The sequence below is a fragment of the Pseudomonas sp. AFG_SD02_1510_Pfu_092 genome (genome assembly GCF_003331055.1).
Taxonomy (GTDB): Bacteria; Pseudomonadota; Gammaproteobacteria; order Pseudomonadales; family Pseudomonadaceae; genus Aquipseudomonas.
In genome coordinates this window covers 57672-101198 of sequence record NZ_PUQD01000010.1, presented here as the reverse complement: position 1 = coordinate 101198, position 43527 = coordinate 57672, and the positions used below count along the sequence as shown (strand labels likewise).

31 protein-coding genes and 7 pseudogenes (1 of these 38 cut by a window edge) are annotated in these 43527 nt (G+C 58.7%); 22 read left to right on the top strand and 16 right to left on the bottom strand.

Annotation, left to right across the window (positions count from 1 at the left end; all coding sequences use genetic code 11):
• Positions 1-173: 173 nt before the first annotated feature.
• Together dusA and C6A77_RS07445 are read right to left on the bottom strand one after the other, a co-directional pair.
• Entirely contained in the window at positions 174-1184 is a 1011-nt protein-coding gene (gene dusA, locus C6A77_RS07450) for a tRNA dihydrouridine(20/20a) synthase DusA (protein ID WP_114168875.1), read from the bottom strand.
• A 1107-nt stretch (positions 1185-2291) separates the two neighbouring features.
• Positions 2292-2979, bottom strand: a pseudogene (locus C6A77_RS07445) (SOS response-associated peptidase family protein).
• A gap of 101 nt (positions 2980-3080) precedes the next feature.
• On the opposite strand from C6A77_RS07445, the gene umuD reads away from it, so the two are divergent.
• From umuD to C6A77_RS25930, 7 genes and pseudogenes are all read left to right on the top strand, one after another.
• The gene (umuD, locus tag C6A77_RS07440; RefSeq protein ID WP_114168878.1) at positions 3081-3509 is read left to right on the top strand and encodes a translesion error-prone DNA polymerase V autoproteolytic subunit; all 429 of its coding nucleotides are present in this window, start codon (positions 3081-3083) and stop codon (positions 3507-3509) included.
• Positions 3499-3817: pseudogene (locus C6A77_RS07430) on the top strand (DNA polymerase V subunit UmuC); the annotation flags it as partial. The gene umuD and the pseudogene C6A77_RS07430, both read left to right, overlap by 11 nt.
• A 76-nt stretch (positions 3818-3893) precedes the next feature.
• Positions 3894-5183 carry a site-specific integrase gene (locus tag C6A77_RS07425; RefSeq protein ID WP_047338304.1) on the top strand — a complete coding sequence of 430 codons (1290 nt, stop codon included), beginning with the start codon at positions 3894-3896 and terminating at the stop codon, positions 5181-5183.
• On the top strand, positions 5176-6906 hold the full coding sequence (locus C6A77_RS07420) for a site-specific integrase (protein ID WP_085625658.1): 1731 nt from the start codon (positions 5176-5178) through the stop codon (positions 6904-6906). The genes C6A77_RS07425 and C6A77_RS07420 overlap by 8 nt, the downstream gene beginning before the upstream one ends.
• Positions 6903-8942, top strand: coding sequence for a hypothetical protein (locus tag C6A77_RS25935; protein ID WP_241507399.1), 2040 nt, complete (start codon positions 6903-6905; stop codon positions 8940-8942). Before C6A77_RS07420 ends, C6A77_RS25935 begins: the two co-directional genes overlap by 4 nt.
• Positions 8923-9399, top strand: a complete 477-nt coding sequence (locus C6A77_RS07410; protein ID WP_164497661.1) for a hypothetical protein — start codon at positions 8923-8925, stop codon at positions 9397-9399. Before C6A77_RS25935 ends, C6A77_RS07410 begins: the two co-directional genes overlap by 20 nt.
• A gap of 144 nt (positions 9400-9543) precedes the next feature.
• A pseudogene (locus C6A77_RS25930) lies at positions 9544-9728 on the top strand (XdhC family protein); the annotation flags it as partial.
• Positions 9729-9860: 132 nt separating this feature from the next.
• Here C6A77_RS25930 and C6A77_RS07400 read toward each other — a convergent pair.
• The 4 genes from C6A77_RS07400 to C6A77_RS07385 all read right to left on the bottom strand — a co-directional run bounded on the left by C6A77_RS07400 (position 9861) and on the right by C6A77_RS07385 (position 18370).
• Entirely contained in the window at positions 9861-11108 is a 1248-nt protein-coding gene (locus C6A77_RS07400; RefSeq protein ID WP_206605917.1) for a hypothetical protein, read from the bottom strand.
• 221 nt (positions 11109-11329) lie between these two features.
• Positions 11330-12541, bottom strand: a complete 1212-nt coding sequence (locus C6A77_RS07395; RefSeq protein WP_023093042.1) for a phospholipase D family protein — start codon at positions 12539-12541, stop codon at positions 11330-11332.
• Between the two features lie 37 nt (positions 12542-12578).
• The gene (locus tag C6A77_RS07390) at positions 12579-15752 is read right to left on the bottom strand and encodes a UvrD-helicase domain-containing protein (RefSeq protein WP_085625588.1); all 3174 of its coding nucleotides are present in this window, start codon (positions 15750-15752) and stop codon (positions 12579-12581) included.
• On the bottom strand, positions 15752-18370 hold the full coding sequence (locus tag C6A77_RS07385; protein WP_114168877.1) for a PD-(D/E)XK nuclease family protein: 2619 nt from the start codon (positions 18368-18370) through the stop codon (positions 15752-15754). The genes C6A77_RS07390 and C6A77_RS07385 overlap by 1 nt, the downstream gene beginning before the upstream one ends.
• A 240-nt stretch (positions 18371-18610) precedes the next feature.
• Between C6A77_RS07385 and C6A77_RS25925 the strand changes: the two are divergent.
• The 3 genes and pseudogenes from C6A77_RS25925 to C6A77_RS07370 form a co-directional block, all read left to right on the top strand.
• Positions 18611-18892, top strand: a pseudogene (locus tag C6A77_RS25925) (pyridine nucleotide-disulfide oxidoreductase); the annotation flags it as partial.
• Between the two features lie 217 nt (positions 18893-19109).
• A complete protein-coding gene (locus C6A77_RS07375) occupies positions 19110-20831 on the top strand; it encodes an AAA family ATPase (RefSeq protein ID WP_114168872.1) in 1722 nt (573 codons plus the stop codon).
• A complete protein-coding gene (locus C6A77_RS07370; RefSeq protein WP_114168871.1) occupies positions 20831-22459 on the top strand; it encodes an ATP-dependent helicase in 1629 nt (542 codons plus the stop codon). Before C6A77_RS07375 ends, C6A77_RS07370 begins: the two co-directional genes overlap by 1 nt.
• 210 nt (positions 22460-22669) lie before the next feature.
• On the opposite strand, the gene C6A77_RS07365 is transcribed toward C6A77_RS07370, so the two are convergent.
• On the bottom strand, positions 22670-25000 hold the full coding sequence (locus C6A77_RS07365; protein ID WP_114168870.1) for a P-loop NTPase fold protein: 2331 nt from the start codon (positions 24998-25000) through the stop codon (positions 22670-22672).
• Positions 25001-25402: 402 nt separating this feature from the next.
• Here C6A77_RS07365 and C6A77_RS07360 point away from each other — a divergent pair.
• A pseudogene (locus C6A77_RS07360) lies at positions 25403-26371 on the top strand (DUF4113 domain-containing protein); the annotation flags it as partial.
• 6 nt (positions 26372-26377) lie between these two features.
• Here C6A77_RS07360 and C6A77_RS07355 read toward each other — a convergent pair.
• Together C6A77_RS07355 and C6A77_RS07350 are read right to left on the bottom strand one after the other, a co-directional pair.
• Entirely contained in the window at positions 26378-27217 is an 840-nt protein-coding gene (locus C6A77_RS07355) for a hypothetical protein (RefSeq protein WP_114168868.1), read from the bottom strand.
• Between the two features lie 200 nt (positions 27218-27417).
• A complete protein-coding gene (locus tag C6A77_RS07350; protein WP_114168867.1) occupies positions 27418-28818 on the bottom strand; it encodes an ATP-binding protein in 1401 nt (466 codons plus the stop codon).
• Positions 28819-29132: 314 nt separating this feature from the next.
• Between C6A77_RS07350 and C6A77_RS26165 the strand changes: the two are divergent.
• A pseudogene (locus tag C6A77_RS26165) lies at positions 29133-29287 on the top strand (site-specific integrase); the annotation flags it as partial.
• Between the two features lie 43 nt (positions 29288-29330).
• On the opposite strand, the gene C6A77_RS07340 reads toward C6A77_RS26165, so the two are convergent.
• The 5 genes from C6A77_RS07340 to C6A77_RS07320 all read right to left on the bottom strand — a co-directional run bounded on the left by C6A77_RS07340 (position 29331) and on the right by C6A77_RS07320 (position 32790).
• A complete protein-coding gene (locus C6A77_RS07340) occupies positions 29331-29801 on the bottom strand; it encodes an arsenate reductase ArsC (protein ID WP_114168866.1) in 471 nt (156 codons plus the stop codon).
• Between the two features lie 23 nt (positions 29802-29824).
• Complete coding sequence (locus C6A77_RS07335; RefSeq protein WP_114168865.1) at positions 29825-31108, bottom strand: arsenic transporter; 1284 nt, start codon at positions 31106-31108, stop codon at positions 29825-29827.
• 21 nt (positions 31109-31129) lie between these two features.
• Positions 31130-31477, bottom strand: coding sequence for a metalloregulator ArsR/SmtB family transcription factor (locus C6A77_RS07330; RefSeq protein ID WP_114168864.1), 348 nt, complete (start codon positions 31475-31477; stop codon positions 31130-31132).
• Positions 31478-31558: 81 nt separating this feature from the next.
• Complete coding sequence (locus tag C6A77_RS07325) at positions 31559-31981, bottom strand: AraC family transcriptional regulator (RefSeq protein WP_114168863.1); 423 nt, start codon at positions 31979-31981, stop codon at positions 31559-31561.
• A 122-nt stretch (positions 31982-32103) separates the two neighbouring features.
• Complete coding sequence (locus C6A77_RS07320) at positions 32104-32790, bottom strand: hydrolase (RefSeq protein WP_114168862.1); 687 nt, start codon at positions 32788-32790, stop codon at positions 32104-32106.
• A 229-nt stretch (positions 32791-33019) separates the two neighbouring features.
• Here C6A77_RS07320 and C6A77_RS07315 point away from each other — a divergent pair, with 229 nt between their 5' ends.
• Positions 33020-33481, top strand: coding sequence for a Rid family hydrolase (locus C6A77_RS07315; protein ID WP_114168861.1), 462 nt, complete (start codon positions 33020-33022; stop codon positions 33479-33481).
• Positions 33482-33496: 15 nt separating this feature from the next.
• On the opposite strand, the gene C6A77_RS07310 is transcribed toward C6A77_RS07315, so the two are convergent.
• Positions 33497-34474: a LysR family transcriptional regulator gene (locus tag C6A77_RS07310; protein ID WP_114168860.1), complete on the bottom strand. Its 978-nt coding sequence runs from the start codon at positions 34472-34474 to the stop codon at positions 33497-33499.
• Between the two features lie 154 nt (positions 34475-34628).
• Between C6A77_RS07310 and C6A77_RS07305 the strand changes: the two are divergent.
• The 9 genes and pseudogenes from C6A77_RS07305 to C6A77_RS07265 all read left to right on the top strand — a co-directional run.
• Positions 34629-35168, top strand: a pseudogene (locus C6A77_RS07305) (GNAT family N-acetyltransferase); the annotation flags it as partial.
• A gap of 281 nt (positions 35169-35449) precedes the next feature.
• Positions 35450-35740, top strand: coding sequence for a hypothetical protein (locus tag C6A77_RS07300; protein ID WP_114168858.1), 291 nt, complete (start codon positions 35450-35452; stop codon positions 35738-35740).
• Positions 35741-35750: 10 nt separating this feature from the next.
• Positions 35751-36383, top strand: coding sequence for a hypothetical protein (locus C6A77_RS07295; protein ID WP_114168857.1), 633 nt, complete (start codon positions 35751-35753; stop codon positions 36381-36383).
• 418 nt (positions 36384-36801) lie between these two features.
• Positions 36802-37059, top strand: coding sequence for a hypothetical protein (locus tag C6A77_RS07290; RefSeq protein ID WP_114168856.1), 258 nt, complete (start codon positions 36802-36804; stop codon positions 37057-37059).
• Positions 37060-37137: 78 nt separating this feature from the next.
• Positions 37138-37425 (top strand): DUF3077 domain-containing protein, encoded by a 288-nt coding sequence (locus C6A77_RS07285; RefSeq protein ID WP_114168855.1) that lies wholly within the window; start codon positions 37138-37140, stop codon positions 37423-37425.
• A 252-nt stretch (positions 37426-37677) separates the two neighbouring features.
• Entirely contained in the window at positions 37678-38160 is a 483-nt protein-coding gene (locus tag C6A77_RS07280) for a formate dehydrogenase subunit gamma (RefSeq protein ID WP_114168876.1), read from the top strand.
• Complete coding sequence (locus C6A77_RS07275; RefSeq protein WP_114168854.1) at positions 38154-39713, top strand: formate dehydrogenase beta subunit; 1560 nt, start codon at positions 38154-38156, stop codon at positions 39711-39713. Before C6A77_RS07280 ends, C6A77_RS07275 begins: the two co-directional genes overlap by 7 nt.
• Positions 39710-42592, top strand: coding sequence for a formate dehydrogenase subunit alpha (gene fdhF, locus C6A77_RS07270; RefSeq protein ID WP_114168853.1), 2883 nt, complete (start codon positions 39710-39712; stop codon positions 42590-42592). Before C6A77_RS07275 ends, fdhF begins: the two co-directional genes overlap by 4 nt.
• Positions 42589-42792, top strand: a complete 204-nt coding sequence (locus C6A77_RS07265; protein ID WP_114168852.1) for a formate dehydrogenase subunit delta — start codon at positions 42589-42591, stop codon at positions 42790-42792. Before fdhF ends, C6A77_RS07265 begins: the two co-directional genes overlap by 4 nt.
• Before the next feature lie 142 nt (positions 42793-42934).
• Here C6A77_RS07265 and C6A77_RS07260 read toward each other — a convergent pair whose 3' ends face one another.
• On the bottom strand, positions 42935-43527 hold the 3' portion of the coding sequence (locus tag C6A77_RS07260) for a universal stress protein (RefSeq protein ID WP_114168851.1). Its footprint extends 271 nt past the window's final position; 593 of the gene's 864 nt are visible here — the last part of the coding sequence; the start codon falls outside the window, past its right edge; the stop codon is at positions 42935-42937.

Here is a 43527-nt window from a genome sequence, read left to right as displayed (position 1 = left end):
CCCCCCCCGCCCCCCCGCCCCCCCCCCCCCCCCCCACCCCCGCGCCCCCGCCCCCCCCCGGGCCCCCCCCGGCCCCCCCGGCGATGGGCCGCAAAGCGGCCCCAAATCGCTTAACTGACTGGTATCAGGGCATGCTCGCTCGCACAGATAATGCGGCTCTTGTCAGGGCCGGGTTACCGCCCCTGCAACAGCTCCAGCGCCTGGTCGAACACCGCCAATGGCTGCGCCGCCTTGTGAATATCCGCCGACAGCAGCTGGCGGAAGCGCCGGGCCCCCTTGAACCCTTGGGCCAGCCCCAGAATATGCCGGGTCACGTGGTGCATCGCGCCACCACTTTCCATGTGCGCGACGATATAAGGCCGCAACTGCGCCAGCGCTTCGCTGCGGCTGACCACCGGCGCATCGCTGCCGAACAACTGCTGATCCACTTCCGCCAGCAGATAAGGGTTGTGGTACGCCTCACGCCCCAGCATCACCCCGTCGAAGGTTGCAAGGTGCGCCTGGCATTCATCCAGCGTCTTGATCCCGCCGTTGAGCACGATCTCCAGGTCCGGGAAGTCCGCCTTCAACTGCGCCGCCACGTCATAGCGCAGCGGCGGGATCTCGCGGTTTTCCTTCGGCGACAACCCTTCAAGGATGGCAATGCGCGCATGCACGGTGAAATTCCGGCAGCCGGCCTCGCGCACCTGGCCGACGAAGTCGCACAGCTCGGCATAGCTGTCGCGGCCGTTGATACCGATGCGATGCTTGACCGTGACCGGCGTCGACACCGCATCGCGCATGGCCTTCACACAGTCGGCCACCAGCGCCGGGTGGGCCATCAGGCAGGCGCCGATCATGTTGTTCTGCACCCGGTCACTCGGGCAGCCGACATTCAGGTTGACCTCGTCGTAGCCCGCGTCCTCGGCCAGACGGGCACAGGCGGCCAGATCGGCCGGCACACTGCCGCCCAGTTGCAGGGCCAGCGGGTGCTCGGAGGCGTCGTGGCGCAGGAAACGCTGGGCGTCGTTGTGCAGCAGGGCGCCGGTGGTGACCATTTCGGTGTAGAGCAGGGTGTGCCTGGACAGCAGGCGCAGGAAGAACCGGCAGTGGCGGTCGGTCCAGTCCATCATGGGGGCAACGCTGAAGCGACGGGAAGGCTCAGGGCGCGTGGTTGCTGGGTTAGAGCCTGGGGTTGTGGTCATATCGTTCAACGGGTCTGGTACCAGATTCAGCGGTTTCGGGGTGTTTGTAGCAAACCCGAGGAACGCCGTAGCAAAAGTCGGCGGCAAACGTCGGGGTTTGCCAGGGCAGGCCGCCAGTTTACCAAGAGAGCTGGGTATTCGTCTGGAAAGAGGTTAGATGGTCCTGCCCCTGAAACCTCCAAACGGGCCAGTTCACGAATCTTCAACAAAGGCTTCCGCAGCGGACATACCGACGCCCTTGAGGGTAATCACCGGACGTCGTCCATCGCCTCGAACATGCCAGCGCAACGCAAGCTCGGTACCCCAGAGGCTTGCACTATCCCCTGTGGGAGCGGGTTTACCCGCGAACACCGGCGCAGCCGGTGCCATCCATTACGTACCATCATGAGGTGCCCGCGATTTCTCGCATGGTGCAGTAAGAGCCCAACCTGACCGAGCGCATGCTCAACGAGTTATCGCCATCACCGACGAAGGTGAGTGAAGAAGGCTTGCTAGGCCTACACCCGTGAAGGCATCAAGTGAAAAGAGGCTCACCGGATAGGTACATCCGGTGAGCCTTTGATGGATTCCACTTCAGACGTATGGATATTTACTATACCAACATACACCAGCGACACGGCACGGCTGAGTTGCTGAAGAGTTAAGGATCATGATTCGCAGTGTTCAGTGTTGTAGCAATTTTTCTAATTGGAGTAAGTGAAACCATCGGACAACCTCAATACAAAGAATAAGGAACAAATTGAAGGTTGACATACTTTCTCCAAGATGAGCTCAAGCGCTCAGCGGTTGTGTGAGATGGTTTCGATTCCACGTTTGTAGCAAATTTAATCTAATTTTTTTGAATCTTGTCAACAGTTCTTTTCGTTGGGTCGTGAGGTATTACCATGAGCCCAGGGCTCGTGAGCAGCGGATTACGTGCGCTTTTGCGTTTTTGCGCAAAAGCGTTTTTGTTCTTTTGAGCACTGGATGGAATGGAGATTTCTACATTTGTAGATTTAACGTTTTCGTTATTTAACGAATTCTTTAGCTAAACTTTTGACTAGCGGTTGTGGAGGTTTCGTAGTTTTAGCCGCTAAAATTGCCGCCCCGGGGGTGGCTGAGGTTTTTTCAATTCGCAGGTAATATCAATTCATGCCCTTGATTGCGGACGTTACCCACCTCCCTGCGTACAGCATGCCATTTGAAATCGCCTGCGGTTCGGCAGCCCGTTCGCACTATCTCTTCAGCGCGCTCGGTCGAGGTAGAGCGCGAGATCCACTCACGTGCAACCTCTGTGTGAGCACAAGAGGTTTCCGGTCGTGTATATCGAGTAGGCCCTGATCGGCAGCCGCTGTAATGATCACAAACCCGTCTCGCTCATCCGGCTCCACGTCGTGGTGCACCTCAGCAAGCGCCGCAAAAAAGAGCGGCTCCCCCTCGGCGCTGGTGATGTAGTAGTGCTGTTTACGTTTCGGGTTTGTTGGATCGGATATCCATTCAAACCATCCATTCGCCGGAGCCAAAGCCCGGCAGCCTGGCCACAAGCTTTTGAAAAAACTCCCTGTCACCACCGTCTCGGCCCGAGCATTGATCGGAGCTGGACGCTTCCCCTTCGCCCAAAATGGTGCCCATCCCCACTTCACGCGATCAACGTACAACCCATCCCCAGCCTGGCGAACGATCTCGACTCGCGTCGACGGCGCTACGTTGTAGCGACCGATCGGCTCATGGTCATAGCCGTTGATTACCACCAGGTCAGCGATAGCTGCCGCAGGTAGTGATCCATCGACTCGTAGATCGAGTACCGTCCACACATAACCACCTCTCGTCTGTCAGAAATTTCGCTGCCCAGGATTGACCGGGCGAACGATGCCGGATTTACTGTATATGCATACAGTTTGCATCGGACCTTCCACCATGACCATCACTTTTCTGGGTACGCCAACCGGCGGTACCGAACCGCTACCGCTGTACTCATTCCACGTGCCGGCAGGCTTTCCGTCGCCAGCAGCAGACCATCTGGAAGGTCATATCTCCCTTGATGAGTTGTTCGACCTTCGCGCGCCCCATGTGTACCTGGTGAAAGTCGAGGGCGACAGCATGCAAGGGGCGGGCATCTACTCTGGTGACCTCGTCATCGTAGACAGGGGGCGGGAGGCAGAGCACGGCGATATCGTCATTGCAGCTGTCAACAGTGAGCCCATCTGCAAGCGGCTTCATCGCCGCGACGGAGTAGTGATCCTCAAGTCCGAAAACCCGGCATATCCACCTCGGTACATCATGGAGGGCGATGAGTTGGTCGTCTGGGGTGTGGTGCGGTATAGCGTGCGCGACCATGCGCAGTGATCAGGTGTTCGCGCTTATCGACTGCAACTCGTTCTATGCGAGCTGTGAGCGTGTGTTCCGTCCGGATCTGGCCAAGACGCCCATCGTAGTGCTCAGCAACAATGACGGCTGCGTGATCGCACGCATCATACGATGCCAAGCCGTACGTGAAGATGGGCGAGCCTTACTTCCAGGCGAAGGAGAAACTTCGCCGGCATGGCATCGTGGCGTTCTCGTCGAACTATGCGCTGTATGGCGACATGAGCGAGCGGGTCATGTCGCTGATCGAGTCCATGGTGCCTGCGGCAGAGGTCTATTCGATCGATAAGAGTAAGTTGTATAGTGCGGGCACCCAAACCTATAAATGCCAACCATGGACATCATCGGTCTATCCAGGGGCGTTGAATGGCGACGCTAGAGCACGTTCATTTCGTTCCCCACTACCTCGTTCGCGGAGAGAACGCCGTCGCATACTCCCCCAGTAGCAGCCGGCCATCCATTGAAGGCTTGCCCCAAATCTTTTGGGCGGATTATGCCCCCTGGAGGGAGGCAAACCTGTGGGCAGTGGAACGAGCAACGACTGGTGACGCTTCTCTGAAGACCGTCGCCAGTAACTTGAATGGCCTTCTGCATTACGCGAAATTCCTGGAGTCTCGTGATCTGCAGTGGTTCGAGTTTCCGGCTCGAAAAGCTGACCGCTGTCTGGTGTTGTACCGAGGAGCGTTGATTAAGATGCGCGATGCCGGCCAGATCAGCCCCTCCACGGCGTCTGAGTACATGCGCAATTGCATCATGTTCTATCGGTGGGTAAGGCATAGGGAGCTTCTTGCTCCACACGTCCAGCTGTGGCGGGATAAGCCCTATGTCCTTAAATACTTCGACCAGGTGGGGTTCGAGCGATCGATCAGCGGAACCACCACCGACCTCAGTATCCCGAACCGTAAGCGACCAGGCCAAACGCTTGAAGATGGGCTGTTGCCGGTCTCGGAGACTGATCGCGATTCAATTCTGGATTTCGCTGCAGAGAACGCCACGCCCGAGCTGTACCTCATGTTGGCTCTTGGCTTTTTTACCGGGATGCGGCTCGGCAGCATCTGTGATCTCAAAATTCAAGCTCTTGAGCACGCTGTCCCTGACCCGTCCGCTGATGGACTGCTACGTCTAGCGGTTGGTCCAGGCGCGAATCCGCCAGTGCACACAAAATTCGGTGTGACGGGCCAGGTCTGGATACCCGAAGCCTTGCGTGAAGAGTTACTGGAATATGCCAAAGGCTGGCGGAGGATGGAGCGAGAGGCGAAAGCGTCTCCTGAGAATCGGGACTTGCTATTCTTGACCCGCTTTGGAAATGCCTATGGCAGACGCGGCACCGATCAGTCATCCGCTGTGAATGTCGAGATGTCCGAATTTCGAAAACGAGGTGTCAAAGCAGGGCTACAGGCGCTACGAAAATTTCGTTTCCATCAGTCGCGCTGCACTTTCGGTACCGAGTTGGCACGTCTGGCGCTCTCAGCTTGTGCCGATGTTTCTATCGTCATTGCGACTGTCAGCGATGCGCTGCTTCATGGGCCTAACTCTGAAGCTACCACATTTAAATATATCCGTTTCGTACAGGCATTGCCGATTAAGCAGGCCCTCTCAAATAGCTTCATGGTGGCGTTTAGCGGGATCGGCCTTGGGGCGCGACACGATGGATAGCTCCGAAATCGATCTCACTTTTCCAATGCTTGAGTATGGGGCCACTGAAACACCTTGGGACCTACGGCCGTTGCTGTTTCGCGGAGGCGCGGCAGCAAAGGTGAAGCGAGTGGCCTGTCAGATCGTCCAAGGCGAACTCGGCAGTCCCTTGCCGGAACGTATCGAATTGGTCTCGCGGCTGCACGAACACATGGCTGACGATCTTGCAGGTGGCGGAAGCCGTTTTTCGGCACAGAACAAGATCAGTGCATTGCGTCGTTTCTTTGCTTGGGCAGATTCAGAAAACGTGAATCTCAGTGTTGAGACAGCGGCCAGCACCTTCATTCATTGGAGCGAGCATTTGCTCCAGCGTCATCGAATCGAGCGCAATTTCAGCGATGGCTCTCTATACGATCTCACCAGGCTCACGGCGACGATGCTGGACCGAGCATTAGACCGCCAGGCGAGCCTGAGCAAAAGCACGCGTATCCGCAAGCCGCGCGGCAAAGGCAAAGTACACACGAGCACGGCGGACAAGCAGAACCTGCAAAGCACTTTCGCATTCGGATACCTTCTAGCTGACGTATGCGAGGCATTAACCTGGAAGGGGACAACGGCCTCTCTCCCAGTTTGTATTTCGTTGCGCACCGGCCGAGTGCTGGAACTATGGTCGGGATTGCAGAGCCCCGAGAAACTGGCGGCGCGCCGTACCAGACCGCGAAGCCAAGCGCAAATTAAAGCCTCCCTGGCAGCGCGTGCCGCCTACGATGAAGATCGGACTCTGCGTACTCGTTTTCCCCTCGTTAATTTACGGATCGAGAGTGAAATGCTGATGTTCATTGCTCAGACCGGCCTGAACCTCCAGCAAGCACATACCCTTAGGGTCGAGCAGTTTCATTACGCCAGCCACTTGGACGGCTACCAAGTCCGTGCCTACAAAAAACGACGCGAAGGAGAGGTGCTGTTCGAGATCTTCGCCAGTTACCGGGAGTGGTTTGAACGCTATCTCGAATGGCGTGCCGAATGGTTTCCTCAGGAGCCGGATGGTTTGCTCTTTCCGCTTGTACGCAGCGGCGGACGAATCTTAGAAGAGGCGACACAGTTCACGAACATAACACGCATCTGCCGTGAGCTTGGCATGCCAGTGGTGAGGCCACGCAAACTACGCGCGACTCGCATCAACTGGTTGCTTCGGGAATCTCAGAACCCGCAGCAGGTTGCCGAGTTAGCCCAACATACGGTGGAAACACTGATACGCGTATATGCCGATCCCCACCCACAGATCGCGATGGTGGAGATTTCGCGCTTCCATCAACAAACCGATCCCTCCCTTGCACCACCCGCTCCTGGCAGGTGCGTATCAGCTACACCGGAGCCAGTCGGCACTATGCCGCAGAATGCTCCGCAACCCGACTGCGTCAATGCTGCTGGCTGCCTGTTTTGTACCCAGCACCGGGATATCGAAAGTGAAGATCATGTGTGGTCTCTGAGTAGCTTGCGCTACCTCAAATCGCTTGAGCTGGCACGCTACCGCCCGCCCAGTTCCGGAAAGCAGTCGACTCCAGAGCATCCGGCATTGCTTGTGATCCAGCGACTGACTGCCAAGCTGCACTTTTTCGAAGAAAGTAGTGAGATTCGCAGGCTGTGGGTTGAAGAAGCGCGGGCGCGTATTCGCGAGGGGGATTACCACCCGGCTTGGGATGGTTTCATTCGATTGGCGGAAGTGGGGCAAAGATCAGCATGACGAAAAGTATTCTCTCCGAACTTGGCCTCGGCATCGACTCGCCCTTGGCGGTTCCTGACGCACCGAACTATCGGCCGCCAGTCTGGCCGCCCCAGCGTGATTGGCCGGTCATTCTCGACGCCGCAAGTAAGGTGGTGAGTCGTTGGGGGGATGCCATCTGGCGGCTCGACCCGTGGTCGAGAAAACGGGTCACTCTTAATTTCGGCGATGGCCCAGCTAAGAAATATGTCGCCTCGATCGATCCTACGAACGCCAATTTATTGCGGACCGTAACCGGCTGGTGGCTATACGGTCCCAATGGAGCCCGTGGATACCGAGGTCTGAAAACGCGCTTCGACCAGATGCGTCGGTTGTTCGTTTTGTGCACTCAAGAAGGCATTCTGGCATCCGAGCTGAGTCAGTTTCCGCGTGTCGCGGACCGTCTCCCGGAGATCCTCCAAGCTTCCCGGTCAGGTGAGTTTTTGGCATTGCTGCATGAGCTGTACGAGCGGCGGGATGCGCTGGGTTTCACCCTGTTGGATCGCGCAGGGTTGGCACGCCTCGCAGCGGCCATGCCCGACCACCAGAAGCTCCAGACTCCCTATATCCCGCCGCGCATTTGGCACTATCAAATCAAACGCTTGCGCGAATGCCTGGACGATTTTTTGGCGCATCGTCACCAGTTGGAGGAGTGCTTCCGCTTCTGTCTGGCGGCCTATAGGCACAACTCCATTGGTCTCCAAGGACGCCACAGACCACTGTCGTTCTACCCATTTCAGTGGCCTTCGGATGGAACAAACGGCAAGCATAGCGGGCGGCACTATTACGGCCCATTCATCGACACCGCGCACCGGTTGGGGCTGGTAGAATTGTTTCGTCGCTGGATGGGAGTAAGCGACCGTGAAATTCGCGTTCAAACACTGAGTCGCTACCTCAACCTCGTGAGTCGAGCTGGGCTTAGCTATCTGCTGAATTTCAGCCTGATGCGAGTCGAAGAGGCCTGGAATCTGCGCGTCGATTGCTTGGATATAGAGCGTGATCCGCAGTTTGGCGAAATCCACGTACTGCGCGGACGAACGACCAAGACGATGTCGGACTCTGAGGCAGTTTGGGTCACATCACCGTCGGCTCAGATGGCCGTTGAAGCCATGCGCGTGGTCGCAAACCTCCGTGCAGAGTGCGCTTCTACGCCTGGCGAGGACTCAGCGTCTGGCGATCCGGCAAAGCGCTACTTGCTGGATTATTGGCTCGAACCGTGGGGAACGAAGCACACCAAGATCAACCGCACGATTCGGCCATCGATTCCGAGCTATTCCAATGTGCTTCAGTCGTTCGACACGCTGTTCGACCCGGAGCAGTTGCGCATTACGCAGGAAGATCTTGAATTGGCTCGCTTGGTGACGCCGGCGCTGACCGACGAGTTCACGGTCGGCAAAATCTGGCCGTTGGCATGGCATCAACTCCGGCGAACCGGCGCAGTGAACATGCAGGCGTCCGGCCTGGTCAGCGACGCTTCACTGCAGTTTCAGTTAAAGCATGTCGCCAGAGCCATGAGTCTCTACTACGGGCAAAACCATTCCAGGGTACGGCTGGAAGAGAAGGCCCATACCTACTATGTCCGCACTATGTACGAGACGTTGGGCAGGCAACTGCAACAGCTGACGAGCAACCGGTTTGTCAGCCCACACGGTGAGAGACGGAAATCAGAGATAGTCCGTCTGATCTCAGCTCTGGATGCCAAGAAAGCGATCAGTCTGGCTAAGAAGGGAGCACTCACTCATCGGCCGATTTTGTTGGGCATCTGCACGAGCCGAGTCCCTTGTCCCTATGGTGGCATCGACAATATCGCTCGCTGCGGAGGGGGCGACTCCCCCGGAGAAACCAAACCCTGTGCAGACGTGCTGTATGACCCCGAGCAACTCGACGAAGTCGAAGTGTTAGAGGCGGTATTGGATGAGCGCCTAGCCGCTGCCGAGGTAGGCAGTCCGCTAAGGACTTCGTTGGAAGCCCAGAAACGTAGTGTGGAGAACTATCGCCATGTCATCCGGCAAGCATGAACCCGCTGATCCGGCCAAGAGAATGAGTGCCGGCGAGCAGTATCGCGCAGCGTTCGAACGGCTGAAGAGCAACAACCCCGAACGACTGCCAAAGGGAACGCCTGTGAGCCAGAACAACGTTGCGAAGGAGGCCGGCAGCGATTCATCTGCATTGAAAAAAGCTCGCTTCCCCTTACTGATCGCTGAAATCCAAAAATACGTAGAAGGACACGCGGAGCAGCGACCGCCGTCAGTACGTCAGGTCAGCTTATTAGCCCGCAGAAGAAATCGTGGGCTTCGAGATCGGATCGAGGAAATCACGCAGCAGCGTGACCACCTAGCCAGCCTACTTAGTGAGGCCGACGCCACCATTCTCGAGCTATATGATCGTATTGCGGAATTGGAGCGCCAACTGCCAACCTCAAATGTCCTACTCATTGATCCACGAGGACGCAAAAAACTCGAATCTGGGAGCTAGCAACAGAGAGGTCGCACTCTGCTAGCTGACTTTCGACCGCTCGGGAGCCGACAGGCAGCTGGTGTAGGTTTTCGAAATAGATGCGAAAAAATCGAAATATATGCGACTGGAAAAGCTTGGTGCCGAGGGCTGACTGGCAGGTGCAGTCTCAGAATTCACCGGCTGCGAGGGCCGATCGGCATCTTCATCTGCAGCAAAACACCTGCAGAAATCGCGGTAAGATGGCTGAGGTTCTTGCCGCCAAGAACGGCATCAGCTTGCAGGGCGGTCTGAGCGTCACCGGTGCCAGGCTCTCATTGGAATCACAGGTCTCTGCGGGCAGCCCATAAGCCTGAGCTCCCCCCCGTTACCCCTTTGATCTGCTCAACCTGATTAAAAATAAAAACAGGGATAGCGGATACTAGAATTTGCATCCACTATCCCCGTAACAAAAAGCGCTGCCGTGAGCTTCGACTTGCCGCCTAATCTTTAGATTCTAGCGGCTGATAAAACTCCCCACCTTCCAAGACCGGCTTGAAGAACGCATTATAAACAGCCAAGTTGTTATATTCGTCTGGCTCGTAGCCAAACAAACGCGCAGATGAGATATATGGCTGTACCAGAGCCTCATCTTTAGCATATTTAGAAGTAAAAAATATAGCCTCCCTGACCAACTGCTTATTTTTTACCGAGCTGATCAGTGCAGAAGCGGGCATTATACTTCGGCCAGATTTAAACGAATGATAGAACATCAGGTCTTCACGCAATGTTATCTGGTAAATTCCAGTCACGCCCACAGATTCGGCTATATCAACAGCGACGGTATCGGTGCTCTTCCTGGTGGGGATTTTTTTCCTGATTTTTACACGTAACAAGGAGTCTTCTGGAGTTTGCGCCTCCCCTCCGTTGACAGAAATCCCATAACTGCTCCTCATGACAAGACTTTGGAACTCGACGTCATCCTCCCCCGAAGGTTCTTCACCGAGAAGATCAGAGAAATCGATGTCCCCAGAGCCAAGCGTTGCATCCACGGCAATCGGTAAAGTACTATCGCCAAAGCAAAGCTCACCCAGCACTCCATACCAAGGCTGGTCATAGGGTAACAGCAGCGAATCATTGACGACGATTATGTAATGGGCAGCTTCTGGTACGTGCCCGGCCGCTTTGTGATCTTCAAACTTCTTCAACTTGTCCTTGATAGCCGACGTAACCGACAGCAATCGCTCACGGAAAACCGTATCTCGGTCTTCAGGCTCTAACTTTCTCTGTTTAATGAGATTTCTGATATGATCCTGCGGGGTTGGTGTGACCACTTCGAAGCAGAATGTCTCGCCATTTTTCCTGGCGACAAAGTCCGGCCCAGCATCCTTGCTTTTGATGTCTTCAAAGCCCATCCCTAAAAGCCGGTAATAAAACAGCATTTCTGCCATCCGCTGGGAGTATATGCCGACATCATCAAGCATGACTTGCTTATTGAACTGGGTGTCCTTCAAGTCTGAAAAATTCAAGAAAAGGGATTTCAGACCTTGAATCATGCAGTTCATGATCAGTTCCATGCGCTGACCACTTTCTGGTGACTTTTGGAAGAAATAGTCAAACCTTGTGGTTAGGATCTCTCGCCACTTATCTTGGAGATAGGCTATACATATATCGTTTGTTCTGTTCTTTTTTATCGTTCCTGGCTTTACAGAAAATTGCGCTTCATTACTTGGCATGGCGATCAGGCTCACGAAGTCGGATTGTTTTTATAGCATACGGGCCTGCCAGAAAAGGTTACTGATCTGTGGCAGCATCACACTGAGCTCATCTCTACAAACAGGGGCAAGCGTCGCGACGCGGGAGGGCTCTTCACCTAGAATTTTCTCATGGCAGAGAATGCCCTTGGGGCCGGTGAACCTTTGCGGTTTTCGTAGCGATGGAAGCGGTCTGTGTCGGCCGAAGAACAGCATGCTCAGCGGGGCGTGTAGTAGATGGCGTCCAGTAGCGCTGCGCGTCCCAACCAGATTTCGGCGTCAGCCGCATTGCTCGGCTGAGGATGTCTCCACCACGCATCTCCATGCATAGGCTCGATGATACGCTGCCAGTAACTCTCCAGGTTCGTTGTGCTCGGGCTGACACCGAAGTTCTCGCACAAATCCTTTCGATTGGCCGAATCGATGCACACAAATGCGTCAGGCCTCTTCATCGCCAAGAGCCTGGTCGCGGTCGGCAGTCCGCCGACTCGCCCGTTCTGGTCGAAGGCTGCTATGAATGCTTTGCAGTAGCGGTCGTAGTCGTCCTGTGTGACCGCGCCCATCAAAGGGATGAAATCGAGGGCGTCAGAGAGACCTGCGGGAGCCTCGATGACCAGGTTCGCGAACGTCCCACTTGCACCCATGCTCCCGAAAAGCCCGTAGTCCACGCCTGGCTGCTGGGACTTCTTGCGCCCGAGAGTGCCGGCGACCAGCTTGCGGTCGTCCTCGCTCCACTTCGCGTAGGGTATGCGGGTCGCGAAAAGAGCGCGTGCTTTTGTCAAGACTCCCAAGCGCTCCTTGAACAGGTGCGCAGACGGGTGTGATGAGCTTCGGACTTGCACGAGGTAGTCCGCCCAACTCATATCATGTGGCGCGCGCTTGGTATTCGGCCTAGAAGGTGGCCGAACATCAGCGAACTTGGTCAGTTCCTCTCGTGCTGCCGCCTTGGCTGCGTACTGGTGGCGGTACCGATAGAGAAACTCGTGCGAGATGTCTTCCGCGCCCCTCCATGCCTCTGCGACGAAGCGACTGAGTTCTGCCAGCGCTGCATCGTCTGAAGAACCATCCAGCAGAACACTTGCCTCGACGTTACGGCTCATCGCGGCGTTCGTGAGATTTGGGCTACCGACTACACAGCGGATGCGTCTCCCGTTGCGAAATAGGTAGACCTTCGGATGGAACAGGTCGCCAGTGGGGGGAACGACGGCTGCGCCCGCTAGCCTTGCAGCTCGATCAAGAACCTCGGGCTGCGTCTGGAACATGTGGGTGCCGACGACGAAGTGCTCGAACTTCGAGCTGTTTTTCATCGCTGCGTCGAAGACTGCGTTCTCGGTGCCCCAGGCTACTGCCCATTGCATCGACTCGCAGCTCTCGACCAGCGCTATGAGAGTTGCCTGCGTCTGCGAAGCCGACAGGAATTCCACATCCATCCTTACTTCTCCTCGTGTTTCTGTTGAGCTGGGGGTGTCAGGACAGACGAACTGCTCGCGCAGCGACCGGCAGGTACAGCCATCGCTGGCTTACGGGCTTGCCGGTCGCGCTGAGAAGAGCATGACTATAGGACTCGATCTGTGGCCCATGCTCAGCCACCAAGTCTTCGTCTCTGGCGGCACCGCCGGGGTTCGACTTGTGGTCCAGCAGAATCCAGCCGTTGGGCTCTTCCACTAGCAGGTCGATGCGGCCACGGATTCGAGTACCGTTCGGGCCATCCGCTTCGATGGGCACCTCGACGTGAACGGGATAGCCTGGCCAGCGCTTGGCTATCCAAGCCAGGAACGCTTCGACCTGGGCGCAAACAGCATCCTTGTCCACAGAGTCAGCCACAGCCCAAGCCTTCAGGATGTGTTCTACGTCTGGGCCCGGGACGCCACCAAGGACTGCGGCGCGCGCAATGCACAGATGGAGCGCCGTGCCCAACGACGCCATGTCGGGCTTGCCTGCCAAGCTCAGCCTGACGCCTACGGCGTCGGTCTCGGCGACCTTGAACATGCCGCCTGAGGCAGAGCTCGGTCGATGCCACAACGGCTCTGCCTGCACGCGTGGGCGAGGTGTGAACCAGTAGCAGTCCTCAGATGTCTTGGCAGGCGGCTCCACTGCGCAGTCGTCCTTGCTCCAGGACTTTGACTGCCTGGAGAGCTGCCGGCCGTCCGGAAGCGCCACGGTTCCTGAGTCGCCAAACAAGAGCGCGACTGCGCCTTGAATCTCGTCAACCCAAGCTCGCCCCGGTCCGCGAGAGCGACTGAAAGATACTGCGACATTCATATCGCGAGCGCGGGTCAGGCCGACATAGAGCAGGCGCTTGTTCTCCGCCAGTGCTTCGGCCTGCATGGCTTGACCAGTGGCGCTGGCCTCGGCGTTGAGGGCGGCCTGGGGCTGGGACCGTTTGCCCCAAGTCTTCAGCCAGCAGTGGATGAAGCGGTTGGCAAGTGGCTGCTGCGGCTCAAAGCCTCCAACAGTCCTGGCGCGGACGCCCCAGAGTGAACTGCGTGCCGTCGCATCTAGGCTTGTCAGCACGGCGACTGGCCACTCCAGGCCCTTGGCACCGTGATATGTGAGGACCGAGACTGAGTTATCTGATGACGTGGCCCGATTGTCGTCCTCTTCGCTGGCGAGTTCATCTAGCCAACGAAGCATGCCGCTGACGGTCGCCGGCCGCTTCGCGGCAACAGACTCGTCCTCAAATGTCTTGCCGAACTCGACCAGCGCCTCGACATTGGCCAGTCGGTTGCGGCCTTCGTGAGGGGAGGCAGACCATTGGCCTACCAGCCTCGCGACCTGAGACTCAGCAGCGGCAAGTCGCAGTGCTTCCTGTGGTGTCAATGCATTGAGCGTTGGACGCAGCTCTTCCAATCGGGCCAGTAGCGGATGGGCACTATCGCCCTTTATCTTCCACTCGTAGGACTTCGCACCGTTGGTGGCGAGGTGCTGAAATCTATCTTGGAGCCATGTCTCGACCGGAGTGCCCTCGGCAAGGGTGAGAACCAGTGCCGTCGCGACCGTATCGGTCGGGTCGTTCATGCGCCTGAGGCAGGCCATTACATAGATGGCTTCTGCGGTCCCCAGCAGGCCAGAACGCGGGCTGGCTGACGGGATGCCCCATCGCGTGAGCGACGTGACTGCAGACTCGACCTGCTCGTTGTAGCGACACAGCACTCCGACATCGCCGGCCTGAATCGGACGGAGTTCCTTGGTTTCTTTATCTTCGACCTTGACTCCGGATTCCAGCAACTCATGGACGGCCTGCCCAAGGCCCAGATAGTCTGTGTCGTTTCGACTGCTCTCAAAGTTCCAGTTCAGCAGCGCGGCCTGGTTTGGGATGTCCTTTCGCAACGGCTGCAACTGAACCTGCGCAGGCGTTAGGTCGGGCTCGAATGCGGAGCGAAACACGTCGTTGGTGAGCGAGACGAGGCTCTCGATGGAGCGCCTGGAGGTGTCCAAGGCTTTCCCTATGGTTCCGCCCCAGTCCTTGATTGCGCCGAGGACGCCGGTGATGAGGCTCGCGTCCGTTCCGCGGAACCCGTAGATTGCCTGCTTGGGGTCTCCGACCCAGACTGACCGCTTGGCGAGCTTGGCCAACTCTACGAAGAGCGCCAGCTGAAGAGGGCTGGTGTCCTGGAACTCATCAACCATGATGAGATCCAGCTCTGCCGCCAAGACTTCGCGGACGGTTGATTTTGTCCTCAGTGCACGCAGTAGCAGTACCTCTTGGTCGCTGAAGTCAACGGCACCCAGAGCCTTCTTGGCCTGCTCGTAGGCATCTAGAACGTCGGCTGCCAGGTTGAACAACAGGTCAAGGTAACGACGGACTTCTGCATGAAAGGCTGGGTGAGCCTCGTGTGCCTGGGCAGCGGCCTTTACTGGTTCCAGGGTGTCCCTGACCTTGGCGCCAGCGTCAATCCCTGCCGCGCCAATCCAGTCGGGCCAGCACCAGCGGCCTTCACGGAAGAGGCGGTCCAGTTTCTGCAGCCCTTCGAGTCCCTTACGGAGGTTTTCTGCAACCTTGGCGCCGGCAGCCTGCTGCTGTTCGACATAAGTGACTACCTTCTGATGCGCCTCGTCCAGCGCGGCTGCCAGTGCCTCGGTTGGATCTGGACCTGTACTTGGGGCCGGCCAGTTCGCGAGCATCGAGTCCGCGTTTTGAGCACCCATTGTGCGAAGCGCTACTGGCGCTATGTCGTTGTCGAGCGCGGCCTTGACGACGCTCTCGACAGTCTTAGACCAGTCTGCCTGCTCGATGCCAAATCGCTCGGTGAGTCGAACCAATTCTGCTTGTGCGGCTGCGTCCATTGACTCGGCCAAGGTGGCTTTGAGCAGCCGCTTGGATTGACCTTCGCTCAGGACAGTCTGGTCTGGAGACAGACCCAGCTCGAAGCAAAAACGCTTGAGCATCTGGCCGCAGACGCTGTTGACCGTACCCAAACGGGCCTGGCCAATGGCTGTGGCCAGGTCGATGCGTCCCTTCTCGAGAAGCCAGGAGCGGGCTCGTTCGCGCAGCTCCGTGGCGGCCTTCACTGTGAAGGTTGTGGCCAGGATGGCATGAGGCCGAGCTGCGCCGGACTCGAGCGCTTGGGCGAGTGTTTCGGTCAGCTTGTAGGTCTTGCCGCTGCCAGCGCCTGCGCTGATGAACTCGATGTTGCGCATTATTGCCAGCCTCCCAGCAAAACGAGGTGGTCACGATCCCACTTGCTTGGGCCATTAACCTGAAGGGTTCCGTCAGGGCCTTGGAACTCGTCGGTCGGACCTTCCGGAACGACGTCGATGGCCCCTGCGTCCAGTTGCTGCTTGCGCCAATTCCAAGTGGTGCGTGCGCGGTCCAATAGTGTGGCGATGGTAACGCCGTCTGGAGGCCTTCTGACCTGCGCTTTCGGGAAGGTGTCGGCAGCGGTGACGTACAATGCGCCGCTTTCCAGGATGAAGTAGCCAAGCGCGGCGGGTGCGACACCCTTCATTTGTTCGATGAGGCTTGAGTAGAGTGCCAGCTGCAGGTGCTCGCCTGAGCGAAGCAAGCCGGCGTAGTAGTTGTCGCTTCGCCACTTCATATCCAAGGCGGCAGTTCGCTCGTCGCCAAGCGTGACAAGGAGGTCAATCTTGCCGATCAGCGGGATTGCGCCCAGGGTTCCGGTGAACTCGACTTCGGTCTGCACCTGTATTGCGCCAGCGGACCTCAGGTGATCGAGGAGACCGCAGATGGCTCCTTCGCAGACCTTGCGGAAGTGTTGTTGGCTTACACCTGCGCCTTGCATGAGCAGTACGGCACCCTCGGTCTGCAGGAGCATGTCGGCTTCAGTGTGGAACCAGTCGATTGCAGCGTGGTTCGACCAAGTCAAGGCATCGTCGTGAGCGAAGAGCTTCTCGAACACGCGGTGCGCAAGGATGCCCAGCAGGCGGTTGTCTTCCTCCACTGCTAGGGCGTAGCTGGGCTCCAAGTCAGCCACACGCTTCAGGACGAAGAGGGCGGGGTTGTTGAAGAGTTCGTTGAGCGTGGTGAACGATTGCGCATAATCCCTGAGCTGTATGGGGTTCGGGAGTTGGATTTGCCTTGAGGGCGTGGGAAGCGGTTGAGCTGGAATCACTTCGGCTGTTGTCCCGAGAAGTGTGGAGCCCAGGGCGATGTCCAGATCGAGCATGCCAGATTCGATGTCCGGTATGAGCTTCTTCAGAAGCTGGCGAACCGGATGCACTTCTGCATGAGGAGGAGGGCAGACGAGGACAAATTTCTTCCGCGCGGCAAGTAGTGGCCGTAGCCACTGCTGTGCCAGGGACACTAGCTCACGTGCCGGGTCTCGCAGTTGGACACCCTGCTGAGTAAGCGCTTCCACCTCCGAGGGGGACCAGGGCAGTGGGGAGGGCAGAACAGGCGTGGACGGCATCCACCAGACAACCTCGTCGGCTGCCTCGACGCACGCGCCAGCCGTGCTTGCTGAACGCATGCAACCGACATGGGGCACCGCAGCGGGGTTGGTTGTCCCTGCAGGCGTGGCGTGGGCGACCAACTGCTCAATTTGCCGCGGCAGCACGCTCTCCAGGCCTTGCCGGGCCAGCTCGGTCAGCGCGTCATGGACTGCCGTACATTGGCGATGTGCCGCCGAGAAGCTCGCCACATCGGCGGACTCACCAGTGAGGCGACGACGCATCGCTTCCTTCAGCCGGCCGATTCGAACGATGAGTGCATCGATAGGCACTCCGACGGTGCGAGACCAACGCTCGGACTCCAGCCAGAACGTGATATCAGCTGCGATTTCCTGGGCGTCGTCACCTTCGGCGAGCTTAGCCTTGGCCGCAGTCCAGGCCTCGCCGCCAATCCCCGGCTGCTTGGAAAGCGCGCGGGCGAGCGTATTTCGCGCGTGACGGGTAAACGGGCCGACCGGGTGGGTCAAGAAATCCAGCAGTCGATTGATGTCGAGAGGTTCCCAGCACATCTCCATGGCAAGGGGTAATGCCTGAAGCGCTGGGCGAAGCTGACTCGGGCGTTCGAACCCACATTTGACCCCGCCTGTTGCGGCTAGAGAGACGTCCAGAGAATCGCCGGCGTCTTCGGCCAGGACCAGTCGGTCGCCAGGCAGGTGCGAGTGCTGTGCTCTCAACCAATTTTCGGCGGTCGTGGCGGTGAGGGCGTGCACCAGCAAGACGCTCCCATCAGTCGGCGCGGCCAAACTGCCTGCAGCGCCGCCGGCCAGCACGGTCAGAGCTCTATCTTGCAATGCACGGAGTTGACCTTCGCCCTGTGGTTCAGGAAGGCGGACGTCCACTGCAGGTAGGCAGTCGAGCACTTGTCGCCAGAGGAGCGGGAAGTCTTCGGGCATGTCAACCAGCGCAACTGACTTGATGGGGCCGGGGCCGGACTCGCGTAGAGCTTGCACCACCAAGTGCAAGCGCTCTGCCTCTCCGTGCGGCAGCACTTCGAGCGCAGCATTCTCGATGGCGGCAAGTTCCCGGAGCCGCGAAGGGTGCGTTGGCTGTGCGCTGCCGTCCCAGCCGCCGAGTCGCCACTCGTCTCGCCAAGCCAGCAGGCGCGCGGCCGTACCGATGCTGTCGGCCTTCAGGGACTCACTGTAGAAGCGTGAGTTGTTGTCATGGTCCCGAAGCAGGCCGGAGTAGACCGCAACACGTTTGGCCGTGGACGCTTCCGGCGCGCTCAGACCGAGGTAGGTTTCCAGTAGGGACAGAAATCCGAGGCGGCCGACTACTGGAGTGTTGAAGAAGTTTTTCGGGGACGGCCCTTGGCGGGCGTCCAGGAACAGGCCAAAAGTGACGTGCATGCTGAAGTTGACTCCCCTGAAGACAATCGAATGCAAGCGTTCTATTGCTTCTTGTTCACCTGCTCCGAGTCGACAAGGGTAATCGACAGTAGCCATTTTCGTACAGCGGCATATTGCCACCATCTGCGCTCCGACTATTGACCTGCTTCGTTTTATCCAAGGATGAGCCAAGCGTCACCTTTGCTAGCGACTGGGTGGTGGGGTGGTCAACCCATCCCAAACGTAGCGCAATGCTAATCTGACGGTGTGGTCTGGGCAGACGGCTCGGAGATCGCAGTCGATGCGGTGATCTGGTGCACTGGGTTCAAACCAGCCTTGGGACACCTCGCCAGCCTGGGGGTTGTTACTGAGCAAGGACGTGTAGAAGTCGAAGGGACCCGATTTGTGAGTGAGCCCAGACTGTGGGTGGTGGGCTATTGGCTCGGTCACACGGAACGCGTGGTGCTAAATGAGCTTACACAGGTCGCCAGGCCGAGACTCGCCCAGCAGTCCTTGAAGTCGCTGCGCAGGCCAGGAGGGTAATCTCTTGTGGATCTGAGAAGACTCCCGCTTGATCGGCCGCAGGAGCGGAACTGGCCAAAATGGAGAGTGACTTTTCGGTTACGTGCTGCTGGCTCTTTGATACTTCGAAGGCTAGCATGACTCCGCGAACTACATGTCCCAGATTGTGGCTGTCCAAATAACCGGATTTCATCGCCGACAGCCCATAACAAAGGTAGCAGGACGCTTTCCGGCACTTATGAAAATCGATTACGTTGAACTGAAGCGGTACCGAAACTTTGCTGACGCTCGCATCAATCTGGCCAAAAACAGCTTGGTGATTGGGAGCAACGACGTCGGCAAAACGAACATGATCCATGCGTTGCGGCTTCTGCTGGACAAGAGTTTGTCAGACGCCGATATCGAACCGTCGACGCATGACTTCCATTGCGCTCAAGACGGCACGCAGGCTGACTCGTTTTCAATCCGAATTGCCTTCTCCGAGGTGACTCAGGATGCCGTGCTCTCTCAGCTTAAGGGGCATGTCGGTGCTAATGGGTGTTTTTTCCTTGAGTTTCGAGGCTACAGCCCGGATTACCGCTATGAGATCGCTGCCGGCCATGATGTCGATGCGCTGGAGGTTATTTCCAGCCGCTTCTATCTGAAATACCTGCATCTGAAGTACATCCATTCTCAACGTGACCTTGTGCGATACATCCGCTCGGAGAAACGGCATTTGCTGCGCCTCGCTCAGGCCGCCCGCAACCAGCCAGAGACAGAGGCCGACACTCAACAATTACAGGCACTCAATGAGCTACTGAAGTCTGTAAACGATGGGGTCAGGAGCCTGTACTACGTAGCTGAGGCGACGAAAGACCTCAACGATGAATTGAGGGCGCTCTCCCACCATCATGCTGGGTATAACGTGTCTCTAGATACCGGGGCGATCGGCATCGAACAATTCATCGAGCAGTTGGAGTTGGGGGCAAGCACCAACGGTTCGAGGGTGATGCTCGGTGGCGACGGTCGTAATAACCAGATTTTGCTCGCCTTGTGGAAAGCCAAAAGCGTGCTTGAGCACGATCAGAATAGCGAGGTAGTAATCTATTGCGTTGAAGAGCCTGAAGCGCATCTGCATCCTCATCAGCAGCGTAAACTGGCGAGCTATCTCATCAGTTCCCTGCCCGGTCAGACCATAGTCACCTCGCACTCTCCACAGATCGCGGCAAGCTATCGGCCCGACTCTATTGTCCGGCTGCTACGAGACAACGGCGCATCCCGAGCTGCCAGTAAGGGCTGCTCCGCCTGCGTTGACGATGCCTGGACGGGGCTCGGCTACCGAATCAGTATCCTTCCGGCGGAGGCATTTTTTGCCTCGGCGGTCATGCTGGTCGAGGGGCCCTCCGAAATGCTGTTTTATTCCGCGCTGGCACGAGCTCATCAGATCGATCTCGATCACCGCAACATATCGCTTTTGTCCGTGGATGGCGTGGCATTTCAAGTTTACAAACATGTGTTGGATGCCCTGGAAATCCCATGGGCCATGCGAACCGACAATGACATCTCCAATATCTCGCTAGGTCCTCAGGGAGCGCAGGTGGTACATCGCCATGTGGCGGGTATCAACCGTGCTCTTTCGTTAGCGGGGATGCCTTCTCAGGCTCACCGGCCAGTGCCATATGACCATGCGGCCTGCTTAGCCGATGGCAACTGGCAAGCGGTGAGTGCTACTGTCGCTCCTTTTGGTATCTATCTCTCGAAAATCGATCTAGAGAATGACATCGCCATTGAGCTACCTGCGCTACTGGCAGGTTTTAAAGGCAATACTCTGGCTCAAGCTATTGATTACCTGCAGGGCAAAAAGGCTATCCGCATGCAGGAATTCCTTGAACACTGCGGGGATCAGCTCATCGCACCAGTGCAAGGGGATTTGTTGAAGCCGCTGATGTACTGCCTCAACGCTGCAGGGCAGGCTTGGTGATGACCATCTTCAAGCCCAGCCCGGAACAAGAGCAGGCCATTGAGTATGTGGGCGACATGGTTGTCGTGGCACGTCCTGGCAGTGGTAAAACCAGTGTCCTTTCCCGCAAGGTTCGCTGCCTCGTATCCGAGCTGCGCCCCTATCAAGGCATCATCGCCATCTCGTTCACGAATAAAGCAAGCGATGAGCTGGAGCGCCGTTGCAAAGCCGACGCTTTTGATGTGAAAAGCTCGTTTTTTGGCACGATCGATGACTTCTGTCTGCGCGAGATCGTCTTTCCGTTCGCGCGGCAGTTGATGCCTGTCGCCACTAACGTGAAGACGGCAAAGCTCCGGGAGCTGCCTGAAGCGGTGACGCGAATGCTGCCGGCAATTCCGGTCCTTGACGCGACCGTTGCCAACACAGCCGATTTTCTGCCTTTCCTACATGAGGCATTGGTGCAGGGGTTCGTCCCGCTTGAAGCTGTGGGCATGCTGGCCCGTTACATAATCGAACAGTCTCCGGCTTGTCAAAAATATATAACCGCGCGGTATCGCGCGGTGTACATCGACGAATATCAGGACAGCGGACATTTCCAGCATCAGTTGTTTTTGAGGCTCAAGGCTCTGGGGTTAATGGCTGTTGCGGTGGGCGATAGTGATCAGTCGATCTATGGGTTCGCGCACAAGGACCCTCGTTACCTGCTTGAGCTAACGGCACACGGCAGTGGCTTTGCCCCTTTTGCCATTACCACGAATTTTCGCAGCCACCCATCGATCAACGATTTCGCACTTCGATTGCTTGATGAACACCATCCTATCGCTCTGACAGACGATAAGCGGGTGTTCATCAAGACAGTTATAGGTGATCAAAGAGCGGTTGGGAATTGGTTGAGAACCGCTATTCCCCATCTCATGCAGCATTACCAAGTTGCTTCGGCGGACAAGGTCGCAATTTTGTGTCGGCATCAGCAGTCAGCGCGCTTGATTGCTGACAATCTGGAGCTCACGCACCGCCTCATAGAGGATAGCCCTTTCACGGCTACGCCGGCTGCTGAGGCAAGCCTTTTCTCGGACTTATTGCGGCTGCGTTACGACCTTCAGAAGACTGCCGAGGCGTTGATTGATCGAGCGAATTTGCCCAGGCTCGCCACCCGCGAACGGCGTGCAGTTCGTAGAGCAATACTGAGTTGTAGGTCTTGTCTTGAATGCCACCTGGTTCAGACCGTACTGGATGCTGCCACATGCCTGCTGGGGCATCAGCCATCTGCGGATGGTGGAATGGAGCTTGCTGTCATTTGTGGGGATGCCAACAAACTCCGATGGTTTCAACGAGCCGATGATGCCGCCATTCAGATCATGACGCTGCATAAAGCCAAAGGATTGGAATTCGACTTGGTATTTCATGCTGATCTTTACGATCATGTGATCCCTACACGTCTGTATCCGCCGGGTACATATGGTCAAGTTATTTTCCAGGATGAAATTCAATGCCTAAATCTGCACTACGTAGGGATCACTCGTGCGATCAAAGCTTGCGTGTTGATGACATCGAATCTTCGCTTTAACACGCGGGGAGAGGTCAAGAATGGCGCACCATCTCAGTTCATTGGCAGAAATGGAGCGAACGCGATACCACTCACTTGGTAAGTCTATACCTGCCTGCTAGGTCATCGGCTTGAAGTTGCCGTTGGCAGCTTCTCGGCCTGTCGAAGCGATTGAGGAATGGTTATGGCCTGACATTCGATCTTCATTCAGGGCATCAGCGACAGCTTGCAGAAAAAAATTCATGCGTGATTCGAATTGGTAGCTGTTGGTCACAATCAGCAGCTACCAACTGGAAGCATGGTTTATTGCAGGTTAAATGTACATCAGGTGGCTTTTTCCTTGGCTCCAAGCATCCAAGTGACTGCGTAGAGTCTTTAGCGATAACTCATGCTCAGGGAAATGGTCTGGATCAATGGCATCGCATCTGGCAATCACTACGTCCAGGCCTATGAAGTCCTCTAGAGCCTCCTTGCTGAACATGTTGTGCACTTTAGAGACACGATCGCCCGACGTGTGGCTTCTACCAGTGCTCATCATGCTTCGAACCATGCTCAAAAAGCCTTCATCGGTTTTGATTGCGTCCGACATCCACGTGCGGGGCTCGGCAAGAGATCCAGTGAAATGCTTCCATCGATAGAGCAGAGATACCAGATCAGGATCGGCAAGCAAACCTTGAGAGCTAGCCGCACGACTTCTTATCAAATGCAGCCAGATGGCTTTCATTGCAGCGAGGGTTTCTAAGTCGAGTGCCGGGGTGAAGTCGGCTACATCCTTATGATCGTTGGGGTCATTCAGGTGAATAATTATGCCTGCAACAGAAAGCGCTTTAGTCTCTCGCAACGCTTCTGTCGCCAGGCGGCCTCGCTCCTCTTTCGGAATAGCCTTCAAATACCACGAGGTTGCTCGCCATGCTGACACCCAAGGGGAACTGAAAGGGTCACCATCGAAGCGAACGAGCTTCTGGGCAATTGTGAACAATCCAGGCAGTAGAACCGCAGCGTTTTGAACCGGAACTCGCCCGACCGATTCGTCCAAGCGCGTGACTAGCGACTGCAACAAACCATCGGTCTCAATTTCAGCGATCGAGGCTGCAAGACTTTCGTCCGACGAAGCTGCTTCCAGAAACCCGATGAAACGACGTTCAGAAATCTCACCAGTCGCAGTTTGCAGCTCAAAATAACGCGGGAAGAAGCGAGCAGTGCAAACCTGCTTGGCTGCCAGCCACTCCTGACGAAATCCATCACCGTATTGAGTGCCGCCCAGCGCCCACTCAAGAGGCGGGAACAGCGCTTTGATGGCATCTCGGGCAAGTTGGCGCCGCTCTTCCGGAACAATGTTTAGCAGGGTATTGGTCGCTTCCTGCACGGAGGCTCTCTGCCCGTCCATCCCGAACCGACGTTCTTGCAAGAGCAATGACTTTTCTTCAAATAGAGCTTCGTGTAGGTCTGCTTCGAAAACGCGTAACGTTTCCAGAATGAGGAAATCCACTAGGTTCACTTCGAAAAATTCGCCGGATGCATGCAGAGGGAGATGCACCGCAATAGACGAAAGAAGCCGGTGGGCATCTCTCATGTTCCGCAACCGAGGTTGTATGCAGCCGATTAAGCCATTGCCCCACCGGACGTCTGAGAAACCGTTATCCTCGGTCGCATAGCGACCGGCCAGAATGGACAGCTGCTCCCCGAAAATTTGATGCACCATGTGGGTTGGAACCGCAGGGAGGTCGAAACTAGCTTGCACGATTTTTTCAAGAAAGGCGCGGCCGTTTCCGTTTGCCACTGGATTGAGGGCGCTCTCCACAATACTGGGCTGGAAAAGCAGAACGAAAACGATATTTGGCAAGTTCGCGTTAGCTTTAACCTGCCGCAGAAGAACCCGAATCTGTTCGGGTTCGAGTCTGTCAATGTCGTCGACGAAGACGATTAGCGGGCGTTCTAGCTCACGCAACTTTTCCTCTAGCGCTTTGCGAATTACGTCTAGCGATTCACCGCTTCGGTCGCGTCCAAGATGCTTAAAATAGCGCCCGAGCAACGAAGCTCCAAGGGACAAGCCCGCGAAAACGGCAGCTACCGTAGCAGCTTTAGGAAGGTCAAAACCTATGGCTGACGCAACGAAGAGTACCGAAGCATTGGTCAAAATGGACGATATCTTTTGACTCGCTCCGCTGACGGATTTTAGCGGTGCGCTAGCACCAGAGAGAATCGCACCATAGCGCCGCAAAGCTTCAGCGCGTTCGATTGCTTCTTGTGAATGGTCGCCCCCTAATTGGTCGGCAATCTGACCGAACAGTGCGCGGGTGATGGCGGTGCCGTCGCCCCATTGCCAAGGGTTGAAATCGAGCCAGTGAACCTGATTGCCATTGGTCCTGGCGCTGAGCTGTTCAATCACAAGGTACTTGAGTGATGACTTCCCAAATCCCCAGCCTCCGCGAATCGCGAATACGCGGCCTTCACGAGGACTGAGTTCTGATAGCACACCGGCTATGCGTACTGCATATCCTGCTCTGCGAAGCCGGTCATCCGCTTTAGTGCGAATTGGAGTCTCAGAACCGAGCTCAGCTTGCTGGCCTGCCTGGGCAGGCGCATCTGGCTCAGCTCGGCGATTGCGAAACCATTGACCAATCAGATCCCACTTTCCAGTCATCGCACTGGCCCTCCTTCGGAATAGTTGAAACCAGCGACTCGGTGAGGTGACTGGGTACCTGTGCTTGAAGGATCGGGTAACGGGTCTCGGGCAAAGATTTTTTGGCGATTTCTTGCAGGTTGTACTTCTACCATTTTTCGACACTCAGCCCTCGATGCAGCTTCCAGAATTATCCCGGCATCCTAGCTGATCCTCTGCCATCTGGCAGGGACCGGGCAGAAGACTGCGCACATTCGCAACCCCGCATAGGTTGGCTACTGCTTGATAGAGATCTGATAGCTATGGACATAGATCGAAAAAATGAGTGGAATTGATGCTTTTCTATGGACATCCTCTCTGCAGGCTCACACCACAGGCGACAAGGTGCGGAAGTGTGTCTATAGCTGATAATCTTTCCTTTACATCGATGAGTGCTTCGCCGATCTCACAGGCGTGGCGGGCAGCCTCACCCAGTTCGGCCGGGATGTGCGCGCCAAGGTGCTGCGCTGTACGGGCATCCCTGTTGGTATCGGGATCGCTCGCACGAAGACTTTGGCGAAGCTAGCCAACCACACCGCGAAGCGCTTGCAGGCGCAGACAGGCGGTGTGGTCGACATCACCGACGACTTTAAACGCGACTGGGTGCTGCGCAACACCGAGGTGCAAGAGGTGTGGGGCATCGGCCGGCGGATGACTGCGCACCTGGAGGCCATGGGTATCCGCACGGCGATGGAGCTGGCCCAGGCGGATCCGAGAATGCTGTGCGACAGGTTCAGTGTGGTGGTGGAGAAGACCGCGCGCGAGCTCACCGGCACACCATGCCTTGAACTGGATGAGGCAGATCCACCAAAGCAGGAGATCTGCTGCAGCCGGATGTTCGGTAAGCGCCTGACGGAGCTGACGCCGATCAAGCAGGCAGTGGCCACCTATACGGGCAGGGCAGCCGAGAAGCTGCGAGCCCAGGGCTCGGTATGCAAGCGCATGCGGGTATCGATCCGCACCGGTATGTTCAACCCCAACGAGCTGCACTTCGCCAAGGGTGCCCTAGTCGACCTGCCGTATCCCACCAATGACACCTTGCTGCTGACCAGGGCCGCAACAGACGCCGTGGAGCGGGTCTACCAGGCCGGCTACCGGTACAGCAAGGCCGAGGTATTGCTGCTCGATCTGCGGCAGCCTGGCGAGTTCACCGATGATCTGTTTGCGGTGACGCAGCCTGTGGCCAGCGGCCGACTGATGTCAGCGCTCGATGAGATCAACGACCGGTATGGTAAGGGAACGGTGCGGGCCGGGAGCGTCCCCCGCACTCCCGATTGGGGGATGCGCCGAGAAATGATGAGTCAGTCTTACACGACGCGAGTTGATCAGGTCTGGACTGTTTATGCCCGATAGTAAGAGCTAGTTCGGGTTCAACAACCTGTTCAGTGCGTGGGTTAACTCTGCCTCATCTTTCAAAGATTGCGCTAACCTGTCAGCTAGCTCTCCAAGAACAATCCTGATGGACGAGGCTTGCCCTAGGCAGTGCTCGTCGGAGTGATTGTGTATTCCATCGCTAAGCGCTCGATAAACTAGCTTTAGTGGATTGTGGCCGTTTATGAATAATGCTTCGGGAATGGTCGGCTCAGCTATATCCATGGATTTTGAAAATTGAGTTTCATTAATTGCGTTGTTGATTGCTTCGATGGCGGTATCTGGAGCTTTCAGTGTTTCTAATACTTTCTTGATTTCACTGAGAATCCTGTTTTTTTGATTCTCAATCACGCGCCTATAGTAAACGAAAGCTCCAACGCCAAGGCCTTGGTTTTCGCACCGCCTGCCCTTGAGGAAGAGTTCCCGGTCGGGGCCAATGAGCTTCATCAGCTTCGGGGAAGTTGGCGGGCCGTACGGTGGGTATTCACCATATTTTTGAAGTGCGCCAGAGTGATTTTTTTCGTCGGCAATTGCTTTGAGAGCAAAGCTTTTAGTGGTTGTTAGACAGTTTGCACAACGATAATTTAGAAATATATCTTTCGACTCCCCAGAGTCTAGTGCAGTGGCTCCGCTGATGCATCTAAAGAATCTGGTTCCATTACATTGCTCATGAGTGCAATGCAACTGCAAAGGAGGGGTGTTGACTGCTTGAAAGGAACGCGTGCTGAGTGATAGCCATTGAGTCAAGTCGCTTATGAGGAAAGCCTGGCTCGGAGGGCAGGTCTCTAAGAATTCAGTGATCGAAATTGTCTCTTTTTCGTCCGGCATCTGGTATCTCGTGAGACTTTGGTTATTGGAGGGTTATCCCGATGATATACATCAAGAGAAACAGAAGCGCCATCCTCGCAACACTAGCAGGTAGCTGTGGTGGTGCGGATGTAGTTCCGGAGAAGGATGGGCCTGTTATGCGAATCCTATCCTTTTCCTTTTCTTGCAGCAGCATAATTGGTGTGTGCTACAGGAGAGCTTTACGGCTTCCTGTATTTTGTACCACCTCGCTGAGTGCCCTCCACCGGTTCTAGCAGATTCTGCTCCACCATTTTCTGGATGATGGCGCGCATTCTGTGCTGCGTCGGTACTGGATAAAGCTTTCTTGCTTGCTTGTTAGTGATAGTGTCATTTGCTGTAAGGTATTCCAGAATCATTTCCTGAGCAGTAGCGAGGGATTCATGAGGAATAGTTACAAGAAACGAATTTTCCATCTCTTTGAAGAATGGGTCCTTTAAGCGTACTCCACGCATTGCCTCAACCGCCGTGTTGAGGCCTTCCCCCATATCCTTGTTGGGCGGATCAGGGAACTTGTTGATAAGGCGATTAATTTGCCCGTTGCGGATTGCGCGAGTGTCTAAAATATTCTCCACTGTAACTTGTCCGGCTAGTCGTCCTGGGCTCTCTACTTCAATTCGATTGTCGAAAACTCTGATGTGCACATGGTCAGGGAGACTGTAATCTCTGTGGATTATTGAATTGGTGATGATTTCGTGCAATGTTTCGTGAGGATATTTGGCAAGTTCTAAGCCAACTTCCCCTTGCACCTGATGTGCCTCAACCAGCTTCTTGGTTTTGTCAACAGCAGAATGGATTAAGTCGTAGAGTGGCCCCTCGATCGTTTCAGCCGCTCCGACAAGTGCATCCCGGTGTGCCGCGCCAGACGTTCTGTAACGAGCTAGTTTTACACTGCTCCGGTCCGGTAGTGCTGCTTGAGGCAGGTCGGTAAAAAGTAGCACAGTTGCTACCTTGGGAAGGCCTCTCCGTACGAGAAGTTCCATGCGCAAAAAATCATCAGCACTGCGGTTGGGAATGTTTGCTGACAAAAAGCCCCGCATGACTGCGGATTCTGTGGCTAGCTCTAAATCAATGTCGACCGTTTCGCCTTCAAAGGAGTAAATTCCTTTATCTAATTCAAGGCGGCGCTTCAGTTCATCGGTGTCAATTTTTATTTTTTGAGCATTTCGCCGAAGATAGGGGAAACCATCGCTGGCTAGAATGATTCGGACAGATTTTTTCGCAGCAACGTGAAGAACCAAGCCCTGCATTTCAGGGCAGGAAAGGAATTCGTAAAGAAATTCATCTCCTACTGGGAATAGTTTTTCAAACGTGTGAATGAAAGGGTTGGCATCTTCTGCATCATTAAACCCATTCCAAGCGAAAGATCCATTATTTTCGGATATGCCGATGTAAATATCACCGCCTTCAGCATTAGCGAATGCGGATATTGACCTTGTGAGTTTGGCAGGTGCAATTTCCTTGGCCTTAAAATCTAAGAAATGCCCCTCATGTTGGCCCAACAACTGGCGCGCTTGGGCGCCAGTGATTGCAATCGTTTGCATAGAAGAAGTACCAGCTCCACCAAAACTGGCAGCGAGCATAGCCTAGACAGCAAACGGGGCTCAACGTGAACGGTATGTTCGCAACGCAGTTTTTTTTTCTTTGATGGTACAGAATTGGTACGAGGTCAGCGGATCTTTCCTGCAGGCCTTGAAAATAGGGGGTCTAGACAAGAGTGGCCAATCCATCATGGGGGCAACGCTGAAGCGACGGGAAGGCTCAGGGCGCGTGGTTTGTGGCTTTGAGGTTGATTCTAGGGGCATTCTGGTCTACGCATTTTTGTGCCGTTTTGTGGTTTTGGGAGTGACACCGGTACGATGTACCACCGCCAATCACGCTTGAACCACTGAAAGTCATGGCAACGATCAGAGCAAAGAAAAGGCCGATGGGACGGTCAGCTACTCCGTCCAGATCCGCCTCAGGAAAAAGGGTGTCATAGTTTACCAAGAAGCCCAGACATTCGCCCGCAAGCAGGCTGCTCAAGCCTGGGCGAAGCGACGAGAGACCAAATCTCGGTCTGATGGTATTCAAAAAACAACCTACATGGTCCTGCTCAAAGCCCCCCTATGCGGTCCAGTTCCCTCGTGAGTTCATCGCGCCCCAGCGCCCCGAACGACAGCGCAAAGAAAGCTTCGAAGCGCTTCTCGATATGCCCGAGCGTGGCATGAAAAGCAGCCTCGATCACCGTTTCGTCACCCTGCACCTCGGACGGGTCCGCCAACCCCCAATGTGCCTTCAGCGCCGGGCCGAAGTACACCGGGCAGGCTTCGCCGGCGGCCTTGTCGCAGACAGTGATGACGATATCCGGCGGGTTGGCCTCGAAGGCCTCGTTACCTTTGCTGCTGAGGCCTTCGATACGGATGCCGGCCTGTTGCAACGTGGTCAGGCTGCGTGGCAGTACCTGCCCTTTGGGGAAGCTGCCTGAACTGACCGCTGCGAACCCTGGCGGCGCCATGTGGTTGAACAGGGCTTCGGACAGGATGCTGCGGCAGCTGTTGGCGGTGCACATGAACAGAACGCGCATGGAAGGTTCCTCGATTGGGGTGGTCACAGGCTCAGGCGCAGTGCCAGGGCCGAAAGGGTGATCAGCAGCACGGGCAGGGTCAGCAGCAGGCCTACCTTGAAGTAATACCCCCAGGTGATGCGTACGCCCTTGCGTTCCAGTACGTGCAACCACAGGAGCGTGGCGAGGCTGCCGATGGGGGTGATCTTCGGCCCCAGGTCGCAGCCGATGACGTTGGCGTAGATCATGGCTTCGCGCACCAGGCCCTCGGCGCCACTGGCCTGGATTGACAGCGCACCGACCAGCACGCTGGGCATGTTGTTCATCACCGACGACAACAGCGCCGAAAGCAGGCCGGTACCGATGGCGGCGCCCCATACACCGTGCTCGGCGAACTGGTCGAGCAAGCGCGTGAGCATGGCGGTCAGGCCGGCGTTTTTCAGGCCGTAGACCACCAGGTACATGCCCAGGGAAAAGATCACCACTTGCCACGGCGCTTCGCGAAGCACGCGGCGGGTGGAGATGCGGTGGCCGCGGGCGGCTACCGCGAACAGTAGCGCGGCGCACACCGCCGCGACCGCGCTGATCGGGATGCCCATCGGTTCCAGGGCAAACAGGCCGACCAGCAACAGCAGCAGCGTCCACCCGCCTACCACGAACGTGGCGTGGTCACGGATGGCCGCCCTGGGCGCCTGCAGCGCCTCGACGGCGTACTGGCGTGGCAGGTCGCGACGGAAGTACAGGAACAGCACCAGCAAGGTCGCGGCCACGCTCGCCAGGTTGACCGGCACCATCACGGCTGCATATTCGGCGAACCCCAGCCCGAAGTAGTCGGCGGAGACGATGTTCACCAGGTTGGACACCACCAGCGGCAGACTGGCGGTGTCAGCAATGAAGCCTGCCGCCATGACGAACGCCAGGGTGGCCGCCGGCGAGAAGCGCAGGGCGATCAGCATCGACATGACGATAGGCGTGAGGATCAGTGCCGCACCGTCGTTGGCGAACAGTGCCGACACGGCGGCGCCCAGCAGTATGCAGAAGGCGAACAGCCGATAGCTGCTGCCCTTGGCCCAGCGCGCCACGTGCAGGGCCGCCCACTCGAAGAAGCCGGCTTCATCCAGCAGCAGGCTGATGATGATGATCGCGATGAAGGTAGCGGTGGCATTCCAGACGATGGCCCACACGGCCGGGATGTCACTCAAGGACACCGCGCCGGTGGCCAGGGCGATGAGCGCGCCCAGTGCGGCGCTCCAGCCGACGCCAAGGCCCTTGGGCTGCCAGATGACCAGGGTCAGGGTGAATACGAAAACGGTAAGTGCGACTAGCATGGCGGGCTCTAAGTGGTGGGTTCAGCAGCAGGCGGCGCTGCGCACGGGGCGATCGTGCATGTTCTGCAGGCGTTCGCTGTTGGCTTGCAGCCATTGGGCATTGGCCTTCAGGGTCACCTGCAACAGGTCCAGGGCCCAGGCGGGCAGGGCCGGGTTGAGGCGGTAATACACCCACTGGCCCTGACGGCGGTCGAGCAGCAAGCCACTGCTGCGCAGTTGCGCCAGGTGACGGCTGATTTTCGGCTGGCTGTCGTTCAGGGCGCACATCAGCTCGCAGACGCACAGCTCGCCAAGGCTGGCGATCAACAATGTGGCACGCGCGCGGGTCTCGTCCGACAGGCTTTTGAACAGTTCGGGAGGGGTGATCATGGCGGCGCTCGGTACATATGGAGAGCTGAATATACGGATATCCATATGTATCGAGCAAGCGCAATATCCGCAGGCTGGCTTCTAACGCGTTGTGACTGCACAAACCGGGCTTGCCGATGACCGACGGTGGTCGAATGCCTGCTGCTGCCACCTCTGCGGCGTCATGCCTTCGGCTCTGGAAAAGGTCCGGCAGAAATGCGACTGGTCGAAAAAACCGCAGACCAGTGCGATGTCCACCAACTGCATCGTCGAAGCCTTCAACAACGCTTTGCTCTTCCTTACCCGCTGCTCGCGCAGCCATTGCTGCGGGGGCATACGGGTACTTTGCTTGAACAGGCGCGAGAAATGGCTGCGCGACAATGCGCACGCTTCGGCGAGTTCGGTTACCGTGATGCCGGTATCCAGCCGCTGCAGCATGAGTTGTTTGGCGGTTTCTATCTGCCAGGCGCCGGGCGCTGCTGTCGAGGCCGCTCGCACAGCCGCCGGCACGGTGAATTTATCCATGTTCTCACCCCTGTTCACAGGTTCTGGTAACCGGGTGCGAGCGCTTCACGCTGATGAAATTGACGGCTGCGCACCCTTTGCATGTAGGAACAGCCCCGGTGGAAGGGGCTATTAGCGCCGGCTTAGACCGTTGCCGCGACCGGTGCCAGGGTCGGGCCGTGCTGCACGCGCTCAGGCGCCTTGTGCACCATGGTGTAGGCGTAGTCGACGCCCATGCCATAGGCGCCGGAATGTTCCTTGACCAGTTGCATGACGGCGTCGTAGGTGCCTCGGTTGCTCCAGTCCCGTTGCCATTCCAGCAGCACCTGCTGCCAGGTCACCGGTATCACGCCGGCCTGGATCATGCGCTGCATGGCGTAATCGTGGGCTTCCTTGCTGGTGCCCCCGGATGCGTCGGCCACCATGTAGATTTCGTAGCCGGCATCGTTGATGGCCGAAAGGGCGAAGGTTGTATTGCAGACCTCGGTCCACAGGCCGGACACGATCACCTTGTTGCGGCCGTTGTTCTTCAGCGCGTCACGCACCTTCTGGTCATCCCACGAGTTCATCGAGGTGCGCTCGAGCAGCGGGGCGTCCGGGAACACCGCCAGCAGCTCGGGGTAGGTGTGGCCCGAAAAGCTCTCGGTCTCGACGGTGGTAAACGTGGTGGGTACATCGAAAATCCGCGCTGCCTTGGCCAGGGCAACGGTGTTGTTCTTCAACGTCTGCCGGTCGATGCTCTGCACGCCGAAGGCCATTTGTGGCTGTTGATCGATGAAGATCAGCTGGCTGTTCAGTGGGGTCAGAACTTCGGTGTTGGGGTTGCGCATGATTGCTTCCTCTCCGCTGGATAATGGTCGAACGCACCTGTCAGAAGTGCACGCCTCAGTTGGCTCGCCGCCTGAGGTGGAGCAAAAGATAGCGAAACCAGGCACGCTTCGGTGGCGCACTTTTGCGCCACTGGAGGCCTATTAATACGCCACTGCGTAAGCGGCCGCGTTGCTAGCATTCGCCTCGCCAGCGGGCCAATCCGGTTCGCTCATCTGCAGGGGAATGCACATGGCAGCTTCACAACCACACAATAAAGACACCGCTTACTGGGGCGTTGGCTGGGAAGAGGCCTACGGTTATCCGCAGGCGCGGCGGGTGGGTAACGAGATCTTTATCTCGGGCCAGTTCAACCATGATGAAGAGGGCAACCTCATCGCCCCGGCGCCGCTCGGCGCGGATGGCAGGCCCAGTGATTTCGCGTCGATGGGCGAACAGATGCGGGCGGCCTACGACAACATCGCCAAGCTGCTCGCCGTGTATGGGGCGGGCATGCAGGACGTGGTCGAAGAGACGCTGTACGTGCTGGACATGGACGCTGCCTTCGCCGTGGTCGGCAAGGTGCGCAAGGCGGCATACGGTAGCGAGCGCCCGCAGTGCGCCAGCAACATCATTGGCGTTTCCAGGCTTGCCCAGCGCCCTCAGCTGATCGAGATCGTGTGCAGGGCGGTGATAGGCGCGCGGGGCGTTTGAGCGAGCGTTCGCCGGTCAGCTGGCCGGGCGAACCAGCTGCCCTTCGACCAGGGCCTTCTGCTCGGCCACGGCGGCGGCGCAGAAGGTCATGAAGGCTTTGACTCGCCACGACTTGCGAATGTCCTGGTGAGTCAGCAGCCACAACTCATCCTGCAGCTCCGGTACCACCGGGCCTGCACGCACCAACCCCGGCGTGATGTCGCCCAGCATGCAGGGCAGAAAGCCAAAGCCGAGCCCGGCCGCGATGGCGACGCTGGCTGCAGCGACAGAGTCGGTGCGGTAGACGATGCGCTCGGGGGCCACCCGGTTCTCGACGTAGTGGGTCGCGCGCAAACCGCACAAGGCGGCGGAGTACGAGACCCAGGGCTGTTCCTCGTGGAACAGTGCGGCTGCCGTGGCCTGGCTGGCGCAGCAGTAGGGCGCCCAGGCGATGTTGGCCAGTTTGCGTCCCACCAGGCTGTCTGCGGGTTTGCGGGTTGCCCGAATGGCGATATCGGACTCGTCCCGGGCCAGGCTCAAGGTTTGGTTGCCCACCAGCACTTCCAGGGTGATGCCCTCGTTCAGCGCTTTGAACTCGGCGATGATCGGGGTGAGGAAGTACAGCAGCAGCGAGTCGCTGGTGGTGATCCGCAGCTTGCCGAGCGGGCCTTGGCCAGCGCGTGAAACCCGCCGCGTGACGCTGACGATGTCCAGTTCCACGCGCTCGGCCAGCGCCCGCAGCTCGGCACCTTCGGCGGTAAGCAGGTAACCCGACTTGCGGTGGTCGAACAGCGCAATGCCGAGCGTTCGCTCGACCTGGGCGATGCGCCGCGAAACAGTGGACACATTGACCCCGAGCTTCTTGGCCGTGGCGGCACGATTGCCGCAATCACTGAGGGTCTTGATGATGCGCAGGTCGTCCCACGACAGCTGGTTGACGGCCTCGCCTGCGTCCCACTTGGCGCTACCAGGGGTTGCCGAGCCAGAGGGTGAATTTCCAGTGAGCGATTGCACAGATTTCGATCCAGATGCGAATGCGGGTGATGATACGAGAAGCGCATGGGTGAACAAAGCGGTGAAACCCCGCAGAGGAACCCCACGCCCGGCTCGACAGCAACGACGCCATCGCAGACCATCGAGGCTCCAAGGATGCCCAGGAACCCATGCCATGGATCGCCTCCCGACATTGTTCACCGATCGCCTGCTGCTTACGCCACTGCAGTTGCAGGATGCGCCCGCCATCCAGGCGCTATTTGCGCAATGGGAGGTGGTTCGCTACCTGGATCGTCGTGTGCCATGGCCGTATCCGGACGACGGGGCGCTGGTCTATGTGCGGGATGTCGCCTTGCCGGCGATGGCTGCCGGACATGAATGGCACTGGATGATCCGCCTGCGCGACGATGCCGAGAGCGTCCTTGGCAGCATCAGTCTGTTTGACCAGCCTGGCAACAACCGGGGCTTCTGGTTGGCGCCGCAGTGGTGGGGGCGAGGCTATATGCGTGAAGCGTGTCGGGCCATCAACGGGTACTGGTTTGAAGTGTTGTCGCGCCCGCTGATGCAGGTGCCCAAAGCAGCTGCCAACCAGGCGTCCCGCAAGGTCTCGGAACATGAGGGGATGCGTAGGATGGGCGTGCGAGAGGGTGATTTTGTCTGTGGGCCGATGCCTGTCGAGATCTGGGAGATGACCCGGGCTGAATGGCTTGGCAGGTTGGCGGGCAGGCCAAAGAGGAGTGAATTCGCAAGCGCTTCGCGGACCCTGTGGGAGCGGGTTCACCCGCGAAGAATCCAACGCGGTGGATGGCACCGGCTACGCCGGTGTTCGCGGCCACGGCCGCTCCCACAGAGGTCGCGCCAGCTTTTAGAAAATTGAATGCGTGTTCCGGATCACCACCCGGACCTGGCCTGGTTACCACTGGTCGCCCAGGCTCGGCAGGCGGTAGATTTGATCCGGGTTTTGTACGATGATTTTCGTATCGACAGGGATGAGCTATGAAATTCGGCTTCAGGGAGGCCCAGCGAGCAGTGATAGCGGCGCTTGAGGCAGGGGAGTACCAACACGTTTCACGCAGGGATATCGATGTAAAGAACCTGCTGGCTACAGGGGAGGTGTCAGCCGGCGAAGTGGCCGAAGTCGTTCGCTCATGCCGAGGTATCCACCATGCCAGCAGCCCGCACCATGCCGTCGCAGCCATCGAGGTGCATGTGCTCCGGCGCGATGGTTGGTACATCAAGTTCTTTTTCATCGAGCCAGACACCTGGTTCATCAGCGTTCACCAGTGAGTAGCAGATCATGAAGATCTTTTTCGAAGGCGACCGGGGCAAGGCCCTTTGCGAGCATTGCCAGGCCGTGGTGCCCACGCATTATGCGCGCCGTGATGTGCCGTTCAGCGATGGCCAGGGGGCGGCCAAGGACATTCTTGTGGGGGTGTGCTCGCGGTGTGAGGGTGTGGTCGCCATTCCACCGCAATCCACGCCGGCCATTCGCGAGGCGCGCAAGCAGCAGCTCAAGTCGATCGAGGCGCGGTTGCCGGCGGTCTATCTGGATGTGCTCGATGCGGCCATGCACGCGGTCAGCAACGAGGCCGGGGCCCATTTGCGCAAGTTGTTCCTTGCCCACTATTTTCAGCAGCTGGTGCAGGCGCAGCAGTGCGGGCAGTTGCAAACCGCGCATCGGGCGTTCGTCCAGGCGCTGGATGAGCAGCGAGAACAGCGCGGGCTGGCGCGCTCCGATGCAACCCGGCGGTTGTCGATGAAGGTCAACCCGTACATGGCAGAAGACATGCTTGCGCTTCAGCAACATACCGAGATGAACCAGACCGAGTTGCTCAAGGCGGTGATCGCGCGTATTCAGGCGGATGTGCTGGAGAATCGGGACCAAGAGGTGATTCGCGCGTTGCAGCGGCTGGCACGCCTGGCGTTGTAGTGGATGTTTGAAAGGCGTGCAGCGTAGCGCCAAGCGTTGTGCTGCTCGCCGGCACTTGGACAAGGCTCATGCGCGTTGCTGCAAAACCCGGTTCCTACAAGAATTGATCAGATTTTTCCCCTTCCGCGTAGTCCATTTCTGAATCATCCTTTTCAAGCCGTTTCACCATTGCGATGGAAACCTGAGCCCCCTAGTCTCGCCTTGTCGTTGCAAATTCAACGACCGGGTCTGCAAGCCCGTTGCTTGGTTTGGTTTCAGTTGCTGTTGGCTTCGTTCAATGGTGGCTGCATGCGGGTGGTCTTCGGGCCAGCCGGGAATCGACCTCCAAGCCCGGTCTTGCAGGCCCGCATGTAGCCGCCACCCTATCATCTGCAAGTGATCTGGCGACGGTCCGACTTGTTATTGTCTGGAGGCTGTCATGCGTAAACTTGTTCCCGATCCACCGTTCTCAAACGATGCCCCCCATCACCTTGAAGACACCCTGACCCAGGCCACGGAATACGTGCTCTGCGCCTTGTCCGTAGGCCATCAGGCCATCTCCACGCTGCCCAGGTCTCCCGCCACGCTCATGACCCTGGCAGTCATGCACGAAATGGAGGCTGTGCGCACATTGCTGGAGACAGCGATAGCGCAGGTGCAGCTCAGTGGCAGGCCGCAGATGCACACACTGCACTGACTGGCTGATTTCCAATGCTGACAGGCTGGGCCGGGGGCGCATAGCGCACAGTCCAGCCGCTACAGAAGAGGGTTGCAGATGGACAAGACACTGGATGAAGACACCGGCACGCTAGGCCTTACCGTAGGTTCGGCGACATTCCTCGACGGTGTGCTGGACAACAAGAAACTGTTCCGCGTGGAACCGGGCAACTGCTGTGACCATGCCATCGAACAAGCATCGGTATTGATGGATTGCTCGCGGCGAGCATCGTTTATCGGCGTCATGGACAACGAACCGGTGCTGGTCTGGGCGTCGCACTTTCTTTGCGACATGGCCAAGGCACTGATGGACGACGCCCACATGGGCATGCGCAAGAACCGCTGACCGGCCCAGGCGCCGCGGTAAGCAACCCGCGTCGGTTTCAGGATGCGCCTGGTCGCTCGCACGCAACCCCCCGGCGCCACAAATGCCATGCTTGCAGGATGCCTCGGATCAGTGCGCGCAGACGTGCGGCCGCAGGCAAGGAGGCCGCTGGCACCACGCAACCGTGACGTGGCCGGCGTGCCGCAGCAGAACACGCCGGACACCTGCCCTCACAACAATTCAGGCAGGGTCCGTGATGCCGAGGTCCGCTGTATGCCTGATGAATTGCTCCACCTGCCTGTGATCCACCGCATCCTGGCCCGCGACAAGGATACCCCCGGCGCGCTGTTGCCGATCCTGCATGCCATCCAGCACGACATCGGCTACATCCCCGATGCCGCTGTCGACGAAATTGCCCATGCCCTGAACCTCAGCCTGGCCGAGGTGCGCGGGGTCATCAGCTTCTACCACGATTTCCGCACCACGCCGCCGGCGCGCCACACCCTGCGCCTGTGTCGCGCCGAGTCGTGCCAGAGCCGTGGCGCCGAGGCGCTGGCCGCGCAACTGCGCGAACAGCTGGCGCTGGACGACCATGGCACCAGCGCCGACGGCGCCATCAGCCTGCGCCCGGTGTACTGCCTGGGCGCCTGCGCCTGCTCGCCGGCACTGGAGCTGGACGGCCAGGTGCACGCCCGCCTTACCCCTGAGCGCCTGCGCGCCTTGGTCAACGCCTGCCAGGAGGACGCAGCATGCTGAAGCTGTACATACCCTGCGATTCGGTGGCCCGTGCCGTTGGTGCCGACCAGGTCGCTGACGCCTTGCAGCGTGAGGCCGAGCGCCGCCAGTTGACGCTGGACATCCAGCGCACCAGCTCGCGCGGGCTGTACTGGCTGGAGCCGCTGCTGGAGTGCGACAGCGCGCAAGGGCGCCTGGGCTTCGGCCCGGTCACCCCCGAAGACGTACCGGCATTGCTCGACGCCCTGGCCGGCGAACCCGGCAGCCACGCGCTGGCGCTGGGCCCGGTCGAACAGATCCCTTACCTCAACACCCAGCAGCGCCTGCTGTTCGCCCGCGCCGGCATTACCCGGCCCCTGTCGCTGGACGACTACCGTGCCCATGGCGGCTTCGCCGGCCTGCAAGCGGCCGTGGCGCTGGACGGTGCCGAAGTGGTCGCCGCCGTGCTCGATTCCGGCCTGCGCGGCCGTGGCGGTGCGGCGTTCCCGGCTGGCATCAAGTGGCGCACCGTGCGTGACGCCGGGGCCGGGCAGAAGTACGTGGTGTGCAACGCCGACGAAGGCGACTCCGGCACCTTCGCCGACCGCATGCTGATGGAAGGCGACCCCTTCCTGCTGATCGAAGGCATGATCATCGCCGGCCTCGCCGTCGGTGCCGACAAGGGCTATATCTACGTGCGCTCGGAATACCCCGACGCCATCCGCATGCTCGACCAGGCCTTCGCCATCGCCCGTGACGCCGGCTACCTCGGCAACGACGTGGCCGGCAGCGGCCAGGCCTTCGACCTGGAAGTGCGGGTCGGTGCCGGTGCCTATATCTGTGGCGAAGAAACCGCACTGCTCGAATCCCTCGAAGGCAAGCGTGGCATCGTCCGCGCCAAGCCGCCGCTACCGGCGCTGCAAGGCCTGTTCGGCCTGCCGACGCTGGTGCACAACGTGCTTACCCTGGCCTCGGTGCCGATCATCCTGGCCAAGGGCGCGGCGTTCTACCGCGACTTCGGCATGGGCCGCTCGCTGGGCACCATGCCGTTCCAGCTGGCCGGCAACATCCGCCACGGCGGCCTGGTGGAACGCGCCTTCGGCCTGACCCTGCGCGAACTGGTCGAAGGCTATGGTGGCGGCACCGCCAGCGGTCGGCCGCTGAAGGCCGCCCAGGTCGGCGGCCCGCTCGGGGCCTGGGTACCGCCCAGCCACTTCGACACGCCGCTGGACTATGAAGCCTTCGCCGCCATGGGCGCGATGCTCGGCCACGGCGGGGTGGTGGTGGCCGACGACACCCTGAACATGGCCAGCATGGCGCGCTTCGCCCTGCAGTTCTGTGCCGAGGAATCCTGTGGCAAGTGCACCCCGTGCCGCATCGGCTCTACCCGCGGCATGGAAGTGGTCGACCGCCTGATCGCGACCAGCGACATGACCGAGCGCCACGACCACGCGCTGTTGCTGCGTGACCTGTGCGACACCATGCAGTACGGCTCGCTGTGCGCCATGGGCGGCATGACCGCCTACCCGGTAGCCAGTGCGCTGAAGTACTTCCCCGCCGATTTCGGGCTGACCCACACGGAGGCCGCGCAGTGATCAATTTCTTCGACCCCGCTTCTGATAAAAGCAGCGACCTCGGCACCCCGGCCCGTGACAGCGAGGTGCAAGTCAGCCTGAGCATCGATGGCCGCGCCATCACGGTGCCCGCCGGCACCTCGGTGATGCGCGCTGCAGCCATGCTCGGTACCAGCATCCCCAAACTGTGTGCCACCGACAGCCTCGAAGCCTTCGGCTCGTGCCGCATGTGCATGGTGGAAATCGAAGGCATGCGCGGTTACCCGGCTTCCTGCACCACGCCGGTCAGCGAAGGCATGGTGGTGCACACCGAAACCCCGCGCCTGGCCGGTTTGCGCCGCAACGTGATGGAGCTGTACATCTCCGACCACCCGCTGGACTGCCTGACCTGTTCGGCCAACGGCAACTGCGAGCTGCAGACCGTGGCTGGCCAGGTGGGCCTGCGCGAGGTGCGCTATGGCTACGACGGCGCCAACCACCTGGCCGAGAAAAAAGACGTATCCAACCCGTATTTCGACTACGAGCCGAGCAAGTGCATCGTCTGCAGCCGCTGCGTACGCGCCTGTGAGGACATCCAGGGCACCTTCGCCCTGACCATCACCGGGCGCGGTTTCGAGTCGCGGGTGGCGGCGGCAGGCGGTGAAAACTTCCTCACCTCCGAATGCGTGTCGTGCGGCGCCTGCGTGCAGGCCTGCCCGACCGCCACCCTGACCGAAAAGAGCCTGGTGCAGCTGGGCCAGCCCGAGCGTGCGGTCATCACCACCTGCGCCTACTGCGGCGTCGGCTGCTCGTTCCGCGCCGAGATGAAAGGCGACCAGCTGGTGCGTATGGTCCCGGACAAGAACGGCGGTGCCAACCACGGCCACGCCTGCGTCAAAGGCCGCTTCGCCTGGGGCTACGCCACCCACCCGGACCGCATCACCAAACCGATGATCCGCAAGCGCCTGGAAGACCCATGGCAGGAAGTGAGCTGGGACGAGGCGGTGGCTTACGCCGCCAGCGAGTTCCGCCGCATCCAGCTCAAGTACGGGCGTGACTCGATCGGCGGCATCACCTCCAGCCGCTGCACCAACGAAGAAGCCTACCTGGTGCAGAAACTGGTGCGCGCGGCGTTTGGCAACAACAACGTCGACACCTGCGCGCGGGTGTGCCATTCGCCTACCGGCTATGGCCTGAAGCAGACGCTGGGTGAGTCGGCCGGGACGCAAAGCTTCGATTCGGTGATGCAGGCCGATGTGGTGCTGGTGATCGGTGCCAACCCCACCGACGCCCACCCGGTGTTCGGCTCGCAGCTCAAGCGCCGCCTGCGCCAGGGCGCGCGGCTGATCGTGATCGACCCCCGCCGGATCGACCTGGTCGACTCGCCGCACGCCCGCGCCGAGCTGCACCTGCAACTGCGCCCGGGCACCAACGTGGCCATGCTCAACGCCCTGGCCCATGTGATCGTGACCGAGGGCCTGCTGGCCCAGCGCTTCATCGATGATCGCTGCGAAACCGAAGACTTCGCCCGCTGGCGCGATTTCGTCAGCCTGGCGGAAAACGCCCCCGAGGTGCTCGGCCCGGTCTGCGGCGTACCCGCCGAGCAGATCCGCGCCGCCGCCCGCCTGTACGCCACCGGTGGCAACGCGGCCATCTACTACGGCCTGGGCGTGACCGAACACAGCCAGGGCAGCACGGCGGTAATGGGCATCGCCAACCTGGCCATGGCCACCGGCAACATCGGCCGTGAAGGGGTAGGGGTGAACCCGTTGCGCGGGCAGAACAACGTGCAAGGCTCGTGCGACATGGGCTCGTTCCCGCACGAACTGCCCGGCTACCGGCATATTTCCAACGAGGGTGTGCGCGCCGAGTTCGAGCAGGCCTGGGGCGTGAGCTTGCAGCCCGACCCGGGCCTGCGCATCCCCAACATGTTCGAGGCGGCGCTGGATGGCAGCTTCAAGGCCCTGTACTGCCAGGGCGAGGACATTGCCCAGAGCGACCCCAACACCCAGCACGTCACTGCGGCCCTGCTGGCCATGGAGTGCGTAGTGGTGCAGGACATCTTCCTCAACGAAACGGCCAAGTTCGCCCATGTGTTCCTGCCGGGCAGCTCGTTCCTCGAGAAGGACGGGACTTTCACCAATGCCGAGCGACGCATCTCGCGGGTGCGCAAGGTCATGGAGCCGCTGGCCGGCAAGGCCGACTGGGAAGCGACCGTGGCCCTGGCCAATGCCCTGGGCTACCCGATGAACTACCGCCACCCGTCCGAGATAATGGACGAGATCGCCCGCCTGACGCCGACCTTCCACCGCGTCAGCTACGCCGAGATCGACCGCCACGGCAGCCTGCAGTGGCCGTGCAACGACGCCGCGCCAGATGGCACGCCGACCATGCACATCGAGCAGTTCGTACGTGGCAAGGGGCGCTTCATGCTCACCGGCTATGTGCCCACCGAAGAAAAGGTCAACAGCCGCTACCCGCTGCTGCTGACCACCGGGCGCATCCTCAGCCAGTACAACGTCGGCGCCCAGACCCGCCGCACCGGCAACGTTGCCTGGCACGATGCCGACCGCCTGGAAATTCACCCGACCGACGCCGAAAGCCGTGGCATCGCGGACGGCGACTGGGTCGGTATCGGCAGCCGTGCCGGGCAGACCGTGCTGCGCGCCAGGGTCAGTGCGCGGGTGGCGCCGGGGGTGGTGTACACCACGTTCCACTTCCCTGAATCGGGGGCCAACGTGATAACCACCGACAACTCCGACTGGGCCACCAACTGCCCGGAGTACAAGGTCACGGCGGTGGAAGTGGTGAAGGTGTTCCAGCCTTCGCAGTGGCAGAAGCGCTATCAGGACTTCAGTGATGAACAGCAGCGCTTGCTGAAGGAACGCCGCACAGCAGAAAAAGCCGAGGTGCGCCGATGAGCAGCGACAGCCTGGTCAAGATGGCCAACCAGATTGCCCATTACTTCGACAGCGAGCCGAACCGGGCGCTGGCGGTGCAAGGGGTACGGCAGCATCTGCAAAGCTTCTGGACGCCGGCGATGCGCCGGCAGCTGGCGGAGTGGATCGAGGCCAATGCAGGGGAGGGGCTGGACCCGAAGGTGCGTGAGGCGTTGGGCTAGCTATTACTTGCAAGAAATCGCTGTGGGAGCGGGTTTACCCGCGAATGCGTCGTTGGACTCACCGCCGCTTTCGCGGGTAAACCCGCTCCCACAGGGGCCCTGCAATTTCAAGGAATCCTATGTCCTCCTGAGGAAGGAAAACTCAGCCGCGGGCCAGCTCGGCCAGGTGCGCGATGGCTTCTTCGCTCTTGAGCACCAGCACATCCCCCTCCAGCGCATCCAGCACCACCTCCGAAGTGTTGCCGATCAGCGCCCCGGAAATCCCCGTGCGGCACACCGTGCCGATCACCGTCACCACCGCATCGAGCTGCTTCTCGGTATGCGGGATCAGCACATCCGCCGGCCCTTCGGCCACATGCAGGCGCTCTTCGCCGATGTCGTATTCCGCCTGGAAGGCCTTGCACGCGTCGCGGTAACGCTGCTCGATGGTCTCGCTCAGCTGGTACACCGGGTCCGACGCCGACAGCATCGGTGAGGGATGAGCGCTGATCACATGCAGCTCGCCCTTGGCCAGTTTGGCGATCTCGAACCCATGGTCGATGATGCTGGCGTGCAGGCGGCGGTGGTCTTCGTCCTGGTTACCCACATCCACGGCCGCCAGGACCTTGCCGCCGGTCCACGGTCGCTCGCTTTTCACCATCAGTACGGCACACGGGCAGTGGCGCAGCAGCTTCCAGTCGGTGGGGGTGAGCAGGGCCTTTTTCAGCGGGTTGTCCGGGCGGTGTTCCTTGATCA

Excerpts from the sequence above, each read along its gene's own strand:
- dusA (WP_114168875.1), bottom strand. The coding sequence starts at position 1,184 with ATGACCACAACCCCAGGCTCTAACCCAGCAACCACGCGCCCTGAGCCT.
- umuD (WP_114168878.1), top strand. The coding sequence starts at position 3,081 with ATGACCATCACTTTTCTGGGTACGCCAACCGGCGGTACCGAACCGCTA.
- C6A77_RS07425 (WP_047338304.1), top strand. The coding sequence starts at position 3,894 with ATGGCGACGCTAGAGCACGTTCATTTCGTTCCCCACTACCTCGTTCGC.
- C6A77_RS07420 (WP_085625658.1), top strand. The coding sequence starts at position 5,176 with ATGGATAGCTCCGAAATCGATCTCACTTTTCCAATGCTTGAGTATGGG.
- C6A77_RS25935 (WP_241507399.1), top strand. The coding sequence starts at position 6,903 with ATGACGAAAAGTATTCTCTCCGAACTTGGCCTCGGCATCGACTCGCCC.
- C6A77_RS07410 (WP_164497661.1), top strand. The coding sequence starts at position 8,923 with ATGTCATCCGGCAAGCATGAACCCGCTGATCCGGCCAAGAGAATGAGT.
- C6A77_RS07395 (WP_023093042.1), bottom strand. The coding sequence starts at position 12,541 with ATGGATGTGGAATTCCTGTCGGCTTCGCAGACGCAGGCAACTCTCATA.
- C6A77_RS07390 (WP_085625588.1), bottom strand. The coding sequence starts at position 15,752 with ATGCGCAACATCGAGTTCATCAGCGCAGGCGCTGGCAGCGGCAAGACC.
- C6A77_RS07385 (WP_114168877.1), bottom strand. The coding sequence starts at position 18,370 with ATGCACGTCACTTTTGGCCTGTTCCTGGACGCCCGCCAAGGGCCGTCC.
- C6A77_RS07375 (WP_114168872.1), top strand. The coding sequence starts at position 19,110 with ATGAAAATCGATTACGTTGAACTGAAGCGGTACCGAAACTTTGCTGAC.
- C6A77_RS07370 (WP_114168871.1), top strand. The coding sequence starts at position 20,831 with ATGACCATCTTCAAGCCCAGCCCGGAACAAGAGCAGGCCATTGAGTAT.
- C6A77_RS07365 (WP_114168870.1), bottom strand. The coding sequence starts at position 25,000 with ATGACTGGAAAGTGGGATCTGATTGGTCAATGGTTTCGCAATCGCCGA.
- C6A77_RS07355 (WP_114168868.1), bottom strand. The coding sequence starts at position 27,217 with ATGCCGGACGAAAAAGAGACAATTTCGATCACTGAATTCTTAGAGACC.
- C6A77_RS07350 (WP_114168867.1), bottom strand. The coding sequence starts at position 28,818 with ATGCTCGCTGCCAGTTTTGGTGGAGCTGGTACTTCTTCTATGCAAACG.
- C6A77_RS07340 (WP_114168866.1), bottom strand. The coding sequence starts at position 29,801 with ATGCGCGTTCTGTTCATGTGCACCGCCAACAGCTGCCGCAGCATCCTG.
- C6A77_RS07335 (WP_114168865.1), bottom strand. The coding sequence starts at position 31,108 with ATGCTAGTCGCACTTACCGTTTTCGTATTCACCCTGACCCTGGTCATC.
- C6A77_RS07330 (WP_114168864.1), bottom strand. The coding sequence starts at position 31,477 with ATGATCACCCCTCCCGAACTGTTCAAAAGCCTGTCGGACGAGACCCGC.
- C6A77_RS07325 (WP_114168863.1), bottom strand. The coding sequence starts at position 31,981 with ATGGATAAATTCACCGTGCCGGCGGCTGTGCGAGCGGCCTCGACAGCA.
- C6A77_RS07320 (WP_114168862.1), bottom strand. The coding sequence starts at position 32,790 with ATGCGCAACCCCAACACCGAAGTTCTGACCCCACTGAACAGCCAGCTG.
- C6A77_RS07315 (WP_114168861.1), top strand. The coding sequence starts at position 33,020 with ATGGCAGCTTCACAACCACACAATAAAGACACCGCTTACTGGGGCGTT.
- C6A77_RS07300 (WP_114168858.1), top strand. The coding sequence starts at position 35,450 with ATGAAATTCGGCTTCAGGGAGGCCCAGCGAGCAGTGATAGCGGCGCTT.
- C6A77_RS07295 (WP_114168857.1), top strand. The coding sequence starts at position 35,751 with ATGAAGATCTTTTTCGAAGGCGACCGGGGCAAGGCCCTTTGCGAGCAT.
- C6A77_RS07290 (WP_114168856.1), top strand. The coding sequence starts at position 36,802 with ATGCGTAAACTTGTTCCCGATCCACCGTTCTCAAACGATGCCCCCCAT.
- C6A77_RS07285 (WP_114168855.1), top strand. The coding sequence starts at position 37,138 with ATGGACAAGACACTGGATGAAGACACCGGCACGCTAGGCCTTACCGTA.
- C6A77_RS07280 (WP_114168876.1), top strand. The coding sequence starts at position 37,678 with ATGCCTGATGAATTGCTCCACCTGCCTGTGATCCACCGCATCCTGGCC.
- C6A77_RS07275 (WP_114168854.1), top strand. The coding sequence starts at position 38,154 with ATGCTGAAGCTGTACATACCCTGCGATTCGGTGGCCCGTGCCGTTGGT.
- C6A77_RS07265 (WP_114168852.1), top strand. The coding sequence starts at position 42,589 with ATGAGCAGCGACAGCCTGGTCAAGATGGCCAACCAGATTGCCCATTAC.